This window comes from Roseburia sp. OM03-7AC (assembly GCF_003462625.1).
In the GTDB taxonomy this organism is placed as follows: Bacteria; Bacillota; Clostridia; order Lachnospirales; family Lachnospiraceae; genus Roseburia_C; species Roseburia_C amylophila.
Genome location: NZ_QTZJ01000001.1, coordinates 230686 through 288356 on the forward strand (window position 1 = coordinate 230686; position 57671 = coordinate 288356).

The following is a 57671-nucleotide window of genomic DNA, read 5'->3' on the forward strand; positions in this document are numbered from 1 at the left end:
TCGTGTTAAATACATTGGCTGCCGCTATCAGGGAAATTAGTGTAATAAATCCATAGGAAAAAATATTGATAACGGTAATCATGGCACGCTCATTTTCAATGGAATCCATATAATCATAGATATCAGCAGAAATATTTTCGTTGTCAAAGAGTGTATTTAAGTCGGTCTGTACCTGTTTGTGATTATCTGTTTTTATATAGTATGAATTTTCCAGTGAACTATCCGGGTTCTGGCTGAGTGCCTGCCAGAGAGCATCCTTACAGGAATATGGAAAAATAAATTTTGCATTATCGGAAGGAGCACTGACACCGAAAGGAATGGTATCACTGAAAGCACCAGCGGTGACGGTGCAGGTATTTTTCACATCTTCGTCTAAAGCGGATAATACAATATCCTGCGAAGAAGGATTGGCGAAAATATTAATGTCATAGTATTTGTCATTGAATACATGAAGCCGGTCAATCAATACACCCGTTGGATGATCAGAATTCTGATAATCGGAAGGATTTTCCCCGATTTCTTTTAAATAATCTTCAAATAAATGATCCTCCACGAAATAAATCAAAGTGGTAAGCTCACAGGAGTCATCTGCCAGGAGTGTATTGCTGTAATAAGCCTGTTCATAATCAGAATAGAAACTTTCAAATTCTTTCGAACAGTCTTCTTTGGCTACAGTAAAGCAGGCAGCGAAGCTGGCACCGTAAGAAGCCTTATCTACACCATCTAAAGCGCGGATTTTTGTTAAAAGCGTATCCGGGTCATAGTTATTTTCGGAATATATCGTGCAGGAAAGTTCATAGCCGTTTCCGTTATAAATGCTGCCGGCGGAACGTGTCAGATAAGCACAAAAGCTGCTGGCAGAAATAAACAGTACAATACTTAAGAAAAGTGAGATAACAGTAGCACGGTATTTGCTGCGGCTTCGTTTATAGTTTTTGGCAGCAAGCATTCCTTCAAAGCCAAATAATTTTTCCGTAAGTGGAAATGTATGCACTTTTTTGGAACGGATGTTAATATCACTGGTCTGCCGGATGGCTTCTAAGGCAGATAACTTCATGGATTTCCGTGCCGGCAGGTAAGCAGAAATCAATACCGTAATAAAAGCGAGGGTGACGGCAAGCAAAATTCCGGCAACGGATGGCTGCAGGGTCAGGTGCAGTGTGGTTTCGCTTCGGTACAGCATGGCAAGAGTATCACCAGTGAAATAGAAGGTAATGCCAATGCCAACTAAACCGAAGAAGATTCCAAGCGGAATACCGATAAGACACAGGAAAGCCGCTTCAAACAGGATGCTGTGAATCATCTGGTGTCTGGTTGCACCAAGGGATGAAAGCAGACCAAATTGTCTGGTTCGTTCGCTGATAGAAATGGAAAATGCATTATAAATCAGTGAGATAGACCCAAGTACGATAATTGCAATCAAAATAACCGCAAGACTGGTGACGGTGCGGTTTAAGGAATCCTCCATGGATGCTCCGTCAAGCCGCAGTAAATCATAGTTCATGGTATAAGAATATGGTGCATTCTGCTCTAAAAAACTGGATACATCCTTGCTGTTATGAAGACAGAAGTAAATATCCTGATAGGATGTCCGGGCAGAAGAAAGAGTCAGTGCTGTATAACCCGGAGCATGAAAGCTTTCAAAGGAAGGTCTGCTGTAAAAACCTACCACCTGATAGGTTTTTGGTTCCGTATTTGTGATGGTTTCTAACGGAATTACTTTTCCGTCTTTTGCTTTTTCTGACTTATTACCAAGCAGTGAAGTGTTATTATCTAAAACAAAACCGTCTTCATCGACACGTTCTCCGACATCCAGGGTAATTTCATCATTTAAGTTATAAGCAATGCCTCCGTCATAGGCAAGGTGCTCTGGAAGCAGAAGCTCAGAATCGTTTTCCGGCATCCGTCCTTTCGTGATGTGTACCGGAAGAAGAGTAGTAACATCATCCGTTACACCGCAGATATAAAGGTATGGTTTGTATTGGTTGGCAGAATCGGTAAGATTGGCATATCCAATATATTTTAAAGAAACAGAAGACTCGATTTCGTCATGGGAGAGGAAATCTTTTGCTTCTGATGGGGTGACATGAAAAGCGGCACCCTGCCAGCAGCCTTCTGTATCAATGGTATATTCCTTCATAAATGCATGAAGGGAACTGATGCTGCTGGTAACTGCAGTAAACATGGCAGTAGAGAGAATAATTCCGATAATCGTGACGATGGTACGGGTTTTATTCTTTTTTAAATTGGTGAGTGTGATTTTGTGAAAGATATTCATGCACGAATCACCTCGTCCCGTGTAATTTTACCGTCTTCGATGGCAATGATACGGTCTGCCTGAAGGGCAATGTTTTCATCATGGGTAATGACAATTAAGGTCTGGTTAAATTTCTGGTTGGAATATTTTAAGAGTTCCACAATTTCCTGGCTGTTTTTGGAATCTAAGTTTCCGGTAGGCTCATCGGCTAAGACAACAGCAGGAGCGTTCATTAAAGCACGGCCGATGGAGACACGCTGCTGCTGACCACCGGAAAGCTGGTTTGGAAGATGATTTTCCCGCCCTTTTAAAGAGAGAATTTCCAGCAGTTCATTTAAATGCTCTTTGTTGACCGGGCGTCCATCCATGCGGACAGGAAGTGTCATATTTTCAATGACATTCAGTACCGGAATCAGATTATAGAACTGATAAATCAGCCCGACCTGCCGTCTGCGGAAGATGGCAAGCTGTTCCTCCTTTTGCGCGTAGACATCAGTGCCCTCCATATAGACTTTGCCGGAGGTTGGTGTATCGACACCGCCTAAAATGTGAAGCAGTGTGGATTTGCCGGAACCGGATGGCCCGATGATAGCGAGAAATTCGCCTTTGTTGACAGAAAAAGAAACGTGGTCTAGGGCAACCACCTGATTTTCTCCTGTTCCATAGATTTTGGTAAGATTTTCAGCTCGTAAGATTTCCATAAGTAACTCCTTTCCATTTGATGCGATTCTAATGAGAAGTATAAGCATCCCGGATGACAGGAGCATGACTTTTCAGTGACAGTTCTGTCACTTTTTATAGAATTTCAGGATAAAACGTGCACCGCCTTCTTTACGGTTTTCTGCTTTTAAGGTTCCGTTTTCTTTGGAAACAATCATACGGGAGAGGGAAAGACCGATGCCAATGCTCTGGCCGGTGGCATTTTTTCCTTTGTAAAAGCGTTCAAAAAGATGCGGAATATCTTCTGGCAGAAAACCACTTCCATTATCTTCAATCACGATAGAAACATAGATTGGATTGTCGGTAACCGTAACATCAATCCTGCCACCGGAAGGCGTGTGCTCCATGCAGTTCTTTAAGATATTTCCAAGGGCTTCCGCCGTCCATCGTAAATCCGTAGAAAAAGAAAAATCCTTCGGCTCTATGGTTTCATGATACTGGATGTCGCGAAGCTCTAGTGGAATGAGCAAAGGTGCAGCCGCAGCGGAGAGCAGTTCTTTGACAGAGGTTTTGGTCTGGTGAAAAGTAATGGTTCCTGCGTCCATGGAAGATAATTTCAGCAAAGTTTCAATGAGCCAGTCCATCCGGTCAATTAGCATGGATAATTCCCGCAGGGATTCCCTTCGCTTCTCATCGGAAAGAGCCGGCTCTTTTAAGAGAGTCAGCAAAAGGCGGATGGAAGTAAGGGGAGAGCGGAGCTGATGGGAAATATCAGCCATGGCATCCGCAAGATATTTTTTATCGTTTTCAAGAGCCTGATTCTGTTCCGCAAGGCGTCTGGTCAGCTTGGCAAGCTCATTTTGTAAAATTGCAAGTTCTCCTTCCATATAGTCGCTGAAATCACCACTGCTGTTACTGTGCAGCATCGCATCTAACTGCTGACTTAAGGATTCCACCTTCCGGTAACGTTTTCTGGTGAAAATAATAAAAATAAGAATGAAAATAAGTGATGAAAAAAGGATGATTACACCACAGATGGTATCAAAATAAAATCCGATGCCTGCAAAGATAAAGCATACAAGCAGTTGCAGAAACAGGCATTTTTTGATTTCGGGATTGCGTAAAAATTTCATATAGACTCCTTTGAGAAAATACATTTTCATCGGTTATTATGGTACTCATATTTATAACAGTCATTTTCTGCAGTTCAATTAGTCACCAAGCTTATAGCCCAGTCCGCGGATGGTTTTGATATATTCCGGGTGTGCCGGGTCGGCTTCGATTTTTTCCCGGAGCCTTTTGATGTAGACGGTAAGGGTATTATCATTTACAAATTCCCCTGCCATATCCCAAAGTTCATCTAAGAGCCGGCTTCGTGTAAGGACAATGCCCTGGTTGGAAAGAAAGAGTAGGAGCAGCCGGTATTCCAAAGCAGAAAGCGTCAGTTCCACATTATTCTTATAGACCAGTCCACGTACGGTATCAGCTTTCAGTTCATGATATTCCAACGGCTGGCTGCCGCGGTGATAGCGACGGAGAACACTGTTCATTCTGGAAATCAGTTCTCTCGGCCGGAAGGGCTTGGAAATATAATCGTCGGCACCAAGGTCAAGCCCGGCAACCACACTATATTCATCATCCGATGCTGTCAGAAAAATGACAGGAATATCAGAGTTTGCCTTGATGGCACTGCACAAAGAAAAGCCGCTTCCATCCGGTAGGGAGACATCAAGCAGCGCTAAGTCAAAGTGATACTGCCCGGAATCTAATAAATCGATGGTTTCCTTTTGGTTATTCGCAGAAGTAACCTGAAAACCCTCCTGATTCAGGAAAGTGCGTAAATTGGAAACGATACTTGTATCATCATCTACAAGAAGTACATATGTCATGTTTTCTTCTCCTTACAATTATTTTATAGAAGGCGTGGATTGACAACGGGAGCACTTGCTAAAATAATTCTGTTATCCAAAGGATATTTGTTTTGGATATAAAATACCGTAGTTCTAAGCTGCATATTTTGCTTTTGCCTGTAAAAACCGTCTTTCCAATGTTTGACAGTCTATCTGTACCGTCCGTCGAAGTGCGGATGCCTAAGAAGGGCTGTTAGGGGCACTTGGAATTTCGTCCGGCAACAGGCAACGCTGGTACATGGACGTGCCAGCGAGGTGCATATGAACATGGATGTGAATTTGCACCGGTTGCCGGACAAAATATTTTGCCTGCCGAAATTCCTAGTGCCCCTTACAGGTCTTATACCGCATCCGCACCCGGCGGACAGTGCAGATATCCGGTCAAAGCAAGCGGAAAGACAGTTTATCATCAAGCAAAACATGCAGCTAAGAACAACTGGCATTTTCCATCCCATAAACAAATATCCTCCGGATAACCGAAATTATTTTATGCAGGCAGCTTTTTCAATCCGCCACGTTTATAAAAGTCATTGTAGCATAAAGAAACTTGCATTTGCAAAAGAAACAGTATAAGATGGACAGTTGTGATGAAAAATAAGCTGGTAAAGGCAAGAGGGATAGACAGATGAAGCAGAATTTAAAGAAAATGATTTCTTATTATAAACCATATCTTGGCGTATTTTTTACCGATATGTTTTTTGCATTGTTAGCAGCAGTGGCGGCACTGGTGATTCCGCTGATTGTGCGTTATATTACATCAACCGTGGTATATCTGCCACAGCAGGATGCAGTAAAAACAATTGGAGAACTTGCACTGTTTATGGTAGTGCTGGTAGCAGTCCAGTGTTACAGCAATTATTATATTTCTAATAATGGTCATGTAATGGGTGCAAAAATAGAATATGATATGCGGGCAGAAATATTTGCACATTATCAGAAACTGTCCTTTGCATTTTATGATAATCAGAAGGTCGGACAACTGATGGCACGGATTACCACAGACCTTTTTGATATCAGTGAACTGCTGCACCATGGACCGGAAAATATCGTGATTTCCCTGATTAAGATAATTGGTGCATTTGTTATTATGATGGGAATCAGTCCGAAGCTTACAGTGGCGGCATTTGCACTGGTACCGTTTATGATAGCGTATGCATATTTCTTTAATAAGCGTATGAAAAAGGCGTTCCGGCAGAACCGTATTAAGATAGCGGATATCAACAGCCAGATTGAGGACAACCTTTCCGGTATCCGCGTAGTAAAATCCTTTGCTAATGAAGAAGTCGAGCAGGAAAAATTCAGCCGCGGAAACAAAGGTTTCTTAGATGCCAAGAAGAACAGTTATCTCTTTATGGGCGGCTATCAGGCGGGACTGACTGCATTTACCACGTTGATTACCGTAGTAGTGGTGATTGCCGGAGCACTGTGGATTCCGGGCGGCAGTGTGAGTATTACAGATTTGATTACGTTTCTTTTATACATCAATGTATTTACCGAGCCGGTTAAGACACTGATTGATTTTACCGAGCAGTTCCAGAATGGATATTCCGGTTTTGAACGGTTTATGGAGATTCTTTCCATTGAACCGGATATTTCGGATGAGGAAAATGCCATTGTCATGGAAAATGTGCGGGGAGAAGTAGAATTTCAGGATGTTTCCTTCCGGTATGAAGAACATTTAAGCCGCGTTTTAAGGCATATAAATCTGAAAGTTCCGGCAGGAAGCTATGTGGCACTGGTGGGAACTTCAGGTGCCGGAAAGACAACCCTTTGCAGCCTGATACCAAGATTTTATGATGTGTCAGAGGGCAGAATTTTAATTGATGGCTGTGATATCCGCCACTATAAATTAAAAAGTTTAAGAGACCACATTGGCATTGTCCAGCAGGATGTTTATTTGTTTGCCGGAACCATTTTTGAAAATATTGCTTATGGCAAACCGGATGCGACAAGGCAAGAAGTCATTGAGGCAGCAAAGAATGCCAATGCCCATGAATTTATTTTATCACTGCCGGATGGTTATGATACAGATATCGGACAGCGGGGTGTAAAACTTTCCGGCGGTCAGAAACAGCGGCTCTCCATTGCCCGGGTATTTTTAAAGAATCCGCCGATACTTATTTTTGATGAAGCAACATCGGCACTGGATAATGAAAGTGAAAAAGTGGTACAGGAATCGCTTGAGAAACTGGCAAAGAACCGGACAACATTTGTAATTGCCCACAGGCTTTCTACGATAGAAAATGCAGGGCGTATTCTGGTGCTGACTGAGCAGGGAATCGAAGAAGAGGGCACCCATGAGGAGCTGCTTGCACGGAATGGAATTTATGCAGGGCTTTATCATACCCATTGATATTGAGAAAAGCTATTTATAAAATTTGTATGAAGTTCACGCGGTTTGCTTGAGAAATTTTACTTTTTCTGCTATATTGCAATAGGTAGACAAATCAATTCAGTGTGAAATACACTTTAATTATTAGAAAGAAGGATGTTAAAATGACAAAAATTGATATTATTTCAGGCTTCTTAGGAGCTGGAAAGACCACATTTATCAAGAAAATGATAGAAGAGGCTTTTGTTGGTGAGAAGCTGGTACTGATTGAAAATGAATTTGGTGAAGTCGGTATCGACGGCGGATTCTTAAAGGATTCCGGCATTGAGATTACCGAGATGAACTCAGGATGTATCTGCTGTTCCCTGGTAGGAGACTTTGGAAAGAACTTAAATGAAGTAATTACTAAATTCCATCCGGACCGTATTTTAATCGAGCCGTCAGGAGTTGGTAAACTTTCTGACGTAATGAAATCTGTTATTGATGTGGAAAAAGAGCAGGATGTGAAATTAAATGCACTGGTTACAGTTGTAAATGCAAAGAAAGCATCCAAACAGATGAAAGCCTTTGGCGAATTCTTCAATAACCAGATTGAATTTGCAACAACAATCGTATTAAGCAGAACCCAGAGCACAACACCGGAGCAGTTAGAGCTTTGCGTAAAACAGATGCAGGAATTAAATGGCAAGGCTGCAATCATTACAACTCCTTGGGATGCCATCAAAGGTGAGCAGATTCTCAAAGTTATGGAAGGACAGGATTCTCTTGAGATGAAACTTCTTGCAGAGGCACATCATAAAGCAGAAGAGGAAGAACATGAGCATGAACACCATCATGACCATGACCACGAAGAGCATGAGCACCATCACGACCATGAGGAGCATGAGCATCATCACGATCATGATCATGAGGAGCACGACCATGACCATGAAGAGCACGAGCATCATCATGAACATGATGAGAACTGCACCTGCGGATGCCATGACCATGACCACGAACATCATCATCACCATCATGCAGATGAGGTATTTACAAGCTGGGGCAAAGAGACTCCGCATAAATTTACCCGTGAGAAGATTGAAGAGGTATTAAAGACCTTATCCGAGAGCGAAGAGTATGGTATGATTCTCCGTGCAAAAGGAATGGTAGAGGATGTCAATGGTTCCTGGATTTACTTTGATATGGTTCCAGGCGAGTATGAATTAAGAGACGGAGAGCCGGATTACACCGGAAGACTCTGTGTCATTGGTTCTAAGATTGACGAACACAAGATTGAAGAATTATTCGGCATTGCATAATGCCCGTCAGATAGGAAAGGGGAAACCATGCAGGAGATTCCAGTATATTTATTTACCGGATTTATGGATAGCGGTAAGACCACATTAATCAAAGAAACACTTTTTGAAAATGATTTCGGCGGGGACAACCGTACGGTAATTATTGTCTGTGAAGACGGTGATGAAGAATATGATGAAGCAAAATTAAATACCATTAATGCGAAGGTTGCGATGATTGAGGAGCAGGAAGATTTTACAACAGAAACCTTGCAGAAGATTCAGGAGACATACAAACCGGAGCAGATTTTTATTGAGTATAACGGTACCTGGGATATTGCTACGTTGCTTGAGACAAAGATGCCGGATGGCTGGGTAATCGTACAGTCTTTGGCAACCGTAGATGCCACTACATTTGAAATGTATCTTGCCAATATGCGTGCCATGATTATGGAGCAGTTATTTAAGGCAGACGTAGTAATCTTTAACCGTTGTGATGACAATACACCAAAGGGCAAGTTCCGTCGTGCAGTAAAAGCACAGAATCGTCCGGCACAGATTGTATACGAGCGTGCCGATGGAACGATTGATGAGAGTGCCGATGAAGAACTGCCATTTGACATCAATGCAGATGTCATTGATATTACCGATGCAGATTATGCAATCTGGTATATGGATGCACAGGATAATCCGAAGAAATACGATGGCAAGAAAATTAAATTCCTTGCGTTGGTATATAATCCGGAAAAGATGAGCAGGAAGGGCATGTTCGTGCCGGGACGTTTTGCCATGACCTGTTGTGTAGAGGATGTCCAGTTCTTAGGATTTAAATGCAAATATCCGAAGTCGGAAGAAATCGGTCACAAATCATGGATAAATATTACCGCAGAAGTTCATGTGGAATTTGCCAAGGAATACAGAGGAAAAGGACCTGTCCTTTATCCGGTATCCATCGAGCCGGCAGAAAAGCCGGAAGATGAACTGGTATATTTCTCATAAAAAAGTGTTGACAATGAGAAAGAAAAGTATTATTCTAACTTCAATAAGAGAAACCGTTGAGAAAGAGTAGTAAGCTTGATTGGAAATCAAAGAGAGCTGCAGGTGGTGGAATTGCAGTATGGAAGATTTTGCTGAATGGACTTTCGAGGGTGGCCTGAATTAACAGTAGGCGTCACCGGGAACCGAACCCGTTACCAATCCGGCATGTATGATTCGTACATGAATGAGTGGACAATTCGTCAATATGAGTGGTACCGCGATAATAAGATTTTATTACCGTCTCAAGCATAAGCTTGAGGCGGTTTTTTACTGTTGGAAAACAGTAAAAGCGCTTTCTCTTATGAACAACAATAAATCATATAAGAAAGAAGAGGTAGTAATTATGAAGAAGAAAATGATGGCAGCAGTATTAACAATGGCTATGGCAGTAGCAGCAATGGCGGGATGCGGAAGCAACAGTGCATCCAATGATGCAGCAACAACAGAGAAGGCTGCAGCAGATGGTAAAGTTTATAAAGTAGGTATCGTACAGTATGTAGATGATGCTTCTTTAAATCAGATTGAGAAAGCAGTAGAAGCAGAGCTGGATGCAAAAGCAAAAGAGCTCGGTGTTACTTTTGATTATAAAGATTATACTTACAATGGTCAGGCAGATTCTTCTACCTTAAACCAGATTGCAACAGACCTGGTTGCAGAAGATGTAGATGTGATTATTCCAATCGCAACACCAACCGCAATGATTATGCAGGCAGCAACAGAAGAAAATCAGATTCCGGTTGTATTCTCTGCAGTCAGTGATCCGGTTACCGCAGGACTTGTTGAAAGTATGGATAAACCTGGTTCCAATATCACCGGAACATCGGATGCATTAAATACAGAAGCAGTAATGGACTTAATGTTTGCAGCAAATAAAGACATTAAAAAAGTAGGTCTTTTATATAATAAGAGTCAGGATTCTTCCACTGTTCCAATTCAGGACGCAAAAGATTATCTTGATAAAAAAGGCGTTGAATATGTAGAAAAAACAGGAACAACCAATGATGAAATTTCTCTTGCAGCAGATGCATTAGTTGCAGCCGGTGTAGATGCCGTATTTACACCAACCGATAACACCGTAATGACAGCAGAACTTGCAATTTATGAGAAATTTGCAGAAGCAGGCATTCCGCATTATGCAGGAGCTGACTCCTTCGCATTAAACGGAGCTTTCTGTGGATTCGGTGTAAACTATGTTGACCTTGGTACTGCAACAGCAGATATTGTAGTAGATATTTTGGTAAATGGGAAAGATCCTGCAACAACAGCAGTACAGACCATGAGCAACGGAATCGCAACTGTAAATACAGATGTGGCAAGCCAGCTTGGAATTGATTACAGCGTATTTGACGGTATGTGTGAAAAAGTAGTAGAGATTCAGACCGCAGAAGAGTTTGAATAAAAAGATAAAACGATAGTATGATAAGATAGTCAGGGGGATTAAAGAATGGGCTCCATATTTACAATATCCATTTTACAAAGTGCATTAGAGCTAGGGTGTATATACGCCCTGGTTGCACTGGCATTGTTTGTTTCATTTTCCATATTAAATATTGCAGATTTGTCAACCGATGGCTGCTTTACCTTAGGCTGTGCCGTATGTGCCATGGTAACGATACAGGGTCATCCGATTCTGGCACTGGCAGCAGCAATGTTAGCCGGTGTATGTTCCGGATTTATCACAGCATTTCTGCAGACAAAGCTTGGAATTGAATCAATTCTGGCAGGAATCATTGTAAATACGGGACTCTATACCATTAATATTGCAGTCATGGGATTTGCTTCCCAGGTGAACCTGTTTAACTGCAATACCATATTTACCATGGCAAAAAATGCCATTGGTGGTGGCTGGTATAAACTGATTGTGGCAGCATTAATCGTACTGGTAATCGGCGTGATTTTATCCGCATTTTTAAATACCAGATTAGGTCTTTCCATCCGGGCAACCGGTGATAATGCTGACATGGTAAAAGCCTCCAGCATTAATCCATCCTTTACGATTACCGTAGGTCTTTGTGTAGCCAATGCAATGACTGCATTATCCGGCGGTGTACTGGCACAGTACCAGAAATCCTGCGATATCAACCTTGGAACCGGTATGGTAACCATCGCACTTGCCAGCCTGATTATCGGAGAATCCATTATCGGAAAAGGCTCCATGTTCCGCAGAGTATTAGGCGTTGTATTAGGAAGCTGCCTGTACCGTTTCTTAGTAGCCGTTGCATTAAGACTGAATGTTCCGGCAGAGGCACTGAAACTGGTTTCTGCAATTATCGTAGCAATTGCAATTGCATTCCCGTTCTTAAAGAAGAAGGTAGCGTTTGTCAGACAGAAGAGCGCAGCACAGAAGAAATTAAAAGACAATATGCGTCTGGCGGAAGCAAATACAAAGGAAATGGGAGGTGACCGATAATGTTAGAAATGAAGCATGTATCTAAGACATTTAATCCGGGAACCGTAAATGAAAAGAAAGCATTGTGTGATTTGAACCTGGTTCTTGAAGATGGAGATTTTGCTACAATCGTAGGAAGTAATGGGGCAGGAAAATCAACTACATTTAATGCGATTACAGGTGCGTTCTATGTAGATGAAGGACAGATTATTCTAGATGGAGAGGATATTACATATAAGAAAGAATTTTTGCGCAGTAAAGTCATTGGTCATCTGTTTCAGGACCCGTTAAAGGGAACAGCACCACATATGACCATTGAAGAAAATATGGCACTGGCATATCTTCGTGCATCCGGAAAAGAAAATGCATTTTTCAGCAGAATCCGTAAATCCGATAAAGAAAAATTCAGAGAACTGTTATCCCAGCTTGATATGGGTCTGGAAGACAGAATGAAGCAGCCGGTGGGATTGTTATCCGGCGGTCAGAGGCAGGCACTTACCCTTCTGATGGCAACGATGGTGACCCCGAAGATTCTTCTTTTGGATGAGCATACGGCAGCACTTGACCCTGCAACCGCAGAGAAAGTATTGGAACTGACGAAAAAAATTATTGCAGAGCATCATATTACCTGTCTTATGGTAACCCATAATATGCATCAGGCACTAGAGCTTGGCAACCGGATTCTGATGATGGATTCCGGAAATATTGTCCTTGATTTAAAGGATGAAGAGAAGAAGAAAATGACGGTAGACAGCCTTTTGGAGCAGTTCCGCATCCAGGCAGGAAAGCGTCTTGACAATGACAGAATATTGATGTCTGCACAGTAAAAATTGAAATTGGTAAATTTTTTTTAAGAAACAAGTGTCGGAAAATGTTGATTTTCTGACACTTTTCCTATATGATTAAATCTAGTGGTCTGGAATTCCACGAGTTGATGTAAACAAAGTATGGAGGTATAGTATGTATCCTATTATAAAAAAGGAAAAGCTGGCAGATAAGATTTATCTTATGGATGTCAAAGCAGAGCGTGTTGCAAAGTCTGCAAAGCCAGGACAATTTGTAATCGTGAAAATCGATGAAGAAGGTGAGCGTATTCCGCTTACTATCTGTGATTATGATGAAAAAGCAGGAACTGTAACAATTGTATTCCAGACAGTTGGAGCTTCCACAGAGCGTATGGCATATTTAGAGGAAGGAGATGCATTCCAGGATTTCGTTGGACCACTGGGCTGCCCATCCGACCTTATTGAGGAAGATATAGAAGATTTAAAGAAAAAGAAGATCGTATTTATTGCAGGTGGTGTTGGAACTGCACCTGTATATCCGCAGGTAAAATGGCTGCATGAGCATGGTGTGGACTGTGACGTTATTATGGGTTCTAAGACAAAAGACCTTTTGATTCTGGTAGAAGAAATGCGTAAGGTTGCAACCAATCTTTATGTAACAACCGATGATGGTACTTATGGCTTCCATGGAATGGGAACCAACCAGTTACAGGAATTATGGGATAAAGGTGTCCGTTACGACCATTGTGTTGCTATCGGACCAATGATTATGATGAAATTTGTTTGTAAACTGACCAAGGAGCTTGGCATTCCAACTATTGTATCCATGAATCCGATTATGGTAGATGGAACCGGAATGTGTGGAGCATGTCGTCTTATGGTTGGCGGCGAAGTAAAATTCGCATGCGTGGATGGACCGGAATTTGACGGACATCAGGTAGATTTCGACCAGGCAATGAAGAGACAGCTTCAGTATAAGACAGAAGAAGGCCGTGCAATGTTAAAATTGCAGGAAGGCGATACCCATCATGGCGGATGCGGTCAGTGCGGAGGTGACAAATAATGGAAGGATTAACAAGAGTACCTGTACGTGAACAGGAGCCAGAGGTACGTGCAGCAAACTTTGAAGAAGTTTGTCTTGGCTATAATGAAGAAGAAGCAGTAGCAGAAGCAAAACGCTGCTTAAACTGTAAAAATGCACAGTGTATGAAAGGATGTCCGGTTTCCATTAATATTCCGGCATTTATTGCACAGGTAAAAGAAGGCAACTTCGAAGAAGCTTATCATATTATCAGTGAATCATCTGCACTTCCTGCTGTATGTGGCCGTGTATGTCCACAGGAGAGCCAGTGTGAAGGAAAATGTATCCGTGGTATCAAAGGTGAGCCGGTTGCAATCGGTAAGTTAGAGCGTTTCGTAGCTGACTGGGCAAGAGAGCATGGAATCAAGCCTAAGAAAGCAGAAAAATTAAATGGACATAAAGTAGCAGTTATCGGTTCCGGCCCTGCAGGTCTTACCTGTGCCGGCGATTTGGCAAAGCTTGGCTATGATGTTACTATTTTTGAAGCATTACATGAAGCCGGTGGAGTATTAATTTACGGTATTCCGGAATTCCGTCTTCCAAAGTCAAAAGTAGTTGCAGCAGAAGTAGAAAATGTAAAAGCTTTAGGCGTTAAGATTGAGACCAACGTTGTCATTGGTAAAGCAGTTACCATTGATGAATTAATGGAAAAAGAAGGATTCGAAGCTGTATTTATCGGTTCCGGTGCAGGACTTCCAAGATTTATGGGAATCCCTGGCGAGCAGGCAATGGGAGTATTCTCCGCAAACGAATTCTTAACCAGAAATAACCTGATGAAAGCATTCCGTGATGACTATGACACACCAATTAAAGCCGGAAAAAAAGTTGTTGTAGTTGGTGGTGGTAACGTTGCAATGGATGCAGCCCGTACCGCAAAACGTCTCGGCGCAGAGGTACATATCGTATACCGTCGTGGCGAGGAAGAACTTCCTGCAAGAAAAGAAGAAGTACATCATGCAAAAGAAGAAGGCATTATCTTTGACCTTCTGCAGAACCCTACTGAAATCTTAGTAGACGAAGACGGCTGGGTAAAAGGCTGTCGTGTCATTAAGATGGAATTAGGTGAGCCGGACGCATCCGGAAGAAGAAGCCCGGTAGAGATTCCAGGTTCTGAATACGAAATCGAGGCAGATACCGTAATCATGTCTCTTGGTACCTCTCCAAACCCATTGATTTCATCCACTACCAAGGGTCTGGACATCAACCGCAGAAAATGTATCATTGCAGAAGAAGAGACCGGAGCAACCTCCAAAGATGGCGTATACGCCGGTGGAGATGCAGTAACCGGAGCAGCAACCGTTATCCTTGCCATGGGTGCAGGAAAAACTGCAGCAAAGGGAATTGATGAATTCTTACGCAATAAATAAAGCATAATAATATAGCTTAAGGGACGCAGGATTTTTCTGCGTCCCTTTTTTACTTTACAGGAAATTGCTTTCCTGTAAAGTAAAAAACGCTCCGCGAGGATGCGCACTGCGGCGTATAAGGTAGATGTCGCAAGCGACCGCCGCAGGCGCGAGAATGTGCCAAGGCACATTCTTTGTTTTAAGCAGGTTACTAAGTGACCACCTTATTGGTTACTGGTGTCCACCTGGTGGCCACTATTTCTGACATGAGGAATAAATTAAGGATTGGTAATGAAAATCCTCTTGACAAATCCGTCGTAAGAATATATTGTATTACTTATATAGTACAAAAATACGGAAAGGGGTGATTGCATGGCATGGGAATTGGATTCGGATCGTCCTATTTTTATTCAGATTGTGGAGCGGATTCAGATGGAAATAATATCCGGTAAATATGGTCCGGGAGATAAGCTGCCTTCCGTCCGGGACTTAGCGGCGGTAGCTGCTGTAAATCCGAATACGATGCAGAAAGCACTGACAGAGTTAGAGCGGACAGGACTTGTGTATTCCCAGCGTACAAGCGGGAGATTTATAACGGAGGATGCAAAAATGATTGAGGAGTTAAAGAATAATCTGGCGCAGGAACAGATTAAGGAATTTTTGGAAAATATGAGCAAGCTTGGCTATAAGAAATCAGAAACCTTATCTTTGATTCAGGAGATTTTGGAGGGAGAGCAGGCATGAGTACATTATTGGAAGTAAAAGATGTATGCAAGCGATATGGAAAGAAAACTGCGCTTGACCATCTGAACCTGACTTTAGAGAGCGGACATATTGTTGGCCTCTTAGGACCGAACGGAAGTGGAAAGACAACACTGATTAAGCTGATTAACGGAATCCTTACTCCGGATGAGGGCGAGATTTTGGTGGAAGGAATGAAGATTGGTGTAGAGACAAAGAAGGTGGTTTCTTATCTGCCAGATCATACGTATCTTAACATGGGGATGCGGGTACGTGATATTTTAGATTATTTTGAAGATTTTTATCAGGATTTTGATGTGGTAAGAGCTTATGATATGCTGGCAAAATTATCTATTAATCCCAATGATAAATTAAAATCCATGTCCAAGGGAACCAAAGAAAAGGTGCAGCTTATTTTAGTAATGAGCCGTCGTGCGGACTTATATGTTCTGGATGAGCCGATTGCAGGAGTAGACCCGGCGGCAAGAGATTATATATTGCGGACGATTCTTACCAACTATGATGAGAATGCAACGATTCTGATTTCAACCCATCTGATTGCAGATGTTGAGAATGTATTAGATGAGGTAGTCTTTATCCAGAATGGAACAATCAGCCTGACTTCATCAGTAGATGATATTAGAATTAATCAGGGCAAATCGGTGGATGCTTTGTTCCGGGAGGTGTTTAGATGTTAGGAAAAGTAATGAAACATGAAATGAAAGCAACCTGGAAAGTATTATTTCCACTGGCAATGGTTTTAGTCGGCGTTACGTTAATTGGCATGCTGATGATGAATATGCAGGTTTTCGAAACAGATATGGGAGCCTTAGTCGGTCTGGCAATGCTTCTTTTGTATATCATTGGGCTGATTGCATTGAGCGTTACGGCATTTATTTTTCTGCTGGTTCGGTTTTACCACAGCATGTATGGTGCAGAAGGTTATTTGTCACATACCCTTCCGGTAACCACTTTTTCCTTGATTAACGGAAAGCTTTTGGTGGCGGTATTCTGGGATGCAATTACGACAATACTTGTTTATGTTTCGGCATTTTCATTGATCGTGACAGCTGGATTGAATCTGGGTAATGAAGGGGAAAGAATCAAGCTGGGAGAATTGCTGCAGCAGCTGGGAGATATGATAGGAATTTCGATTCCGGCACTTTTTGGCTGGGCAATATTATATAGTGTGATTTCTGCATTTTCAGCTATGCTTATGGTATATGCCAGCATGGCAATCGGTCAGTTGTTCCGCCACAAAGTTGCAATGTCTATTGTAATGTATGGTGTATTATATGCGATTCTTCAGATTATATCTTTTGTGATATCCATTAATTCAGCAAATGGATTTGTTGAGAAACAGGCTGCAATGGGAGATGACAGCTTCTTTACCCTGACCATTGCAAATATGTATGGAAATATATTTTCAAAGAGCATGATACTTTCCATCGGGGTATCAATTGTATGCTATATCATAACAGCAGTGATTACCCATAAGAAATTAAATCTGGAGTAAATGAGAAAACTACTTGTTGCGTATCTTCGCAGAGCGTTTTTCGCTTTACAGGAAAGCAATTTCCTGTAAAGTAAAAGGCGGAACCAATCAAAAATAGACTGGTTTCGCCTTTTTACGTCGTCATGAATTCCATAGAAACTGTTAGTGGCAGTTCCGGCTGGCACAGATTAGCGGAGAAAAATAAGAAATTACTTCGAAAGAAGACAGTCAATCAACTTATCATTCATCTCCGGCATCATAAAGCAGAAGCGGATGTATTTGTTATCTAAGAAAGGAAAAGTAGAGCAGTCGCGAATCATCATATTCTTCCGGATTGCTTTATCAAATAAATCCGCAGAAGTAATGTCCTCTCTTAAGATTTTAAGAAGCATGAAGTTGCCGGATGGCTTGTATGGTTTGAAATCCGGGTGATTTTTAAAGATTTCATAAATCCGGGCACGCTCTGAAGAAATAAGAGATTTTGTCTGCCGGATGTATTCCTCATCGGTAAACATCAATTCTCCGGCAATTACGGCAAGAGAGTTAATGGTCCATGGATTTTTTCTGGTATTGATGGATTTGATTAAATCCTGATTGCCGCTGATAGCATAGCCAAGGCGGAGCCCAGGAGCAGCAAAGAATTTGGATGTTCCACGCAGGATAATAATATTGTTATAGTAGTGGGTCAGTGGAACTGCGGTAATTTCATCCATGTTATCGGCAAATTCCACATAAGTCTCATCCACCATGACAAAGATATCATATTGCTTGCAGATATCTAAAACCCGGCGCATATCCGTCCGGTTGATGCAGGATGAGGTAGGGTTATTGGGATTGCAGAGTACTAAAAGGTCGATGCTTTCATTTAAGTGAGCGGTAAAATCATCCACATCAAGGACGAAATCGTCCTTTTCACGGAGTGGATAGTAGAGTGTAGTACCACCGCCTAAGGAAATTTCGCGCTCATATTCCGAATAAGTCGGACCGAGAATCATGGCTTTTTTCGGATGCTCAATCTGAATAAAAAGAGAGATTAATTCCGTGGAACCATTTCCTACAATGACCTGGCTGGCATCGGTGCCGGTATAGGCAGCAATACATTCTCTTAAAGAAGTATATTCCCGGTCCGGGTAGGATGTAATGGCATCAATATGGGAAGCCAAAGTACTTCGCAGCAGCGGAGATACGCCTAAGGGATTGACATTGGCGGAAAAGCTTGTAATATCCTCTTTTTTGATACCGTAAACGGCTTCTATTTTCTCTAAATCACTTCCGTGAAAATGTTCTTTTGGTGTTATCATGAAAAAGACCTCCTGTTAAAATACAACGGAAAGAAAGTTGCATGTGTGTTTTAAATAGTTTATAATCTATTATAACTGTAATGAGAGAAAAAGCAACAAAATCTCATATCGGAGAAGGAAAAGCAGGTGACATTTTGCGTAGACGGATTCAGAGACTTGCAGCAGGAAAATTTGAACAGGAACAGCCGGTTTTATCTCTTTCGGAAGAGAAGATTGAAATTGAGGTATTAGAGGGACAGGATTATACGGGAGAATTTGTGATTGAAGTATCCAACCATGTTCCGGTAAAGGGGCTGATTTATTCCTCTAATCCATATATGGAATGTCTGACACCGGAATTTGAAGGGGAAGAAGTCCGAATCGGATTTCAGTTCCACAGTGAAGGTTTCCGGGTTGGTGATATACAAAAGGGTGAATTCTGTATTATCTGTAATCAGTTGGAATACAGCCTTTCTTTTGTTGTGTCCATAATCCGGCCTTATGGAAATGCATCTACCGGAAGAATCCGAAATCTCAGTGATTTTATCAAACTGGCACAGACGGATTATATGGAAGCTTACCGCCTGTTTGCTTCCCAGGGCTTTCAACATGTATTAAAAGAAGAAAAAGGAAAAGAACTATTATGGTATGCCGGCTTTGGCGGACCGGGAGCATTGATTTCCGGTATGGAGGAGTTCTTGGTTACGATCAATGCCAAGCCACGCATTGAGCTTGCGTTAAAAGAACAGGAAATTACCTATCAGGATATCAAAGAGGAGCAGAAGGAAACGCTTTTTGTGCAGAAGAATGGCTGGGGGTATATAAGCTTTGAAGCACAGACAGACAGCAGCTTCTTAAAACTGGAAAAGAATGTTTATACTTCAGATGATTTTACCGGAAGTATCTGCGACCTTATTTATTATATTGACCCGGCAGAACTTCATACCGGAAAAAATTATGGAAGAATTACTTTAGAAAATATTTATCAGCATCTTACTTATGAGATTACCATAATCAGGACGCCGGAGCGCAGAGAACAGGAGCATATCGATTATCTGGAAGAGCAGAGAACACTTGCACATATCACCGGAATCTATCTCAATTATCGTATGAAAAAGATTGGTGCAGGGCTTTTTGCATCAGGAATGTTAGATGCACTGAATCATCTGATTGCAATGCGGCCGGAAAATGACTGGTATCTTCTGATGAAAATACAGGCATTACTGGTAAGCGGACAGAGGCAGGAGGCAGAGTGGTTATTTGATGAGTTCCGGCGGAAAGAGGAAGCAAAAGATACACCGCTTTATGCATATTTCCTCTATCTCCGTACGTTGTGGGAGCGGGAAGAATCCTATGTGAACCGGCTGACTGCAGAGATTGAAGAAATTTATCAGAAAACAGATGATATCCGGGTGTTCTGGATGCTGCTTTTCTTAAAGAAAGAATATTGCGAAAATGATACCAGGAAAATCCGGGCAATTGAGAGCCAGATGTTAGACGGCTGTAACAGTCCGTTTCTCTATATCGAAGGATTCTATTTATACTGGCAGAATCCGTATCTTTTAACGAGACTTACTGATTTTGAAATCCGCATTCTTTACTGGGCGGCAAAAAAAGGTGTGTTGACCAGTGACCTTGCCATGCAGATTACGACGCTGGTATCGGAAAAACGGGTATTTCATCCACTGCTTTATAAGACTATGTGCGTGGCATATGATAAATTTCAGAATAATCAGATGTTGTCAGCAATCTGTGCTTACCTGATAAGAGGACAGCGTTTTGGATTGCATTATCATATCTGGTTTGAACGTGGCGTGGAAGAAGATTTGCGGCTGGCAGGATTAAATGAAGCATATTTAATGTCCATGGATTTACTTGCCATTAAGAAAATTCCACGGATGATACAGATGTATTTTCAGTATAACAGCAGCATTCCATACAAACAGAAGGCGGCTCTGCTTGCAAATGTAGCAGCGTTAAAGGAGAAAGAACCGGAGGTATATTCCAGTTACCGGAAGCGGATGGAAGAATTCGCAATTGCCCAGATAGAAGAAGGTCACATCGATGATAATCTGGCGATTATCTATTCTGATTTATTAAATAAAGGCATGATACAAAAAGAGATGGCAGGACCATTGGCGAAGATTCTCTTTACCCATAAAATGAACTGCTTTGTACCGAATATTGTGCGGATGTATGTTTTGCATGACCAGCTGCGAAAAGTGCAGTGTGTGCCGATAGTAAATGGCAGTGCTTATTTTGAGTTATACAGCAAGGACTATGTCATTGTATTTGAGGATACGAAGGGATACCGGTATGGCAGTGAGATTTCATACCAGCTGGAAAAGCTGATGAGGCCTGGTGCCTTTTACCGTACCTGCATGGAATATGCACCATATGAGATTTCGTATCTTTTGTATCATTTTACATCCAGGGATACCCACCGTGCGTTTATGCCGGAGGACAGTGAGTATTTACGCATCTTTTTAAAAGAGGAAGCATTGCGGGAAAGTTACCGGGCGGAGCTTTATGCAAAGGCAGTACATTTCTATGAGCAGGAAGATAATCAGGATCTGGTGGAAGAGTGTCTGCGTTGTGCACCGCTTTCCGCCATGAAGCGTGATGACAGAGCCTATCTTTTGAATCTGATGTTGGAATACCGGTTATATGAGATTGCATATCCGGATATACGGGAATTTGGCTGGGAAGGCATCCGTCTGGAGAAACTGACGGCACTTCTGACTTATGAAATAGAAGAAGCGGATTATGAAAGTGATGATTTCCTGCTGGCACTTTGTGCAGTGACTTTTCAGGCGAAGAAATACAGTAAAGAGATGCTGCAGTATTTAGCACAGTTCTACTGCGGTCCGACCCGTGTAATGGCGGCGGTCTGGTCAGCAGCGCAGACCTTTGATATAGATACCAGAGACTTGGAAGAACGGTTATTGATGCAGATGTTATATACGGCAGAATTTGTGGAGCAGGTGCAGAGCATTTATGAAAGCTTTGTGTCACACGGAGCACCACATCTTCTGCGGAAAGCATATGTAAATTATTTTGCACATTTCTATTTTGTGCATCAGGGCATTGTACCGGAAAATGTCATTAAAGGCTTAAAGAAAAATTATGAGGAACGGGAAGAATTAAGCCAGGTGATGAAGCTGGCGCTGCTTTATGCTGTTGCGAAGAGGGATTTGTCCATAGAAGAAAAAGGTGTAATGGAGATGACAGAGCAGCTTCTACAGGAGCAGCTGGTTCAGAATCTTTATTTCGCATTTTATCAGCAGATGCCGGAAGAGATTCGCTATCGATTTCATTTTTACGACCGGAAGTTTGTGGAATACCGGACAAATCCGAGCAAGCGTGTAGTGATTCACTATCAGAAAGGTGAATCCTATGTGGATGAAGATATGAATGAGATGTATGAGGGCATTTTCGTAAAAGAATTTATCGTATTCTTTGGAGAAGAAATTCCGTATTATATTTCAGAGGAAGCACCACGGGAGTCCGTTGTGACTGAGAGTGGACGGCTTTCCTGTAAGGATGTCTGTGGCAGGGAAAACGGAAGCACCTACGATATGCTGAATGAAATGGAATTAGAATATACCTTAAAGGATTATGAAAAATTAGAACGTCTTTTACGGAAATATGACAGTATGAAGAAAAGGAATGAAGAACGTTTTCAACTGATGTAATAACAGGGAAAACAATAACAGGGTGATGGTATGAAGGAAAAAAGCCTTTCAATAGGACTGGATTTTGGAAAAAAATACGCATTAGTATCATATTGTACATCCGATATGTCAGAGCCGGATACCATCAGTACCGTGGCAGGCAGTGAATTGTATCAGATTCCGCTGAGTCTTTGCAAGAGGAGGGGAATCGGACAGTGGTATTACGGAAAAGAAGCAGAGACTGTCATGAAAAATGGTGAAGGAAGCGGCTGTGACCGGCTCTTCAGCCGGGCACTGGCAGGCGAACCGGTTACCGTGGAAGGGGAAACATATGATACGGTAGAACTGTTAAGTCTCTTTGTCCGTAAAATTCTTACGGTACCGCAGAAATTCGGCACATCCATGAAGCTGGCAAGAATTACCATTACCATGGACACTTTAAACCGTGAGAAGATGGAATTGATTGAAAAATTAGCCGGACGGATGAAGTGGACAAAAGAGCAGTATCATGTCATCGATTATGCAGAAAGCTTTTATTACTATGCTTTAAGCCAGAAGGAAGAACTGTGGCTGCATGATGCGGTATTATTTGATTATTCGAAGAACAGCATGCGCTTTTATTACATGGAGCGGAATCTGAATTCCACACCGCAGCTGGTACACATTTACCTGAAGGACTATGGTCCATTGATTGGTAACAAAGATACTGCATTTTTGGATGTGGTAACGGATGCCATTTCCCGGAAAATCTATTCATCCGTATATCTGACCGGGGATGGGTTTGATGGAGAATGGATGAGAGAATCCTTAAAGTTTCTCTGCAATGGAAGGCACGTATTCCTAGGCAAGAACCTTTATGCCAAAGGAGCCTGTTATGCATCCTGTATCCATGCAGGAATGCAGCCGTGGCAGTTTGTCTATATTGGCGAGAATGAGATGAAGGTAAATATCAGCCTTAAAGTAAAAGACCGGGAAGAACTTATTTTCCATACACTGGTAAGTGCAGGAGAAAACTGGTATGAAGCAAAGAATCAGTGCGAGATTTTACTGGCAGGTACGAATACCGTTGATTTCTGGCTGCAGCTTCCGGATAGCAGGGAAGCAAAGATAGAATCTTTAGAGCTTACAGATATTCCAAAACGTCCGGAACGTATGACCAGACTTTCTGTTATGACAGAAGCACTGTCGGATTCCGCTGTAAAGGTTACCATACGGGATCTTGGATTTGGAGAGATTTATAAAAGCTCTGAAAAAGTGTGGGAATATAAAATGGAACTGTAGGAGGAGACTTCATGGGAGAATTGATTTTATGCAATCGGAAAGAAACCGATGTGCCATATTATTTAGAACAGAATATGATAAATATCTATTCCCTGGAGGAATTGAACTGGTATATTTTAAACCACACGGAATATCTTGACGATTCTTTTGTGTCGGATGATTTAATCAGCTGGATTGCAGAGGAGTTAAAAGACCTGGAGTTAGCCGGGCAGTTAAAAGAGGCTGTCCGAAAGAAAATAACGCTGGCAAAGAAAGTCCGGCTTCTGATGGATGCCTGCGGCTTTTGCACAAAGAAAGAAAAAGATGAAATCGAATATGCACTGGCAGAAGTAGAAAATAAATCAGAAATTGAATGTATGAAAATCAGGGCAGACAGAAGCCTTATGAATCATCGGTATGTCATGGCTATCAGGGAATATATGCGTCTGCTGCAGAAGGAAGAGGCGGGGAAGCTTGATGCTTCTGTCATAGGAAATATATGGAATAATATTGGAGTTGCACATACCGGATTATTCCTGTACCGGGATGCGGCACGATGCTTTAAGAAAGCTTATGACTATAATAACAATCCGGCATGCATGCGGGAGATGGAAGAAGCATGGCGGATGGCAGCACCGGATGAAAAGGAACAGGTTTATGAAGTATCAGAAGAACTGCAAAAGACATTAGAGGATATTCATAAGCAATGGAATGATGAGGAAGAAGTACTGGAAGCATTTCGAGATGTGCTGGATAAGAAAAAATATATTTACGAAAGCAATGGACGGTGGGCATAACATTGATAAAATTTTTTAGAAGAAAAAGGAAACCAAAGAAAACAATCGAAGAGGTCTTAGAATGTATCACAGAGGATACGTTATCGGAAGAAGACCGGAAGGATGAACATAAAGTACAACATTATGTTCTGGGTCACTGTGAACAGATGATTGACACCACAAAGACCCTGGAAAATGAAAAGTCTGAATATCGTGTGGTGACTTCTTATTTAAAGGATATCCAGATTATTGAAGAACTGCCGGAAGATGAGGCAGCTGCTTTAAGAGATACTGCAAACAGTATTCTTACACTGGATCAGTCCCGTTCCGATTATCTGAAAGCAACCAAGAAGCTGACAGATACGCAGTATGCACAGATGGAACAGGAAGAGGAGACTCTGACGGAATCCATCCGGACCCTGCAGGCAAATGAGATGTATCAGGCGGCCGTAAAGCGTGATATGAATTACCTGGAAGGGGAGAAGAATGAATGGGCTTATTACCGGGAAGAGTTAATGGAAGAACAGAAGATTCTGCGGAAGGCATCCTATGTAGTATTTGGCATGGTACTGGCATTCCTTGCAGTCATATTGGTTCTTCATGTGGCATTGGAAATGGATGTACGGATTCTATTTACGATTCTGATGGTAGCTGCGGCAGCCAGTGGATTCTTTATGCTGTTCCGGAATCAGAATAATACAAGAGAAATCAAGCGGGCAGAAGTGAACATGAATCATGCCATTACTCTTTTGAACCGTACTAAAATAAAGTATGTAAATTCTACGAATGCGGTGGATTATGCCTGTGAGAAATACCATGTGCATAATTCCTATGAACTGACCTATCTCTGGGAGCAGTACTTAGAAGCCAAACGGGAAAGAGAGAAATTTGAGCGGAATAGTGATGACTTGGAATATTTTAATGGAAAGTTAGTACGCATGCTGCAAAAATATGAACTTTATGATGCAAAGGTCTGGATTAGTCAACCCAATGCACTGGTAGATAAGCGTGAAATGGTGGAAATCAAGCATGAATTATTGAGCCGGCGGCAGAAAATCCGGGCATCCATTGAATATAACATGGATGTAGTATTAGAACAGAAGGAAGAAATTGAAAAACTCATGAAAGAGTATCATGAGGAAATCCCGGAAGTCCGTGAGATTATTAATTCTGTGGACCGGCTCTGCGGAACCGGAGAATGAAAATAGCGTATCATCGATAGAAAATATCGGTGATACGCTATTTTTTACTTTACAGGAAATTGCTTTCCTGTAAAGTAAAAAACGCTCCGCGAGGATGCACACTGCGGCGTATAAGGTAGATGTCGCAAGCAACCGCCGCAGGCGCGAGAATGTGCCAAGGCACATTCTTTTCTATCACAGTTTTATTTGCAGCCGCAGCTCTTATCGAAAGCCGGGTTACATGCATAGAAGTTCTTGGAGTCAAGGTGTTCCTGTACCATCCGGAGTGCTTCGCCAAAACGCTGGAAGTGTACGACCTCCCTGGCACGCAGGAAACGAATCGGATCTACAACGTCCGGGTCTTTTACGACACGAAGAATGTTATCGTAAGTGGTGCGGGCTTTCTGCTCTGCAGCCATATCTTCCATAAGGTCAGTAATCGGATCGCCTTTGGACTGGAATTCACAGGCATTCTGTGGAACACCACCGGCAGCCTGTGGCCATACGGCAAGGGTGTGGTCAATATAGTAAGGACCGAAGTTAGAGGCTTTGATTTCCTCCGGAGTCAGGTCTCTGGTAAGCTGGTGCACGATGGTTGCAATCATCTCAAAATGGGCAATTTCTTCTGTCGCAATATCGGTAAGCAGTCCGGCTACTTCACGGTAAGGAATGGAATAGCGCTGGGAGAGATAACGTAAGGATGCGTTGATTTCTCCGTCAGGACCTCCGTACTGGCTTAAGATATACTGTGCGGTTTTCGGATCGGTCTGTTTGATGTTGACCGGATATTCCAGTCTTTTTTCATACTGCCACATTTAACAATTTCCCCCTTCCCATGGATTTCTCATGCTTCCCCAGCTCCAGTGACCGTCTGTGTCGGCACCGTCTAAAGTCAGGGGACCATATTTTTCTTCATACATTTTCACTGCTTTTAACCGCAGGGTACGGTAGTGGTTATAGAAGGAAAGTGCTTCTTCATCATAAGGATGGGTGTCAAGGTAAAGGGCAGTATCATAAGCTACAAAGCTGACCTGATTAATCCAGTCTAAAAGCTGGGACTGGTTCATTGGCATATTGTTCATCAGAATCTGCCTCCTTTCATGGAACCATGGAAAGGTTTATTTAAATCCTGAAAGACTGTGCCATTACGCAGAGCCTGGTCAGGTTCGTACAGATTGCCGAACTGCTGCCATGGAACATAAGCCATGGCAAGTTCCTGATTACAGGCAAACTGTTTCGTATAAGGTGTCGGAACAGCCGGACGGCTGCTTTGTGGCTGACAATTACAGTTGTTCATATGCTGACCTCAATAAAAATATTCATATTAATATATGTGCAGATGAAAAGGAATGTGAGATTTTATATTGTGAAAAAAAGAATCCTGCGGTAAAATACTTAATTGAGAAAAAATATCAATAACAAGAGAAGAGGAAAATAGATGACACTGGATGAACTTGAAATTGGAAGAGAAGCGGTAATAACCAAAGTAGGGGGAGAAGGAGCACTGCGGTGTAGATTTTTAGATATGGGGCTGATTCCAAAGACAAAGGTGCAGGTGCGTAAAGTAGCACCTATGGGAGACCCGATTGAACTCCGGATTCGTGGATATGAACTGACCATACGAAAAGAAGATGCCGGAAAAATTGAAGTAGAACCGGAGGAGAACTAGAATGATATTTGCATTAGTAGGAAACCAGAACTGTGGTAAGACCACATTATTTAATCAGCTCACCGGTTCCAACCAGCATGTTGGAAATTTTCCGGGTGTAACGGTTGACCAGAAAATGGGAGAAATCAGAGAACATAAGGATGCGTCGGTAGTTGACCTGCCGGGAATCTATTCTCTGCGTCCATATACCAGTGAGGAGATTGTAACAAGAGACTTTATTTTAAATGAAAAGCCGGATGGAATTATCAATATTGTAGATGCAACAAATATTGAGCGAAATCTCTATCTGACCCTGCAGTTGTTAGAAATGCATATTCCGATGGTATTAGCTCTGAATATGATGGATGAGGTGCGTAACAACGGCGGAAGTATTGATGTAAAACAGATGTCTTTAGAACTGGGAATTCCGGTCATTCCAATCAGTGCGGTAAAGGGAGAGGGAGTGGAAGACCTGGTACACAGCGCCATGAAGGTGGCAGGACAGAAGATATATCCAAAGGTAACGGATTTTTGCGAGAAAGGTCCTGTGCACCGCTGCATTCATGCGGTATCCCATCAGGTAGAAGACCATGCACAGAATATCGGAATGTCACCACGTTTTGCAGCAACGAAGATTGTAGAGCAGGATACAGACATTATTGACAGACTGAAGCTGAGCCAGAACGAACTGGATATGATGGAACACAGTATTGAAGAAATGGAAACAGACCATCATATGGACAGAAATGCCGCTCTGGCGGATATGAGATATACCTTTATTGAAAAGGTGTGCAGTAAATCAGTAACAAAGTGCCATGAGAGCAAAGAACATATCCGTAGTGTAAAGATAGACAACGTATTAACGAATAAATATCTTGCTATCCCGCTGTTTCTTCTGATTATGCTGCTGGTATTCTGGCTGACCTTCGGTGTTATCGGAGCATTTTTAAGTGATTATCTTGCAGTTTTTATTGCATACATAACGAATCTTGCTGACAAGGGGTTGACTGCTTATGGAATTAACCCGGTGGTTCACAGCCTGATTATTGACGGTGTATTTGCCGGAGTCGGAAGTGTGTTAAGCTTCCTGCCGATTATTGTGGTTTTATTTTTCTTCCTGTCTATTCTGGAAGATTCCGGTTATATGGCAAGAGTTGCCTTTGTTATGGATAAACTGCTGCGTAAGATTGGACTTTCCGGACGAAGTTTTGTTCCAATGCTGATTGGATTTGGTTGTACGGTTCCGGCAGTAATGTCAAGCAGAACTTTAGCATCCGAAAGAGACCGGAAAATGACCATTATGCTGACACCATTTATCAGCTGTTCAGCAAAAATTCCGATTTATGCGGTATTTACAGCAGCATTTTTTAAAAAGTATCAGGCACTTGTTATGATTGCACTTTATGTTGGTGGAATGGTAATGGGAATTCTAGTGGCACTTTTATTTAAACATTCCGCATTCCGTGGAAAACCGATGCCTTTTGTCATGGAACTTCCGAATTACCGGCTGCCATCTTTTAAGAGCGTGGTACTCCTGATGTGGGACAAGGCAAAGGATTTCTTAGAGAGGGCATTTACCGTTATTTTCCTTGCAACGATCATTATCTGGTTCTTACAGTCTTTTGATACCAGACTGAATGTAGTATCTGACAGCGCAGACAGCCTGCTGGCATTAATCGGCCGTGTGATTGCACCGGTTTTTGCTCCGCTTGGATTTGGGGACTGGAGAGTATCCACTTCTTTGATTACCGGATTTACTGCCAAAGAAGCAGTAATCAGTACCATGAGTGTACTTCTTGGAACCAGTGTGACTGCTTTGGGAAACAGCCTTGGAATTCTGTTTACGCCGGTATCAGCAGTCAGCTTCCTGGTATTTACGTTACTTTATACACCATGTGTAGCAGCAATTGCAGCAATCAGACGGGAGATGGGCTCAAAGCTTCAGGCACTTGGTGTTGTGGTAATGCAGTGCGTGGTTGCATGGATTGCAGCATTTGTTGTCTTTCAGATTGGCAGCCTGATTTTTTAGGAGGCAGATAGTATGGGCGTTAATGATATTATTTTGCTATTACTGATTCTTTGCTGGTGCGCCTTTGCGGTATATGCTATGATGAAAAAGAAAAAAGAGGGAGGCTGCATTGGCTGCAGCGGATGTAGTGGAAGGATAGATACGGATGCGGTCTGCAAAGAATGTTCCCAGAGGAAAAAGTTGTAAAAAGTATTTATTTTAGAACATAGGAGCAGGCTACTTGTATTATTGAAAGTGGTGTGCTAGATTATTGTTAGCATAGTGTTATATATTGATAATACTGTGCGTGGTTATGAACAATGATATAATACAATTTTTTTCTAGGAGGAAACGATGAGAGGACTACGTACACCAGTATCAGATTTGAGAAAAAGCATTTTTACGGAGGTAGCAAAAATTGCTTATGAAGCAGACAGTGCAAACCTGAACGATGCCGTTGAGGCAGTTCCATATACAGTTTGCCCTGGAGATGTTCCTACATACCGTGAAAGTATTTATAGAGAACGTGCGATTGCAGCAGAAAGAGTAAGACTTGCTATGGGTATGTCTTTACGGCCACAGGATAAACCGGTACATGTTACCAGTGGCCTCGAAGAGAGCAATGTGGCAGAAAAATATTATGAGCCACCTCTTATGCAGGTAATTCCATCTGCATGTAATCTGTGCGAAGAAAAGAAATATGAAGTATCCAATATGTGCCAGGGATGTATTGCACATCCATGTATGGAGGTATGTCCAAAGGGAGCAATCTCCCAGGTAGATGGCAAATCTGTAATCGACCAGGAGAAATGTATCAAATGTGGAAGATGTAAAGCAGCCTGCCCATATGATGCAATTTCCAAGAAAGAAAGACCTTGTTCCATGGCTTGTGGAATTGGAGCAATCGGAACAGATGAATACGGAAGAGCAAAGATTGATGCAGATAAATGTGTATCCTGTGGTCAGTGTATGGTAAGCTGCCCATTCGGAGCAATTGCAGATAAATCACAGATTTTCCAGTTGATCCGTTGTATGAAAGAAGGCGGAGAAGTTATCGCTGAAATTGCACCTGCATTTGTAGGTCAGTTCGGACCTGGAGCTACTCCAAAGCATGTAAAGGCAGCTTTATTAGAACTTGGTTTCTCAGAAGTTGTTGAAGTTGCACTTGGGGCTGATATCGGTGCAGTAGCAGAAGCACATCACTATGCAAATCATGTTGCAACAGGAGAGCTTCCGTTCTTACTTACTTCCTGCTGTCCTGCATGGTCCATGCTTGCAAAGACACAGTTTCCGGATTTAATCGAGAGCGTATCTTCTGAGCTTACACCTATGGTTGCTACAGCAAGAAGCATTAAGAAAGAACATCCGAATGCAAAAGTAGTATTTATCGGACCGTGTGCTGCTAAGAAACTGGAAGCAAGCAGAAGAACTGTACGAAGCGATGTTGATTTTGTAATCACATTTGAAGAGTTAGACGCTATGTTTGCAGCAAAAGGAATTGATCCGAACCAGACAGAGGGTGAAAGCTCCATGCATGATGCAACTGCTGCAGGTCGTGGATATGCATGTGCCGGTGGTGTTGCAGATGCCATTGAAAAATGTGTACATGAATATTATCCGGATGTGGATGTTAAGATTGAACATGCAGAAGGTCTTGCTGAATGTAAGAAGATGCTGATGCTTGCCAAGGCTGGTAAGATGAATGGATGTATGATTGAAGGAATGGGATGTCCTGGCGGATGTATCGCCGGAGCAGGAACTATTCTTCCGATTCCGAAAGCAAAACAGGAAATCGAGAAGATTAAGAAAGCTTCTACCAAGCAGCTTCCTCCAAAGGAATTACGGGAAATCGAATTAAATTAATAGTAAGAAAGCGGGTTAATAGAATGAGCAAGGTTAGAACCAGATTTGCACCAAGTCCTACAGGAAGAATGCATGTAGGAAATCTGCGTACAGCACTTTATGCATATTTAATTGCAAAGCATGAGGGCGGAGATTTTATTTTAAGAATTGAAGATACAGACCAGGAACGTTATGTTGAGGGAGCGGTAGATATTATCTACCGTACCCTTGAGAAGACTGGATTGTTACATGATGAAGGTCCGGACAAGGATGGCGGTGTTGGCCCATATGTGCAGAGTGAACGTCAGGCACAGGGAATTTATCTGGAGTATGCGAAGAAACTCATTGAAAAAGGAGAAGCATACTATTGTTTCTGTGATAAGGAGCGTTTAGAGAGTCTGCGTCAGACTGTTGCAGGTAAAGAGATTATTGTTTACGATAAGCATTGCCTGCATTTAAGCAAGGAAGAAATAGAAGAAAAGCTTGCTGCAGGTGTTCCATACGTTATCCGTCAGAACAATCCTCAGACAGGAACAACAACCTTTCATGATGAAATCTATGGAGATATTACCGTTGATAATGCGGAGCTGGACGATATGATTCTGATTAAATCAGACGGATATCCGACTTATAACTTTGCCAACGTAGTAGATGACCATTTGATGGGAATTACACATGTAGTAAGAGGAAATGAATATCTTTCTTCTTCTCCAAAGTATAACCGTCTGTATGAAGCTTTTGGCTGGGATGTGCCGGTGTATGTACACTGTCCGCTAATCACCAACGAAGAGCATCAGAAGTTAAGTAAACGTTGCGGGCATTCTTCCTACGAAGATTTGATTGAACAGGGATTTTTAACAGAAGCAGTTGTAAACTTTGTGGCATTACTGGGGTGGAGTCCGGCAGATAACCGGGAAATCTTTTCCCTGGAAGAGCTGGTAAAAGCCTTTGATTATCATCATATGAGCAAATCACCGGCTGTATTTGACTATACAAAGCTGAAATGGATGAATGGCGAATACATCAAGGCAATGGATTTTGATTCGTACTTTGAAATGGCAGAGCCATATATCCGGAAAGTAATTACCAGGGATTATGATATCCGCAAGATTGCAGAGATGGTGAAGACCAGAATTGAAATCTTCCCGGATATTGAGAATCTGATTGACTTCTTTGAGGAACTTCCGGAGTATGATACCGCAATGTATACCCATAAGAAGATGAAGACCACAGAAGAGAGCTCTTTGGAAGTCTTGACAGAGATTCTTCCGGTATTAGAGGCTCAACAGGATTACAGTAATGATGCACTGTATCAGACACTTTGTGATTTTGTGGCAGAGAAGGGCTGCAAGAATGGTTATGTATTATGGCCGGTTCGTACAGCGGTTTCCGGTAAACAGATGACACCGGCAGGTGCAACTGAGATTATGGAAATTATTGGTAAGGAGGAGTCCTTAAAACGTATCCGTACCGGAATTACACTTCTTACGAAAGCACTTGAGAAATAAAAGTTACGAGGCATTTCATGCAATTTAATGAAGCACAACAGGAAGCTGTTGATTTTTATCAGGGTCCCTGCCTTACACTGGCGGGGCCCGGTTCAGGCAAAACTGCCGTAATTACCCATCGAACGAAAAATTTAATAGAAAAATATGGGGTGTCACCATCAGAGATTCTGGTGGTGACATTTACAAAAGCAGCCGCTATGGAGATGAAGGAGCGTTTTCTTTCGCTAACGAATCAGACATCCACAACGGCTACTTTTGGTACTTTTCATGCGGTGTTTTTTACGGTATTAAAGTATGCTTATCATTATCGGGCAGAAAATATTATAAGAGATGAGCAGAAGGTGGTATTTATCCGGAATCTTTTACGTCATTTTCCGATTGACTATGAAGATGAAAATGAATGCATCCAGACTCTGTTATCTGAAATCAGCGGTGTAAAGAATTCGAACATTCCCATTGAACATTATTATTCTTCTAATTTTCCAGAGCATACATTCCGGGATGTATTTATGAATTATCAGAAGATGCTACAGAAGAACCGGCTGATTGATTTTGATGATATGTTAGTTTATACCTATGAACTTTTCAGCCAGCGGAAGGATATCTTAGCACTCTGGCAGAAGAAGTTCCGGTATATTTTGATTGATGAGTTTCAGGATATCAATGGATTGCAATATGAGATTATAAGGATGCTTGCAGCACCGGAAAATAATCTCTTTGTGGTAGGGGATGATGACCAGTCTATTTACAGGTTCCGCCAGGCAAGACCGGAGATTATGCTGAACTTTGAGAAGGATTATGCTGATGCAAAGCGGATTGTATTAAATTATAATTATCGTTCCGATGGAAATATTGTGGCAGCGGCAGGAAGACTGATTGCCCACAATACAGGGCGGTTTGCAAAGGATATTAAGGCATTTCATCCGGCAAAGGAAGCGGTAGTATGTAAGACTTACCGGACGCAGCGGGAAGAAAATTTAGGATTGATTCATGCACTTAAGGAATATACCGCAGCTGGTGGTGACTGGTCGGACGCAGCGGTGCTGTTTCGCACTAATACACAGCCAAGACTTCTGATGCAGCAGTTGATGGAATATAATATTCCTTTCCGTACAAGGGATAATATTCCTAATATTTATGAGCATTGGATTGCAAAAGATATGGAAAGTTATCTTCGGATTGCCCATGGAAGCAGAAGAAGGGCAGACTTCTTACAGATTATGAACCGGCCGAACCGTTATATTGGGCGGGACAGCCTGGAAGAGGATACTGTAGCATTTGATGTCTGGGCAGATTATTATGATAAAATGGAGCAGTCCTGGATTGCACGAAGAATCGACCGGCTTTATCATGACTGCAAAATGTTAGCCGGAATGAAGCCTTTTGCAGCGGTGAATTATATCCGCAAGGGAATCGGCTACGATGACTATATCAAAGAATATGCAGATCAGAGAGGTATGAATGAGGAAGAACTTTTGGATATTCTAGAACAGCTTACCGATATGACCAAAGAGTTCGATAGCTTTGATGACTGGCAGAAACAGAAAGAGAAATATTTAAAAGAATTACAGCGTGCCATGGAGAAGCAGCGGACGAAGGGAGAGGGCGTTGTCTTATCAACCTTACATAGCTCGAAGGGATTAGAGTATGATGTGGTATTTTTGATTGATGTAAATGAGAAAATCATGCCCTATAAGAAAGCTGTTTTAGATGCGGATCTGGAAGAGGAACGCAGAATGTTCTATGTGGGGATGACCAGAGCAAAAAAACAGCTCTACCTCTTCTCGGTAGAGCTGTTGAATAATCACAGTGCAGAACCATCCCGGTTCTTAAAAGAATTGCAGGAAACGTAATGGATGATTAGTTGTCCATTGCGTCAAATTCTGCTTCATCTAATAATTCATCAAAACGGTCGGAGACAACTTCGTATTCTTCGTCACTGTCAATATTATCTAAAGAAGGATTTCCATCCTCATCCTCGGAGTAACGATAGATATATACTTCACCATCTGCATTTTCATTTCCCTTTTCATCTAAGGGCATCAGCGCAATATAATCCTGTTTTCCTGCTTCAAAGATAGTAAGAATTTTGCATTCCACATCCTGCCCATTGTCTAAATTCAATGTCACCATGATATCGTCTTCCTCTTTTAACTGTTTGTTTTCCATAAAATACCTCTTTCTTTATATAATTGTCTGAACGTAGAGTTCCGGACGTTTTTCCAGATTGATAAATATACTGTCTTCTAACCGAACCACCGGACGGGTCAGGCGATGCTTGTTAATCAGCACAATTTTACCGGTCATGCCATTACTTAACATGACATCATTGTTAATATATGTATTGGCAATATGCTCCAGGAAGCTGGTAATAAACTGGGGTTTGTATTTACCCAGACCCTCCCGCTCAAAAGTGGCAATGACCTCAAACGGGCAGACGCCGCGGCGATAACAGCGGTCAGCAGTCATGGCATCGTAGACATCTGCAATAGCAACGATATTGGCAAAATCATCAATATCATCTCCGATAAGTCCGATTGGATAGCCGCTTCCATCACAGCGTTCATGATGGGTGAGAGCAATTTTTTTGATGCGGACAGATACATTCTGATTTTTCAGCAGTTCATAACCATATTCGGAATGTTTTTTCACCAGTTCATATTCTTCCGGGGTCAGGCGTCCTGGTTTATTAATGATTTCCGGTGGAATTTTACTTTTACCTATATCGTGTAAGAGACCACCCAGAGTCAGAGTTTCTAAATCATCTGCATTATAATTCTGCCACATACCAATCATTCGGCTGATTAAAGAAACATTCAGACTGTGGGCATAAGTGGAATCGGTAATTTTGCGCATATTGTGCAGCATATCGAACATGGAAATTGTAGTGGAATGTCTGGCAAAAAGATCTAAAGCGCAGGATAAAAGAGCCTCCTGATCAAAAGGAATGTTTTTTGTGACAAAATCATTGATGGATTTTTCTAAAAAAGGTACTTTTTTTTCGTAATTTGCTTTAAAAACTTTGAATTCTTTACTGTTTCTTACCCGTTCAGAATACCGGTCAACTGCTTCCTTTTCTTCAGCCATTGACTGAATGGCATCAACAGGCAGAACACCGTCTATTATTCTGGCACTCTCAATTCCATAAAACTCAAGGTGCGCAATCATCTGGGTTGTCAGCATTTTGTGTTCTTCTACAATCATCTGCCCATGCCTGCTCATGACAGGAGCGGCAGTCACCATGCCAGGTTGTAAATCCTTTGTTGCAACTGTATGCATGAATATACCTCTTATATCACTAATTAACAATACACTATACTATAATTATAAAAATTTACATATCAATTGTCAATGAATCGTGTTATAATCTTTTCAAGAGACTTGAATATAGGAAAGTGCAGGATGATGAAATGAAATACAATGTTCGGGAAGGCGATTACAGAACCATGGGAGCAGTTGTGCATAGTGATGGGGTTGTATTTACCTTTGAGGGGAGAAAAGAGCAGAAATGCAGTATTGTACTGTATGAAAAGAAAACAGGGAAAATTGAGAAAATACCGGTTCCGGATACTTACTATGTGGGTGCACTTCGCTCAATTATGGTAATGGGCATTGAACCGGCTTCTTTTGATTATAATTTTGAAATAGACGGTAAGGTTATGCCAGATCCATATGCCAGAAGAATTGTAGGCAGGGAAAAGTGGGGAGAAAAGGAACGCTTTGGTATGGATTATCAGGTGAAAAGCGGTTTCTCCACAGATGTTTTTGACTGGGAAGAGGATGTGGCACCGGAAATTGCCAAAAAGGATATGGTCATGTACAAACTTCATGTGAGAAATTTTACCATGGAGGGTAGTAATGGCGGAGCAAGAAAAGGAACTTTTGAAGCAGTAGAGAACCGGATAGGATATCTTCGTGATATGGGCGTTACAACCGTTGAATTTATGCCTTTTTATGAATTTGAAGAACTGATGATACCGGCAACCTGTGAACTGCCGGATTATGTGACCTGGAAGGAAGAACAGAAGACGGATACAAAGAAGCTGCCGGAAGTTGAGAAGATAAATTGCTGGGGCTATACCGAAGGCAATTATTTTGCGCCGAAGGCTGCATTTACCAGAAGCAGACAGCCGGAGCATGCCTTGAAATCATTAATTAAGGCATTGCATAAAAATGACATGGAATGTATTATGGAAATTTATTTTCCTGATACCATCAATCAGAATCTGATGTTAGAAGCCCTGCGCTTCTGGGTGATGGAATATCATGTGGATGGATTCCGACTGATGGGAGCAAATCTTCCGATTCGTGCTATGGCACAGGATTTGATTTTGTGCCGCAGTAAGCTGTTTGCAGATACGATTCCGGAGGATTTGCTGGAACAGGATTATGCATATCCGCATTTATTTGTTTACCGGGATGAATTTTATTATCCGTTGCGGAAAATGTTAAATCATAAGGAAATCTGTCTTACCGATTTTGTAAACCAGATGCGTAAGCAGAAGAAATATGCCGGATTTGTGAATTATGCAGCATCTAATGATGGTTTTACACTGGCAGATGTATTTATGTACAGTGAGAAACATAATGAAGCAAATGGGGAAAACAATGCGGATGGAAATGACTGGAATTACAGTGACAACTATGGCATTGAAGGACCAACCCGCAAAAAATATATAGAAAGCCTGCGTAAAAAACAGCTTCGAAATGCGATTACGGCAGTATTTTTAGCACAGGGTATTCCACTGCTTGCTGCCGGTGATGAGATTGGTAATTCCCAGAGGGGAAATAATAATGCTTATTGCCAGGATAATGCAGTTGGCTGGGTAAACTGGAAAAATGATAAGAAATATGCTTCCTTACAACAGTTTGTAAAGAAAATGGCAGCCTTTCGTAAGGCACACCCGGTTCTTCGGATGGAAGAGCCGATGCGGATGAATGATTATAAGGGACTGGGATATCCGGATCTTTCTTTTCATTGCGATAGTGCATGGACTGTGGGATTTAGCCCGAACCGCCAGTCGGTTGGGATGCTTTATTGCGGACTGTATGCGGATTGTGAGGAAATGATTTATGTGGCATATAATTTTCACACCGGAAAACAGTTCCTTGCACTTCCGAAATTGCCAAAAAGCAAAAAATGGTATAAAGTAATGGATACAGGAAATGAAAATGGTTTTCTGGAGAAAGAAATGATAATGGATGCAGTCCAGGTAGAAATTGCCGGGATGTCCATTCAGATATTAATAGGGAAATAAAGTAAGATGAAAGCATGGAAACATTTTTGCACAATTAATCATCACAAGATGTTGGTCATGAAAGGCTGTTTTAAAGTAGGACTTTACCGCCAGGGTTTATTGCATGATTTGTCGAAATATTCACCAACGGAATTTTTAGTGGGCTGTAAGTATTTTCAGGGAAATATGAGTCCCAACAATGCCGAACGTGAGGATAAGGGGTATTCCGCAGCCTGGCTGCACCATAAGGGCAGAAACAAGCATCATATGGAATACTGGATTGATTACGGACCGGATAAATGCACCGGAATTACTGGAATGAAGATGCCAACAAAATATGTTGTTGAGATGTTTATTGACCGGGTGGCAGCAAGCAGGAATTACCAGAGAGAAAAATATACCGACGAAAGTCCTCTGGCTTATTACGAACATGGAAAGCAGTATCATATTATTCATGAGGAATCAAGAGAACTTTTAGAGTGCCTTCTTCATATGCTGGCAGAATGCGGCGAAGAAGAGACTTATGCATATATTCGATATGAAGTATTGAAAAATAAAAGAAAGAAGGATAAATAAATGTTAGACGGAAAGAAGATTTTATATAGTGGAATGCAGGCAACAGGAACCCTTACCCTTGGAAATTATTTGGGAGCATTGAAAAACTGGGTAAATCTTACAAATGAATATGAATGTATCTATGGTGTTATGGATTTACATTCCCTTACCTTAAGACAGGTGCCGGCAGAGTTCCGTAAAAATGCCCGTTCTCTTTATGCATTATATGTAGCGGCAGGATTAGACCCGGAGAAAAACTGTATTTATTATCAGTCCCATGTATCCGGACATGCAGAATTAAGCTGGATATTAGGCTGCTTTACTTATATGGGAGAGTTAAACCGTATGACACAGTTTAAGGACAAGGCTGCAAAGCATGCAGATAATATCAATGCAGGTCTTTATACCTATCCGGTATTAATGGCGGCTGATATTTTATTGTATCAGGCAGATGTGGTTCCGGTTGGAGTAGACCAGAAGCAGCATCTTGAGATTACCAGAAACATTGCACAGCGTTTTAATGCTATTTACGGAGATGTATTTACAATTCCGGAGGCATATATCGGAAAAGCAGGTGCAAAGATTATGAGTCTGCAGGAGCCGGAGAAAAAAATGTCAAAGTCCGATGAGAATCCAAATGCAACTATCCGCCTTTTAGATGATAAAGATACCATTATCCGCAAATTTAAACGTGCAGTAACCGACTCCGGCAGTGAAATTGTATATCGTGAAGATAAACCGGGCATTAGTAATCTGATTGATATTTATGGTTGTGTAACCGGTAAGACAAGAGAAGAAACCGAAAAAGAATTTGACGGAAAAGGCTACGGTGATTTCAAACTGGCAGTAGGAGAAGCAGTTGCTGCAGAGTTAGAGCCATTGCAAAAACGTTATGGGGAACTGATGGCAGACAAGACCTATCTTGACAGCATGATTAAAATGAATGACGAAAAAGCAGCTTATTATTCTAATAAGACCTTGCGTAAGGTACAGAAGAAAGTCGGACTTACCGAAAGAATCCGTTAATCCGAAAATAGATTGTCCAAATCTGGAACATGAAATTCAGGGAACAGCATTTGCATATCGGCAGGAAGTGGAGCTGTAAAGCAGAGCTGTTCCTTTGTGATTGGATGTTCGAATTTTAACTGGCAGGCATGAAGAGCCTGCCTTTTTGTCAGGGAAAAATCCGGGTTATAAAGGAAATCTCCAATTAAAGGGTAGCCGAGGTAGCTCATATGGACACGAATCTGGTGGGTTCTGCCGGTGTCAAGCCGCAAAGCAATAAGGGAGAGTGCATCCGGTGAAAGAGGCTCCCTTGAAAAAGTATTTTTTGGAAAAATTTTTTTCACAGCTAGTCTGCGGTAATGGGTGCAGGCGTATTCACCTTGTCCAAAATCTACCTGACGCTCTAATACAGAACCTTCCTTTCTGCCGATTGGCGCAGTAATGGTACCGGATTCCGGGGTAATACCACGGACAATGGCAAGATAGGTGCGGTGGATTTTCCGTTCATTCATCTGTCTGCCTAAGATACCGCCACTGAGACTGTTTTTTGCAAGGATTGTGATACCGGTAGTATCCTTATCCAGCCGGTTGATGCAGCGGAAAGGACCGGCTTCGTTTTTGCTGCCCAGATAATAAAAGACAGCATTGGAGAGGGTATGTTCGTAATGTGTCATGGATGGGTGGACAGGCATATGTGCCGGTTTATTGATAACGAGAATATCTTCGTCTTCATAGAGGATGGAAAGGGGAATGTTTTCCGGTGCAGGATAGCTTTCCGGCATAGATTCTTCTAAAATAATCTTTAATTTATCAGAAACCTTCAGCCGGTCACTGCTGTGCCCGGTATCACCGTTTCGGAAAAGAACATCTTTGGTGCGGAAAAGATGTGCCCGGAGCCCTTTCGGGTATCCTTTTTCCGTAAGAAATTCTCTTATCGTATAGTTTTTGTATTCATTTGTTATGGTATAGTCTAATATTCGCTTCATAAGGATAATTATAAAGGAAAAAGACACAGAAGAAAAGGATAGAGATAAAAAAAGGAGGAAAGGCACGAAGAACCTGGCAGACGCATAGAATATAATAAATCGCTTTTTAAGGGTGCTGTATTGAAAACATTTTTATCTCCATTGACTATACAGGAAGAGAAGCAATATTTAAAGCAGCTTGGGGAAGGCAGCCTTGAAGCAAAACATATTCTGATAGAACATAATATGCGTCTGGTAGCACATGTGGTAAAAAAATATCAGAATGTGGAAGAGGATATGGAAGATCTGATATCGATTGGAACCATTGGATTGATTAAAGCAATCGATACCTTCCGGGTAGAAAAAGGAAATAAGCTGGCAACTTATGCAGCGAGATGCATCGAAAATGAACTTCTGATGTATCTGCGCAGTAAGCGTAAAATTGCCAGGGAAGTGTCTCTTTATGAGCCAATCGGAACAGATAAAGAGGGAAACCAGATACATTTACTGGATATTGTAGAGCATAACGAACCGGATGTGGTGGAGCAGATGGAGTATGACAGAAATGTGAAGACATTATATGAAATACTGCCCCGGGTACTAAACAGGCGGGAACAGATTATCATAAACCTACGCTATGGTTTGAAAACGGACTGTCCGGTGACACAAAAGGAGATTGCAAAAAATTTAAATATCTCGAGATCCTATGTTTCACGAATTGAAAAAAGGGCATTGGAGAAGCTGAAAGCTTATTTTGAAAAAGGTTACAATTATTAAATTTTTATAATGTGTTAAATTGGTATTTGAAAAGGATGGATTTCATGATATGATGAGTCCATCTTTTTTATCGAAATAAATGATGAATAGCCCATCTTGGGGCTGCTCATGTAAATTGCAGAGTTCTTCTGCAGAAAAATCCCGGACAAACAAAATGAACAGAGAAAATGAAATAATTACAAAAAACAGAATAATTGCAAAACAGAAAGGTGAAATTTAATGTACAGTATTGTATCAACGGCAATCGTGCGTGGCATTGAGAGCATTCCTATCCGCGTGGAAGCAGATGTGACGGATGGTATGCCAGTGTTTGAAATGGTAGGATTTTTATCGGCAGAAGTGCGGGAGGCAAGAGAGCGGGTGCGGACAGCCCTTAAAAATTGTGGATACCGTCTCCCACCAAAACGGATTACGATTAATCTCTCGCCGGCATATGTAAGAAAATCCGGTTCGTCCTTTGATTTGCCGGTAGCAGTGGCAGTGCTTGCTGCAATGGGGATTATTCCGAAAGACAGGCTGGAACAGCTTCTGATTGTAGGAGAAGTAGGACTGGATGGAAGAATAAAACCGATTCATGGAGTATTGCCCATTGTGACAAAGGCTGCACAGGAGCGGATGGACGCCTGTATGGTGCCGGTGGAAAATGCCAAAGAAGCTGCATTGGTAAAAGGAATCCGTCTGTTTGGTGTAAACACACTGGAAGAAGTGATAAAAGGCTTTAATGATGAAATAAAATTCTGGGAGCCTGAGAAAGAAGAAATCGGGCATGAGAAAAAGGTTAAGAGAAAAGAAGTACCGGATTTTTCAGAAATTAATGGACAACAGTTTGTGAAAAGAGCCTGTGAGATTGCGGTAAGCGGCAGACATAATCTCCTGATGATTGGACCACCAGGCGCAGGAAAGACAATGATTGCAAGGAGAATTCCGGGTATTTTACCGGAGATGACAGAAGAGGAGGCCCTGGAGGTAACAAAAATATACAGTGTAAGGGGACTTCTGACGGAAAGTGAAGCATGGATGGCGGAACGTCCTTTCCGTAATCCACATCATACCATAACACCACAGGGACTGGCAGGTGGTGGAATGGTTCCGGGACCGGGAGAAATCAGTCTCGCCCACCATGGTGTACTCTTTTTAGATGAGCTGGCGGAGTTCCGGCGGGAAACCTTGGAAATTTTAAGACAGCCTATGGAAGAACACTGTGTAAAGCTTGCAAGGCTTGCCGGAAATTATGAATTTCCGTCGGATTTTATACTGGTGGCTGCTATGAATCCCTGCCGGTGTGGATATTATCCGGATTTGAACCGCTGTCATTGCACGAAAGGAATGGTGGAACAGTATTTAAAGAAAATCAGTCAGCCTTTATTGGACAGAATTGATATCTGTGTAGAGACAAAGCGTGTGGAATATCAGGATTTAATTAAAGAAAATCCGCATCAGGAGACTTCGGCAGAAATTAGAAAAAGGGTGGTTGCAGCTATGGAGCGGCAGCAGCAAAGGTTTGCCGGAACTAACATTCGCTATAACAGTAGAATTCCGGCGGCATTACTGACAAAATATTGCAGATTATCGACAAAACAAAAACAGTATATGGAAAGCATTTATCAGAAGCTGGAATTGACAGCCAGATCTTATCATAGGATTTTGCGGGTGGCGAGAACCATTGCAGATATGGACGGTTCAGATGAAATCCTAACCAGACATTTAAGTGAGGCGGTCTGTTATCGGAATGTAGATAAGAAATTCTGGGAGGGATAAATGGAATGAAATATAAATACTGGCTGGCGTGTATGGCACAGATGGCAGAAAACATTGGAACCGGAAAAGTGGAAAAACTGTTTCGTTTTGCCGGAAGTGCAGGAGTCTTATATGACATGTCAGAAAAGGAATTAATGCAGATTCCGGGCATTACCGAAGCAGATGTGAAGTCTGTTCTTACCTATAAAAAAGCATGGAACTTAGAAGAAGCATGGGAGAATTTAAAAAGAAGCGGACTGTATCTTGTAACAAGAGAGGATGAAAACTATCCGAAACGTCTTTTATATATCAATAAGCCACCTTATGGAATTTTTTATAAGGGCAGTCTGCCACCGGAAGATAAGAAAAGTATTGCTATTGTGGGAGCAAGAAGATGCAGTGAATACGGTCGTTACTATGCAAAACATCTGGCGGAACTGGCAGTAAAAGCAGGCTGCATTATAATCAGTGGACTGGCTGCAGGAATTGATGGAGCAGCCCACAGTGGTGCCATGGCGGCAGAGGGAGAAACTTATGCTGTTATGGGATGCGGGGCAGATTACTGTTATCCCAGACAGAATCAGAGTCTTTATCAGACTATGACACAAAAAGGCGGAATTCTATCTGAATATATGCCACAGACAAAACCTTTGGGAAAGTTGTTCCCGCAACGGAACCGGTTAATCAGCGGGCTTTCAGATGTGGTAGTTGTAATAGAAGCAAAGGAGCGGAGCGGTTCATTGATTACGGCAGACTTTGCCTTAGAGCAGGGAAAAGATATTTATGCACTTCCGGGGCGTGTTGGAGATGTGTTAAGTGGAGGCTGTAACCGCCTGATACGGCAGGGGGCTGGCATCATAGTGTCTCCGGAGGAATGGTTTAAGGATCTTGAAATTGATCTTGCCAATATAGTAGTTTCCAATGCTTTTTCAAAAAAGGTACTTGAAAAAGATGAAGGGGTGGTGTATAGTGTTCTCGATTTGCAACCGAAAAGTGCCCAGCAGATTTTGGAAGAAACAAAGCTACCGGTAGACCGGATGTGTGAGATACTGCTGACGCTGGAAAATGCAGGTTTTATCAAAGAAGTATATAAGAATTATTATATAAAAATACATGAATAACCGCATAGAGAGAACAAAATAAAGGAGCAGGGTTATGGCTAAATATCTTGTTATTGTTGAGTCACCGGCAAAAGTTAAAACAATTAAAAAATTTCTTGGGAAAAATTATGAAGTGGATGCATCCAATGGACATGTGCGTGATTTACCGAAGAGTACCTTAGGATTTGATGCAGAGCATGGATTTGAACCAAAGTATATTACCATCCGGGGAAAAGGTGATGTACTTGCAAAATTAAGAAAAGAAGTGAAAAAAGCAGATGTCATTTATCTTGCAACTGACCCGGACCGTGAGGGAGAAGCAATTTCCTGGCATTTATATCAGGCACTGAATCTGGCAAATTCTGATAAAAAGGTTTACCGGATCAGTTTCAATGAGATTACCAAGAATGCAGTAAAGACCTCTTTAAAAAATCCGAGAGACATCGATATGGATTTAGTGAATGCCCAGCAGGCGCGCCGCATGTTAGACCGTATGGTGGGTTACCGGATCAGCCCGTTATTATGGGCAAAGGTAAAAAGAGGCTTAAGTGCAGGACGTGTACAGTCTGTGGCATTGCGTTTGATCTGCGATCGTGAAAGTGAAATCAATGCATTTATACCGGAAGAATACTGGACCTTAGATGCAAGCCTGAAAGTAAAAGGTGAGAAGAAACCACTAACTGCGAAGTTTTACGGAACAGAAAAAGAAAAAATGAATATCACCTCAAGAGAACAGGCAGATGCTATTATGGCAGAGCTTGAAAAAGAAAAATTCGCCGTAACAGATGTGAAAAAAGGTGAACGTAATAAAAAGGCTCCACAGCCGTTTATCACCAGTACCTTACAGCAGGAAGCATCCAAGGTATTGAATTTCTCCACACAGAAAACCATGCGTTTGGCACAGCAGTTATACGAAGGTGTGGATGTAAAGGGAATCGGAACGGTCGGTCTGATTACTTACCTGAGAACAGATTCTGTCCGTATTTCAGAAGAAGCAGATGCTATGGCACGCAGTTTTATCGCAGCACAGTATGGCGAGAATTATGTTTCTTCCCATGTACAGGAAAAGAAGAGCAGTAACAAGATCCAGGATGCCCATGAAGCGATTCGTCCGTCTGATATTACAAGAACACCGGTAATGGTAAAGGAATCATTATCCAGAGACCAGTTCCGCCTGTACCAGTTAATATGGAACCGTTTTACCGCAAGCCGTATGAGTGATGCAAAATATGAGACAACATCCGTAAAAATCGGTGCTGGAAAATACTGTTTTACCGTAGCAGCATCCAAGCTTGTATTTGAAGGATTTATGTCTGTATACACCAATGAAGATGAAGAAAAGGGCACACAGAATGTAATGCTTAAGTCCATTGATAAGGATACAGAATTAAGTTTTGATGCATGGGATGAAAAACAGCATTTTACACAGCCTCCTGCTCATTATACCGAGGCATCTTTGGTAAAGGCATTGGAGGAACGTGGAATTGGAAGACCAAGTACCTATTCTCCGACCATAACCACCATTCTTGCCAGAAGATATGTGATTAAGGAAAATAAAAACCTTTATGTTACCGAGCTTGGTGAAGCAGTAAATTCCATTATGACAGAAGCATTTTCCAGTATCGTGGACGAACATTTTACCGCTAATATGGAGTCGCTGCTGGATAGCGTGGAAGAAGGAACCGTAAACTGGAAGACTGTAGTAAGCAATTTCTATCCGGATTTGGATGCGGCAGTAAAGCAGGCAGAAAAAGATCTGGAAAAAGTGCAGATAGCGGATGAAGTGACCGATGTAATTTGTGAAGAGTGCGGCAGAAATATGGTAATCAAATACGGTCCGCATGGTAAATTCTTGGCGTGTCCTGGATTCCCGGAGTGCCGTAATACCAAACCGTATTTTGAGAAGATTGGTGTTGCCTGCCCGAAATGCGGCAAAGATATTGTACTACGTAAAACCAAGAAAGGCAGAAGATATTACGGATGTGAGAATAATCCGGAATGTGATTTCATGTCATGGGCAAAGCCGTCATCTGAGAAATGTCCGAAGTGCGGAAGTTATATGGTAGAAAAGGGCAATAAGCTTGCCTGTGCCAATGAGCAGTGTGGCTTTTCAGAGGAAAAACCAAAAAAGGATGAAAAGAATTAAAAGTACAATTCAAATTCTTGAATTATCAGAATAAACATGATAAAATATTAAACAGTCTAGTTATTCTGAATATAGCGTGGAGGATATAAGTATGAGCGTTCAGCTGTTGGATAAAACAAGAAAAATAAATAAGCTTTTGCACAATAATAATTCGTCAAAGGTTGTGTTCAATGATATCTGTGAGGTTTTGACAGAGATATTGGATTCCAATATCCTTGTTATCAGTAAAAAAGGAAAGGTACTCGGAAGCAGCCAGTGCCGTGGAATTGATGAGATTCATGAACTGATTGTTGATGAAGTAGGCGGGTTTATTGATTCTATGCTGAATGAAAGACTGCTTGGAATTCTTTCCACAAAGGAAAACGTCAATCTGGAAACATTAGGATTTGAATCAGATATTAAGAAATATTCTGCAATTATTACACCGATTGATATTGCTGGTGAGCGGTTAGGAACATTGTTTGTATATCGTTATGATAACCAGTATGACATTGATGATATTATTCTCAGTGAATATGGAACAACAGTTGTCGGACTGGAAATGATGCGTTCTGTGAATGAGGAAAATGCGGAAGAGACCAGAAAAGTACAGATTGTGCGTTCAGCAATCAGCACACTTTCTTTTTCAGAGTTAGAGGCAATTACTCATATTTTTGATGAGTTAAACGGAACAGAAGGTATTCTTGTAGCCAGCAAGATTGCAGATCGTGTAGGAATTACACGTTCCGTTATTGTAAATGCATTGCGTAAGTTCGAAAGTGCAGGAGTCATCGAATCCCGTTCTTCCGGAATGAAGGGAACTTATATCAAAGTTGTAAATGATGTGGTGTTTGATGAACTTGCCAGAATACGAAAGGCAGATTAACCATAGAAATATAAACAAACAGAATATAAAGAAGAGCACACGGATGGTGCATCGGATAAAGGGATTTATAGTGGGAAAAAGCTGTAAATCCCTTTTATATTGTGTGGCCAATTGGAAAAAAACACTAGATAATGTAAAAATAAGAAAAAAATACTTGTGTTTTTTACAAGATTATTTATAATAAAATATGATGCGATAACAATATGGATAACTATGGAGGTGCAGTATGATAAGTTCAAATGCGTTTGACTATATGAATGTGCTGAATAAGGCCGCAAGTGCGAGCTGGGAAAGAGAACAGTTAATATCAAATAATATTGCAAATGCTGATACACCTGGATATAAACGCCGGGATTTGGATTTTGAAAGTACATTGGAATCCGAACTGGGCAAAAGCAAATATGTTTCACTGGATGACAAGGTGGCAAATATCCATATGGACCATCTGAATGCAAAGACATATATCGACAATGCCTCTTATTCTTACCGTCTGGACGGCAACAATGTTGACCCGGAGCAGGAGAATGTAGAGCTTGCCTCAGAAACAATCCGTTATCTGGGATTGACCAACAGTATCAGTCAGGAAATATCACGGTATAAAACCGTTATTAAATAAAATTGTGTGGGAGGAATAAAGAATGGCATTATTTCAGTCGTTTGATATCAGTGCGTCCGGTATGACGGCGCAGCGTTTTCGTATGGATACCATTTCTGAGAACGTAGCAAATGTAAATACAACCAGTACAGAGAATGGAACACCATACCGCAGAAAAATTGTAACTTTTTCGGAAAAAGGTGTAACTCCGTTCAGCAAAGTGCTTTCTGATTCCCGGGAAGGCTATGTGGGAAACGGAGTAAAGGTTTCTTCAGTGACAGAAGATTATTCTACTGATTTTACTATGGAATATGACCCATCCAATCCAGATGCGGATGAAAATGGTTATGTGTCATATCCGAATGTGAATATAGTAACAGAAATGACGAATCTTATTGATGCCAGCAGAGCATATGAGGCGAACGTAACAGCTTTTGATGCAAGCAAACAGATTGCACAGGCAGGATTACAGATTGGTAAATTATAAAAGATATTTGGAAAGGTGAGATAAACGATGAATGTTAATGTATTAACAGGAGTTTCGTCAGATGTTTTTAATACACAGAATGCAGCTGCAACACAGCAGTCAAACAGTGCGGAAAGCTTTGATAATATTCTTGCAACGGCAATGAACATGGTGAAGGAAACAAATAATTATCAGAACAATGCAGAGGAAGAGGAAATTAAATTTGCATTGGGAGAATCAACCAATACCCATGAATTGCTTGTGGCACAGGAAAAGGCAAACATTGCATTATCGTATACAGTTGCAGTAAGGGATAAAGTAATAGATGCTTATAAAGAAATTATGAACATGCAGATTTAGTATAGGTAGGATGAGTAGATTATGCCAGACAGATTGAAAGCAATATTAGAAAAAATAAAAGAGTGGTGGCTGAAGTTTACAACAAAGCAGAAGACGCTTCTTATCAGTATTACGGCTGTAGTAATTCTTGCATTGGTGATACTGGCTGTCGTGATGACGAAACCTACGATGGTTCAGCTGATAACCTGTGAGGATGCAACGCAGGCATCGTCTGTAAAAGACCTTTTGGATGGAAACAGCATAGATTATGAGGTTTCTTCTGATGGAATGACTTTTTCGGTAAATGCAAAGAATCAGGCAGATGCAAATATTTTGCTTGGTTCAAACAGTATTCCGACCAACGGATTTACCATTGATGATGCATTAAGCGGCAGTATCAGCACAACGGAAGCTGATAAGAGTAAACGGTATCAGGTTTTTTTGGAAGATAAATTTGCAAAAGAACTGGAAAATATGGATTTGATTAAGTCGGCAGATGTTAACTTAAATATTCCGGAAGATGATGGAACCTTAGTTACAAGAAATCAGGAGTCCTATGCCAGCGTTAAGCTGGAACTGAACGGAGAGATGTCCGAAGACCAGGCGGCATCTTTAGCAAGATATATAGCAACTGAGATTGGCAATTCTTCCACGGATAATATTACGATTATTGACTCTAATTCCAACCTTTTATTTGCGGGTGGAGAAGAGAGTACAGCAATCGGAACTGCCAGCACACAGCTCAGTTATCAGACAAAGAAAGAAACACAGGTGAAGAAGGCTGTTACAGATGTGATTAAGGGAACAGACCTTTATGATACGATTGATGTAGGATTAAATTTAAAGCTGAATTTTGATCAGGTTACGACTAATGAGACAAATTATTCTGCGCAGGGAGACAGGGATGAAGGACTGATTACCCATGAGGACCGTTATCAGTCAGACTCAACCGGTGGTACGTCGGGAACACCGGGAACAGACTCTAATGGAGATGGAACAACTTATGTACTTCCGGATGGAAGCACATCAGAAAGCTCTGTTACAGATGATTCCATTGACCGTGCACTGGATGAAAAGAACACCCAGACCATTGGCTCTGTAGGAGATATAGAATATGACCAGTCATCCATATCTGTAACGGTAGCCCGTTATGTGACTTATAATGAGGATACCTTAAAAGCAGATGGTACTCTGGACAATATGACCTTTGATGAATTTGTAACACAGAATAACAACCGGGTAAAGGGAACGGTAGATCAGGATCTTTATACTATGGTATCCAATGCAACCGGTATCCCGGCATCTAATATTTCGATTGTCAGCTATGATATTCCGATGTTTGAATATTCTAAGGGCAGCGGCAGAGGCTTTCAGGATTACCTGCAGATTATTCTTGCGGTTCTGATTTTTGCACTGTTAGGATATGTGGTATTCCGCAGTACCAGAAAAGAAAAAGAAACTGAGATTGAACCGGAGCTTTCTGTAGAATCGTTGCTTGAGACAACCAAGCAGGCAGAACAGGAAGATTTGGAAGATATTGGTTACAATGAGAAGTCAGAGATTCGTGTCCTGATTGAAAAATTCGTAGATGAAAATCCGGAGGCTGTTGCGTCGTTGCTTCGTAACTGGCTGAATGAGGAGTGGGAATAAATGGGAACAGAAGAATATAATGGCATTCAGAAAGCGGCAATATTGCTGATAGCATTAGGACCGGAGAAGTCGGCCAGTATTTTCAAACATTTAAAAGAAGATGAAATAGAAGAACTGACACTGGAGATTGCAAATACCAGAAGCGTGTCACCACAGACCAAAGAAAGCGTATTAAACGAATTCTATCAGGTATGCCTTGCACAGCAGTATATTGCAGAAGGTGGTATTGGCTATGCCAAAGAACTCCTGGATAAGGCATTAGGCAGCGACAAGGCACAGGAGGTTATTACAAAACTGACAGCATCCCTTCAGGTTCGTCCGTTCGAATTTGTACGAAAGACAGATCCAAGTCAGGTGTTGAACTTTATTCAGGACGAGCATCCACAGACCATAGCCATGATTTTGTCATATCTGTCACCGGCACAGTCTGCAATGATTTTAGGAGCCCTGACACCGGAGAAACAGGCAGATGTTGCAAAACGTATTGCCAAGATGGACAGGACTTCACCAGATGTAATCAAAGAGGTAGAGCGTGTGTTAGAGAGAAAACTTTCTTCCCTGATCAATCAGGATTACACAATTGTGGGTGGTGTAGATGCTATCGTTGGTATTTTGAATACGGTAGACCGTGGAACAGAGAAACATATTATGGAATCCTTAGAAATCGAAGAGCCGGAACTTGCAGACGAAATCCGCAAGAAGATGTTTGTGTTCGAAGACATCCTGTTGCTGGACGACCGTGCAATCCAGCGTGTGCTGCGTGATGTGGACAACAATGACCTTGCTGTTGCACTGAAGGGTGCCAACGAAGAGGTTCAGAATGTTATCTTTAAGAATCTGTCCAAACGTCTTGCTGCCATGATTCGTGAAGATATGGAATTCATGGGCCCGGTAAGAATGAAGGATGTAGAAGAAGCACAGCAGAAGATTGTTGGTATTATTCGTAAACTGGAAGACTCCGCAGAAATTGTAATTTCCCGTGGCGGAGGTGATGAGATTATTGTCTAATTTATATAAACAGCGTTTTATCACGAATGAATCTGAGAGCCGCGTGATTAATTCCAATACGCTGGCGTATCGTATTTTAGAAGAACAGTCCCGGGCTCTTGCAAAGACAAGAGAACCGGAACAGCCACAGGCAGAGTCAGGTGGATTTGTAGAAGGAATTGCTGCACCGCAGGTGGAAACAATTGATTATGAAGCAGAGGCAAAGGAAAAAGCAGAAGAAATTTTAGCACAGGCAAATGCCGAAGCAGACGAAATCCGAAAAGCAGCCCGGGAGGAAGCAGACGAAATTCGTAAGCAGGCACAGGAACAGGGACAGGCAGAAGGTTTGGAACAGGGAATGCAGGAAGGTGCTGCGGTTTATGATGCAAAGTTAGAGAGCATTGGAAAAAGGGAACAGCAGCTGCAGGATTCTTATCTGGAACAGATGCGGGAACTGGAACCGAAGCTTGTACATACAATTACAGATGTGGTTTCCCATGTTTTCCATGTGCAGTTCCATGATAAGGATGAGATTGTACTTTATCTTGTAAAACGGGCAATGGAATCCATTGACGGACCGAAAGAATTTACAATCAAAGCAGGTCCGAAACAGGCAGCATATCTGGAAGAACATAAACAGGAGCTGTTAGAATGCGTGGGACAGAATGCAACTTTGGATTTAGTTACCATTCATTCCATGACTGAAGGAGAATGTATCATAGAGACAGATACAGGAGTGTTTGAGTGTGGAATGGATGTACAGCTGGATAATCTGATTCGTGATATACAGTCATTGTGTATGTGAGGAAAAAAGAGTGACATGTGATTTGGAAAAATATCAGTTACTTTCGGATAAGACATATTATACCTGCCTTGGAAGAGTGTCTAAGGTAGTAGGTCTTACCATTGAATCTATCGGACCGGAAGCAAAACTGAATGACTTGTGTAAAATATATCGGGATAGAGAGCAAAAAGAATATGTCATGGCAGAGGTAGTCGGTTTTAAGGATAACCGGCTGTTATTGATGCCTTTTGACAGTATTGAAGGTCTGGGTGTTGGATGTATCGTAGCAAATACGGGACATCCTTTGTCTGTTTTGGTGGGAGATGAGGTTTTAGGCCATATTCTGGATGGAATTGGACGACCGACAGATGTGGATGAGATTCATACCGATAAGGAATATCCGATTGAAGCCCCGCCACCAGATCCGATGAAGCGTGAAATCATCAGTGAGGTATTACCACTGGGAGTTAAAGCAGTGGATGGATTAATTACCATTGGAAAGGGACAGCGTATTGGAATTTTTGCGGGTTCCGGAGTTGGTAAGAGTACCCTGCTTGGTATGTTTGCAAGAAATACCAAAGCGGATATCAATGTAATTGCCCTGATTGGAGAGCGGGGCAGAGAGGTGAGAGAATTTATTGAACGGGACCTTGGCGAAGAAGGTATGCGCCGTTCGGTGGTAATTGTGGCAACTTCAGATAAACCGGCATTGATTCGTAATAAAGCAGCCAAAACTGCAACAGCTGTAGCGGAATATTTCAGGGATCAGGGAAAAGATGTACTGCTGATGATGGATTCACTGACCCGATTCTCCATGGCACAAAGAGAAATCGGACTTGCTACCGGGGAACCACCGGTTACCCGTGGATATCCGCCAAGCGTGTATTCGGAAATGCCGAAATTATTAGAGCGGGCAGGAACAGCAGAAAGAGGTTCTATTACCGGACTTTATACGGTGCTGGTAGACGGTGACGATTTTAATGAGCCGATTACCGATACAGCAAGAAGTATTCTGGATGGACATATTGTGTTATCCAGAAAATTAGGACATAAGAATCATTATCCGGCAATCGATATTTTGCAGAGTATTTCCCGTGTAATGAGTTCCATTGTTTCGGCGGAGCATAAGGCGGTGGCAGGAAAGCTGAAAAATGTACTGGCAACCTATCAGGAAGCAGAAGATTTGATTAATATTGGCGCTTATAAGAGCGGCTCCAATGAAGAAATTGATTATGCGGTTTCTAAGATAAAAGCGGTCAATGAGTTTCTGTGTCAGAGGACTGATGAAAAATTTACATTTGAAGAAGAATTGACATTGTTGGAAGATGTATTCAAGTAGGAATGAGATATGGCAAAATTTATTTACCGAATGCAGAATATTTTAGATATTAAATTAAAACTGGAAAGTCAGGCAAAGATTGCATACAGCCAGGCAAATGCAGCACTCCGGGAAGAAGAGGCAAAGCTTTTAAAACTCTTTGAGCGGAAGAATGCATATGATAACCGGGCAAAAGAGTTGGTTGAAGGCAAAATAGATTTGCTGGAAATAAAAAAATGCAGACAGGCAATTGAAAGCATGAAGGTGTTGATTCGAAGACAGATGATGCAGGTGCAGGTAGCAGAGAAAAATGTGGAAGCCGCCAGGCAGAAACTGGAAGAAGTTATGAAAGAGCGAAAGACGCAGGAAAAACTACGGGAAAAGGATTTTGAAGATTTCAAACAACAACTGGCGCAGGAAGATAACAAGGTAGTAGACGAACTGGTAAGCTATAGCTATGGCAGACCGAAAAAATAGACAGGTGGTGTAACGATGGCAGAAGAAATGGATAAGAAAGCAGCAAAGAAAGCGGAGAAGGCAAGAAAGAAGGCAGAAAAAAAGGCTGCAAAGAACATGGAAACTGATTTGGAAAATACAGAAGAAGAGGAAGGCAGTTCTTCAAAACTGGCAGTTGCTCTGGTAACATTGGTCATCATTATTGTATGGCTGGCAATACTGACACTGCTGATTAAATGGGATGTTGGAGGATTTGGCTCTACGGTAATGCGTCCACTATTAAAAGATATTCCGTATGTCAACCGGATTTTACCGGACTCTGAGGACGATCTTTCTACGGAAGAGGATTATCCATATAAGAACATGGATGAAGCGGTAGCTTACATAAAAGAACTGGAGCAGGAACTGGCACAGGCACAGCAGGGGAGCAGTGAAAACAGTGCTTATATCGCGGATTTGGAAGCACAGTCCCAGAAGCTGAAAGAATATGAAGCAAATGAGGCTGCTTTTGAAGAAGAAAAAGAAAAATTTTATAATGAGGTTGTTTTTTCGGACCAGGCACCCGATATAGAACAATATAAGGAATATTATGAGAGCATTGATCCGGATAATGCGGAACTTTTGTATAAACAGGTAGTGGAACAGCAGCAGACAGACAGTAAGATATCTGATTATGTTAAGGGCTATTCCCAGATGAAACCGAAGGAAGCAGCAGCCATATTTGACACCATGACAGATAATCTGAATCTGGTGGCACAGATATTGGAAAATATGGATGCGCAGTCAAGAGCTGATATTCTAGGGAAAATGAATTCTGATACAGCCGCAAAGGTGACAGAAATCATGAATCCTTCAGAATAAATAAAATTGAATAAAGAAGAAAGGAGGAAGAATACATGACGAGTGCAAAGATTTCGGGAATGGTATCAACCCCTGGAACTTTAGACACAGGACTTTCCAAAGTGACGGGCACTGTGGAAAAAGGGTTATGTGCAACTGCACAGGCAAGCTTTGCTTCTGTGATGGAACAGAAAACATCCGGTTATGGAAACCAGCAGCTTACCAGTGGAAATCCGGTAGGAAAAGAACCTGCAGCAACAACCACACAGCCGGCAGCTGTAGCAGACAGCGCAAAGAAACTGAATGTAAAGGAGAATTCTCCTACACAGAAAGTGGAAGAGCTGCAGAATCAACTGGAAGACACAAAGGATGCATTTGAAACTGGTGTAAAAGAAATTCTGAAAGATGAACTTGGCGTTTCGGATGAGCAGGTAGAAGATGCTATGTCTATACTGGGATTGCAGTGGATGGATTTACTGAACCCGGCAAGCCTTTCACAGCTTGTGACACAACTGACAGGAACTGAGGATGCCTGTTCACTGCTTATGAGTGAAGAATTCACAAATATTATGCAGAATACAGATGCGTTGGTTCAGAGCTTAAGTGAGACACTTGGAATTTCTAAGGATGAGTGGGTAGCATTACAGAATCAGTTGGCAGAACTGACAGCGGATTTTAACGAAACAGTGGATATGGCAGATGGCGGCGTGCAGGAAATTGCTCCACAGACTGATGCGACAATTACTTCACAGGATACAACAGTAATGGCAGCTACAGTTCAGATGACCCATACTACAGAAGAAACACAGAATGTACAGCCGGAAGAAGAGACAGAAGATGCAGCGCCGGTAATTCAGGTGAATGCGTCAGAGGATGCACAGACTGAAAACAATGTATCAGAGAATGCGTCCGGTGAAATGGGCGAGCCAGCAGCCCAGTCACAGAAAACGAAAGAGAGCAGTGTAAATGAACATGCGCAGAATATGGAATTTCAGGTAAGAGCAGAACAGCAGACTGTAGCACCGGAAGAGGTAAATAAGGTGGCATCCCGTACAACCATTGATGTGCAGGATATTATGAACCAGATTACAGAATTCGCAAAAGTGAATCTCTCCCCAGAAAATTCATCCATTGAGATGCAGCTGAATCCGGAAAATCTCGGAAAAGTATATTTACACATTGCAGCAACCAAAGAAGGAAATATAACTGCAGAACTGGCAGTAAGCAGTGAAACAGTAAAGACCGCTTTGGAAGCACAGATTGCAGACCTTCGAACCAGTTTAAACCAGCAGGGAATCAAAGTAGATGCAGTCGAAGTTACAATAGCAAGTCATGAATTTGAACGGAACTTGGAGCAGAATGCATCTGGAGAAGAACAGCAGGGCAGTCAGAGAGAAGAATCTGGAAGAACAGCCGGAAGAAGATTGTTCCGTGGAGAATTGGACGAGTTATCCGGGCTTATGAATGAAGAAGAAACATTGGCAGCCCAGATTATGAAAGACCATGGAAATACCATGGATGTAACAGCGTAGAAAGGAGCACAAAATGATAACACAGCTTATAAAAAATGGAGAGGTTGTGGATACCAGTGCAGAATCAAATTCCTCATCCTCTACTTCCAAAAAATCCGGAGGTAGTCTGGATAAAGATGCGTTTTTACAACTGTTAGTAGCACAGATGAAATATCAGGATCCATTGGAACCAACAGATAATACAGAGTATATTTCACAGTTGGCAACATTCTCACAGTTAGAGGAAACCCAGAATATGCAGGCATCCTTACAGGAGATGGAAGCAAATTCACTGGTGGGAAAACAGGTAGTACTTCGTGTTACATCTTCTGCAACAGGCGAGACATCCGATGTTACCGGAACAGTAGACAGTGTAATCCATGAGAACAATAAGACTTATCTTATGGTAAATAACAACCTTTACTCCATTGACGATTTATATTCTGTTATGGACGACAGTTACATGGATGCAATCAGCCTTGCAAAATCATTTTCACTTGCAATTGCATCATTACCTTCAGCAGATGAACTTACACTGGATAATGCAGGTACACTGACCAACCTTCGGAAAGCATATGACAGCATGACCAGTTATCAGAAGTCATTCATTAAACAGAGTGATATCGATAAACTTGTAAAACTGGAAGAGAAAATGAAACAGTTACAGGCTGCCGCAGGAGAAAACGGTGATAAGACAGAAGGTAACGGTGGTACAGAAGACAAAAAAGATACAGAAGAAACAGGGAAAACAGAGTAAACCACGGAAGGTTATTAGGGAGATGAAAGCATGAATAAGATAGCAAATCAATTCACTTCCATTGAACAGGTAGCAGACCAGTATCTCAATCCTTCGAAGAGTAATAAAACGCAGCCGGAGCAGGGAGCTTCTTTTGCGGAGGTATTAAAAGAAAAGCAAAAAGCAGCAGATGTTTCCGAAGTGAAATTTTCGAAGCATGCAAGCATGCGGTTGTCTACCCGGAATATCAGTCTTTCAGACCAGCAGAGTGAACGCTTGGAAGCGGGTGTGGAGATGGCTGAGAAGAAAGGAATCAAAGAATCCTTAGTAGTAGTTGATTCGCTGGCATTCATTGTAAATGTACCGAGCAGGACAGTTGTAACAGCAATGGACCAGAATGAATCAGAAAATAATGTTTTTACAAATATTGATGGTGCAGTAATAGCATAGCCGGACCTTATGGAGGCTGTGAGAACCCTGACTGACAGATGGGTTCTGCGTCAGATATCAAATTTAGGAGGTCATTTCATTATGATGAGAGCAATGTATTCTGCTGTGTCAGGACTTAAGACACATCAGACAAAGATGGATGTTATCGGTAACAATATTGCCAATGTAAATACCGTGGCATTTAAAGAGTCCAGTGTAACATTCAGCGAGATTATGTATCAGACAATTTCTGGTGCATCCGGAGCAAATGCAACAACCGGAACCGGTGGAATTAATGCCAAGCAGATAGGTCTTGGTGTAACCACAGGCTCTACTTCCATCGACATTACTTCCGGTGGAGCAGCCCAGACAACCGGAAAAGCATTTGACTTAAGAATTACAGACAAGGGTAATACAACAAGTTTCTTTGTTGTAAGCAACGGTACTGAAAATCTTTTTACCAGAGCAGGTTCTTTCTATATCGATGGCTCAGGAAATCTTGCCATGACATCTACCGGATACAATGTTATGGGATGGCAGGTAGACCCGACCACCGGACAGATTAAAAAAGACCAGGTATCTGCACTTCGTATCATGCAGGAAAGCAATCTTACTTCTCCGGCAGAAGCAACAACGAATGCAGTTTGTGGTGGTATTGTAGATAAAAACAGTACAGAAATAACCAGTG

At 41.8% G+C, this 57671-nt stretch carries 52 protein-coding genes, 1 pseudogene and 1 other annotated feature (2 of these 54 only partly in view); of the genes and pseudogenes, 42 read left to right on the top strand and 11 right to left on the bottom strand.

All coding sequences use genetic code 11. The annotated features are described in order from the left end of the window. From DXB39_RS01120 to DXB39_RS01135, 4 genes are all read right to left on the bottom strand, one after another. Positions 1-2278 carry the 5' portion of an ABC transporter permease gene (locus tag DXB39_RS01120; protein WP_117841195.1) on the bottom strand. The gene continues 332 nt to the left of window position 1, outside the view, so only the first 2278 of its 2610 coding nucleotides appear in the window; the start codon lies at positions 2276-2278; the stop codon falls past the left edge of the window. Further along, positions 2275-2958, bottom strand: coding sequence for an ABC transporter ATP-binding protein (locus tag DXB39_RS01125; protein WP_117698304.1), 684 nt, complete (start codon positions 2956-2958; stop codon positions 2275-2277). Before DXB39_RS01125 ends, DXB39_RS01120 begins: the two co-directional genes overlap by 4 nt. A gap of 87 nt (positions 2959-3045) precedes the next feature. Then, positions 3046-4050 carry a sensor histidine kinase gene (locus DXB39_RS01130; protein WP_158561515.1) on the bottom strand — a complete coding sequence of 335 codons (1005 nt, stop codon included), beginning with the start codon at positions 4048-4050 and terminating at the stop codon, positions 3046-3048. Between the two features lie 78 nt (positions 4051-4128). Next, positions 4129-4806 carry a response regulator transcription factor gene (locus DXB39_RS01135; protein ID WP_117841193.1) on the bottom strand — a complete coding sequence of 226 codons (678 nt, stop codon included), beginning with the start codon at positions 4804-4806 and terminating at the stop codon, positions 4129-4131. 288 nt (positions 4807-5094) lie between these two features. On the opposite strand from DXB39_RS01135, the gene DXB39_RS01140 reads away from it, so the two are divergent. The 12 genes from DXB39_RS01140 (at position 5095) to DXB39_RS01195 (ending at position 17329) form a co-directional block, all read left to right on the top strand. Beyond that, complete coding sequence (locus DXB39_RS01140; protein WP_117947029.1) at positions 5095-5400, top strand: hypothetical protein; 306 nt, start codon at positions 5095-5097, stop codon at positions 5398-5400. A 52-nt stretch (positions 5401-5452) separates the two neighbouring features. Further along, positions 5453-7180, top strand: coding sequence for an ABC transporter ATP-binding protein (locus DXB39_RS01145; protein ID WP_117841191.1), 1728 nt, complete (start codon positions 5453-5455; stop codon positions 7178-7180). A 143-nt stretch (positions 7181-7323) separates the two neighbouring features. Then, positions 7324-8457, top strand: a complete 1134-nt coding sequence (locus DXB39_RS01150) for a CobW family GTP-binding protein (protein ID WP_117841190.1) — start codon at positions 7324-7326, stop codon at positions 8455-8457. Positions 8458-8484: 27 nt separating this feature from the next. Beyond that, complete coding sequence (locus DXB39_RS01155; RefSeq protein ID WP_022243351.1) at positions 8485-9432, top strand: TIGR03943 family putative permease subunit; 948 nt, start codon at positions 8485-8487, stop codon at positions 9430-9432. Between the two features lie 47 nt (positions 9433-9479). Beyond that, positions 9480-9719 (top strand) — a binding site (T-box leader). Between the two features lie 95 nt (positions 9720-9814). Continuing rightward, on the top strand, positions 9815-10870 hold the full coding sequence (locus tag DXB39_RS01160; RefSeq protein ID WP_117698297.1) for an ABC transporter substrate-binding protein: 1056 nt from the start codon (positions 9815-9817) through the stop codon (positions 10868-10870). Between the two features lie 45 nt (positions 10871-10915). Beyond that, a complete protein-coding gene (locus DXB39_RS01165; protein WP_022243349.1) occupies positions 10916-11881 on the top strand; it encodes an ABC transporter permease in 966 nt (321 codons plus the stop codon). After that, a complete protein-coding gene (locus DXB39_RS01170; RefSeq protein ID WP_022243348.1) occupies positions 11881-12687 on the top strand; it encodes an ABC transporter ATP-binding protein in 807 nt (268 codons plus the stop codon). The genes DXB39_RS01165 and DXB39_RS01170 overlap by 1 nt, the downstream gene beginning before the upstream one ends. A gap of 133 nt (positions 12688-12820) precedes the next feature. Beyond that, complete coding sequence (locus DXB39_RS01175; protein WP_117841189.1) at positions 12821-13708, top strand: sulfide/dihydroorotate dehydrogenase-like FAD/NAD-binding protein; 888 nt, start codon at positions 12821-12823, stop codon at positions 13706-13708. Further along, complete coding sequence (gene gltA, locus DXB39_RS01180) at positions 13708-15093, top strand: NADPH-dependent glutamate synthase (RefSeq protein ID WP_022243346.1); 1386 nt, start codon at positions 13708-13710, stop codon at positions 15091-15093. Before DXB39_RS01175 ends, gltA begins: the two co-directional genes overlap by 1 nt. 351 nt (positions 15094-15444) lie before the next feature. Continuing rightward, positions 15445-15816, top strand: coding sequence for a GntR family transcriptional regulator (locus DXB39_RS01185; RefSeq protein ID WP_117841188.1), 372 nt, complete (start codon positions 15445-15447; stop codon positions 15814-15816). Then, on the top strand, positions 15813-16511 hold the full coding sequence (locus DXB39_RS01190) for an ABC transporter ATP-binding protein (RefSeq protein ID WP_022243344.1): 699 nt from the start codon (positions 15813-15815) through the stop codon (positions 16509-16511). Before DXB39_RS01185 ends, DXB39_RS01190 begins: the two co-directional genes overlap by 4 nt. Then, positions 16505-17329 carry a hypothetical protein gene (locus tag DXB39_RS01195; RefSeq protein WP_117841187.1) on the top strand — a complete coding sequence of 275 codons (825 nt, stop codon included), beginning with the start codon at positions 16505-16507 and terminating at the stop codon, positions 17327-17329. Before DXB39_RS01190 ends, DXB39_RS01195 begins: the two co-directional genes overlap by 7 nt. Positions 17330-17517: 188 nt before the next feature. On the opposite strand, the gene DXB39_RS01200 is transcribed toward DXB39_RS01195, so the two are convergent. Further along, positions 17518-18609: a pyridoxal phosphate-dependent aminotransferase gene (locus tag DXB39_RS01200; RefSeq protein WP_117841186.1), complete on the bottom strand. Its 1092-nt coding sequence runs from the start codon at positions 18607-18609 to the stop codon at positions 17518-17520. A 134-nt stretch (positions 18610-18743) separates the two neighbouring features. On the opposite strand from DXB39_RS01200, the gene DXB39_RS01205 reads away from it, so the two are divergent. The 4 genes from DXB39_RS01205 to DXB39_RS01220 are packed head-to-tail and all read left to right on the top strand — an operon-like array spanning position 18744 to position 25500. Then, on the top strand, positions 18744-22283 hold the full coding sequence (locus DXB39_RS01205; protein WP_147343893.1) for a DUF5717 family protein: 3540 nt from the start codon (positions 18744-18746) through the stop codon (positions 22281-22283). Positions 22284-22313: 30 nt separating this feature from the next. After that, complete coding sequence (locus tag DXB39_RS01210) at positions 22314-23543, top strand: DUF5716 family protein (RefSeq protein WP_117841184.1); 1230 nt, start codon at positions 22314-22316, stop codon at positions 23541-23543. Positions 23544-23554: 11 nt separating this feature from the next. After that, positions 23555-24319 carry a hypothetical protein gene (locus DXB39_RS01215; protein WP_117841183.1) on the top strand — a complete coding sequence of 255 codons (765 nt, stop codon included), beginning with the start codon at positions 23555-23557 and terminating at the stop codon, positions 24317-24319. A 2-nt stretch (positions 24320-24321) separates the two neighbouring features. Beyond that, complete coding sequence (locus DXB39_RS01220; protein ID WP_117698290.1) at positions 24322-25500, top strand: hypothetical protein; 1179 nt, start codon at positions 24322-24324, stop codon at positions 25498-25500. Positions 25501-25682: 182 nt separating this feature from the next. Here the strand turns inward: DXB39_RS01220 and DXB39_RS01225 are convergent, their stop codons facing one another. Genes DXB39_RS01225 through DXB39_RS01235 form a run of 3 tightly spaced genes read right to left on the bottom strand, consistent with a single transcriptional unit; the run spans position 25683 to position 26776 of the window. Further along, a complete protein-coding gene (locus tag DXB39_RS01225; RefSeq protein ID WP_022243337.1) occupies positions 25683-26294 on the bottom strand; it encodes a manganese catalase family protein in 612 nt (203 codons plus the stop codon). Then, positions 26295-26561 (bottom strand): spore coat protein CotJB, encoded by a 267-nt coding sequence (locus DXB39_RS01230; protein ID WP_117698289.1) that lies wholly within the window; start codon positions 26559-26561, stop codon positions 26295-26297. Then, complete coding sequence (locus DXB39_RS01235; RefSeq protein ID WP_022243335.1) at positions 26561-26776, bottom strand: spore coat associated protein CotJA; 216 nt, start codon at positions 26774-26776, stop codon at positions 26561-26563. Before DXB39_RS01235 ends, DXB39_RS01230 begins: the two co-directional genes overlap by 1 nt. 141 nt (positions 26777-26917) lie before the next feature. Between DXB39_RS01235 and feoB the strand changes: the two are divergent. The 5 genes and pseudogenes from feoB (at position 26918) to DXB39_RS01265 (ending at position 34338) form a co-directional block, all read left to right on the top strand. Continuing rightward, positions 26918-29156: pseudogene (feoB, locus tag DXB39_RS01245) on the top strand (ferrous iron transport protein B). Between the two features lie 12 nt (positions 29157-29168). Next, on the top strand, positions 29169-29342 hold the full coding sequence (locus tag DXB39_RS01250; RefSeq protein ID WP_117841181.1) for a FeoB-associated Cys-rich membrane protein: 174 nt from the start codon (positions 29169-29171) through the stop codon (positions 29340-29342). Between the two features lie 147 nt (positions 29343-29489). Then, on the top strand, positions 29490-30998 hold the full coding sequence (locus tag DXB39_RS01255) for a 4Fe-4S dicluster domain-containing protein (protein ID WP_117841180.1): 1509 nt from the start codon (positions 29490-29492) through the stop codon (positions 30996-30998). A gap of 23 nt (positions 30999-31021) precedes the next feature. Beyond that, positions 31022-32485, top strand: coding sequence for a glutamate--tRNA ligase (gltX, locus tag DXB39_RS01260; protein ID WP_117841179.1), 1464 nt, complete (start codon positions 31022-31024; stop codon positions 32483-32485). A 17-nt stretch (positions 32486-32502) separates the two neighbouring features. After that, complete coding sequence (locus DXB39_RS01265) at positions 32503-34338, top strand: ATP-dependent helicase (protein WP_117841178.1); 1836 nt, start codon at positions 32503-32505, stop codon at positions 34336-34338. A 7-nt stretch (positions 34339-34345) separates the two neighbouring features. On the opposite strand, the gene DXB39_RS14870 is transcribed toward DXB39_RS01265, so the two are convergent. Together DXB39_RS14870 and DXB39_RS01270 are read right to left on the bottom strand one after the other, a co-directional pair. Then, positions 34346-34654 (bottom strand): DUF1292 domain-containing protein, encoded by a 309-nt coding sequence (locus DXB39_RS14870; RefSeq protein ID WP_117841177.1) that lies wholly within the window; start codon positions 34652-34654, stop codon positions 34346-34348. 15 nt (positions 34655-34669) lie between these two features. Further along, complete coding sequence (locus DXB39_RS01270; RefSeq protein ID WP_117841176.1) at positions 34670-35764, bottom strand: HD-GYP domain-containing protein; 1095 nt, start codon at positions 35762-35764, stop codon at positions 34670-34672. Between the two features lie 131 nt (positions 35765-35895). On the opposite strand from DXB39_RS01270, the gene DXB39_RS01275 reads away from it, so the two are divergent. The 3 genes from DXB39_RS01275 to trpS are packed head-to-tail and all read left to right on the top strand — an operon-like array spanning position 35896 to position 39303. Then, a complete protein-coding gene (locus DXB39_RS01275) occupies positions 35896-37743 on the top strand; it encodes a glycogen operon protein GlgX (protein WP_117841175.1) in 1848 nt (615 codons plus the stop codon). Positions 37744-37749: 6 nt separating this feature from the next. Next, positions 37750-38298 (top strand): DUF5662 family protein, encoded by a 549-nt coding sequence (locus DXB39_RS01280; RefSeq protein WP_022243326.1) that lies wholly within the window; start codon positions 37750-37752, stop codon positions 38296-38298. Beyond that, the gene (gene trpS / locus DXB39_RS01285; protein ID WP_117841174.1) at positions 38299-39303 is read left to right on the top strand and encodes a tryptophan--tRNA ligase; all 1005 of its coding nucleotides are present in this window, start codon (positions 38299-38301) and stop codon (positions 39301-39303) included. On the opposite strand, the gene DXB39_RS01290 is transcribed toward trpS, so the two are convergent. Continuing rightward, entirely contained in the window at positions 39300-40268 is a 969-nt protein-coding gene (locus DXB39_RS01290; RefSeq protein ID WP_117841173.1) for an RluA family pseudouridine synthase, read from the bottom strand. The genes trpS and DXB39_RS01290 overlap by 4 nt on opposite strands. 120 nt (positions 40269-40388) lie before the next feature. Between DXB39_RS01290 and sigK the strand changes: the two genes are divergently transcribed. The 18 genes from sigK to DXB39_RS01380 form a co-directional block, all read left to right on the top strand. Then, positions 40389-41024 (top strand): RNA polymerase sporulation sigma factor SigK, encoded by a 636-nt coding sequence (sigK, locus tag DXB39_RS01295; RefSeq protein WP_117698280.1) that lies wholly within the window; start codon positions 40389-40391, stop codon positions 41022-41024. Between the two features lie 219 nt (positions 41025-41243). Further along, positions 41244-42782, top strand: coding sequence for a YifB family Mg chelatase-like AAA ATPase (locus tag DXB39_RS01300; RefSeq protein ID WP_117841172.1), 1539 nt, complete (start codon positions 41244-41246; stop codon positions 42780-42782). Positions 42783-42787: 5 nt separating this feature from the next. After that, positions 42788-43882: a DNA-processing protein DprA gene (gene dprA, locus DXB39_RS01305; protein ID WP_117698278.1), complete on the top strand. Its 1095-nt coding sequence runs from the start codon at positions 42788-42790 to the stop codon at positions 43880-43882. A gap of 34 nt (positions 43883-43916) precedes the next feature. Beyond that, a complete protein-coding gene (gene topA, locus DXB39_RS01310) occupies positions 43917-46007 on the top strand; it encodes a type I DNA topoisomerase (RefSeq protein WP_117841171.1) in 2091 nt (696 codons plus the stop codon). Between the two features lie 91 nt (positions 46008-46098). Continuing rightward, positions 46099-46872: a GTP-sensing pleiotropic transcriptional regulator CodY gene (gene codY / locus DXB39_RS01315; RefSeq protein ID WP_022243319.1), complete on the top strand. Its 774-nt coding sequence runs from the start codon at positions 46099-46101 to the stop codon at positions 46870-46872. A 226-nt stretch (positions 46873-47098) separates the two neighbouring features. Further along, complete coding sequence (flgB, locus tag DXB39_RS01320) at positions 47099-47488, top strand: flagellar basal body rod protein FlgB (RefSeq protein ID WP_117698276.1); 390 nt, start codon at positions 47099-47101, stop codon at positions 47486-47488. Between the two features lie 22 nt (positions 47489-47510). After that, positions 47511-47954 carry a flagellar basal body rod protein FlgC gene (flgC, locus tag DXB39_RS01325; protein ID WP_117698275.1) on the top strand — a complete coding sequence of 148 codons (444 nt, stop codon included), beginning with the start codon at positions 47511-47513 and terminating at the stop codon, positions 47952-47954. Positions 47955-47981: 27 nt separating this feature from the next. Then, positions 47982-48293: a flagellar hook-basal body complex protein FliE gene (gene fliE, locus DXB39_RS01330; RefSeq protein WP_022243316.1), complete on the top strand. Its 312-nt coding sequence runs from the start codon at positions 47982-47984 to the stop codon at positions 48291-48293. A 21-nt stretch (positions 48294-48314) separates the two neighbouring features. Beyond that, entirely contained in the window at positions 48315-49922 is a 1608-nt protein-coding gene (locus DXB39_RS01335; protein ID WP_022243315.1) for a flagellar M-ring protein FliF C-terminal domain-containing protein, read from the top strand. Further along, on the top strand, positions 49923-50930 hold the full coding sequence (gene fliG, locus DXB39_RS01340) for a flagellar motor switch protein FliG (protein WP_022243314.1): 1008 nt from the start codon (positions 49923-49925) through the stop codon (positions 50928-50930). Then, positions 50914-51714, top strand: a complete 801-nt coding sequence (locus DXB39_RS01345) for a FliH/SctL family protein (protein ID WP_022243313.1) — start codon at positions 50914-50916, stop codon at positions 51712-51714. The genes fliG and DXB39_RS01345 overlap by 17 nt, the downstream gene beginning before the upstream one ends. A 10-nt stretch (positions 51715-51724) precedes the next feature. Beyond that, entirely contained in the window at positions 51725-53032 is a 1308-nt protein-coding gene (gene fliI / locus DXB39_RS01350) for a flagellar protein export ATPase FliI (protein ID WP_117698274.1), read from the top strand. 9 nt (positions 53033-53041) lie between these two features. After that, a complete protein-coding gene (fliJ, locus tag DXB39_RS01355; RefSeq protein WP_117698273.1) occupies positions 53042-53488 on the top strand; it encodes a flagellar export protein FliJ in 447 nt (148 codons plus the stop codon). A 15-nt stretch (positions 53489-53503) separates the two neighbouring features. Further along, the gene (locus DXB39_RS01360; protein ID WP_117698272.1) at positions 53504-54328 is read left to right on the top strand and encodes a MotE family protein; all 825 of its coding nucleotides are present in this window, start codon (positions 53504-53506) and stop codon (positions 54326-54328) included. A gap of 35 nt (positions 54329-54363) precedes the next feature. After that, on the top strand, positions 54364-55839 hold the full coding sequence (locus DXB39_RS01365) for a flagellar hook-length control protein FliK (RefSeq protein WP_117698271.1): 1476 nt from the start codon (positions 54364-54366) through the stop codon (positions 55837-55839). Between the two features lie 13 nt (positions 55840-55852). Beyond that, positions 55853-56575: a flagellar hook capping FlgD N-terminal domain-containing protein gene (locus tag DXB39_RS01370; RefSeq protein ID WP_117841170.1), complete on the top strand. Its 723-nt coding sequence runs from the start codon at positions 55853-55855 to the stop codon at positions 56573-56575. A 30-nt stretch (positions 56576-56605) separates the two neighbouring features. Beyond that, the gene (locus tag DXB39_RS01375) at positions 56606-57004 is read left to right on the top strand and encodes a TIGR02530 family flagellar biosynthesis protein (RefSeq protein ID WP_022243307.1); all 399 of its coding nucleotides are present in this window, start codon (positions 56606-56608) and stop codon (positions 57002-57004) included. A gap of 81 nt (positions 57005-57085) precedes the next feature. Beyond that, positions 57086-57671, top strand: the beginning of a protein-coding gene (locus DXB39_RS01380; protein ID WP_117841169.1) for a flagellar hook protein FlgE. The gene runs 1121 nt beyond the window's last position; 586 of the gene's 1707 nt are visible here — the first part of the coding sequence; its start codon is at positions 57086-57088; its stop codon lies beyond the right edge, outside the window.

Coding starts and splice junctions, on each gene's coding strand:
- gltA (WP_022243346.1), top strand. CDS start 13,708: ATGGAAGGATTAACAAGAGTACCTGTACGTGAACAGGAGCCAGAGGTA.
- DXB39_RS01150 (WP_117841190.1), top strand. CDS start 7,324: ATGACAAAAATTGATATTATTTCAGGCTTCTTAGGAGCTGGAAAGACC.
- DXB39_RS01235 (WP_022243335.1), bottom strand. CDS start 26,776: ATGAACAACTGTAATTGTCAGCCACAAAGCAGCCGTCCGGCTGTTCCG.
- DXB39_RS01275 (WP_117841175.1), top strand. CDS start 35,896: ATGAAATACAATGTTCGGGAAGGCGATTACAGAACCATGGGAGCAGTT.
- DXB39_RS01160 (WP_117698297.1), top strand. CDS start 9,815: ATGAAGAAGAAAATGATGGCAGCAGTATTAACAATGGCTATGGCAGTA.
- DXB39_RS01155 (WP_022243351.1), top strand. CDS start 8,485: ATGCAGGAGATTCCAGTATATTTATTTACCGGATTTATGGATAGCGGT.
- DXB39_RS01270 (WP_117841176.1), bottom strand. CDS start 35,764: ATGCATACAGTTGCAACAAAGGATTTACAACCTGGCATGGTGACTGCC.
- fliJ (WP_117698273.1), top strand. CDS start 53,042: ATGGCAAAATTTATTTACCGAATGCAGAATATTTTAGATATTAAATTA.
- DXB39_RS01265 (WP_117841178.1), top strand. CDS start 32,503: ATGCAATTTAATGAAGCACAACAGGAAGCTGTTGATTTTTATCAGGGT.
- DXB39_RS01140 (WP_117947029.1), top strand. CDS start 5,095: ATGGATGTGAATTTGCACCGGTTGCCGGACAAAATATTTTGCCTGCCG.
- DXB39_RS01135 (WP_117841193.1), bottom strand. CDS start 4,806: ATGACATATGTACTTCTTGTAGATGATGATACAAGTATCGTTTCCAAT.
- DXB39_RS01300 (WP_117841172.1), top strand. CDS start 41,244: ATGTACAGTATTGTATCAACGGCAATCGTGCGTGGCATTGAGAGCATT.
- DXB39_RS01375 (WP_022243307.1), top strand. CDS start 56,606: ATGAATAAGATAGCAAATCAATTCACTTCCATTGAACAGGTAGCAGAC.
- DXB39_RS01170 (WP_022243348.1), top strand. CDS start 11,881: ATGTTAGAAATGAAGCATGTATCTAAGACATTTAATCCGGGAACCGTA.
- DXB39_RS01215 (WP_117841183.1), top strand. CDS start 23,555: ATGGGAGAATTGATTTTATGCAATCGGAAAGAAACCGATGTGCCATAT.
- DXB39_RS01345 (WP_022243313.1), top strand. CDS start 50,914: ATGAGATTATTGTCTAATTTATATAAACAGCGTTTTATCACGAATGAA.
- flgC (WP_117698275.1), top strand. CDS start 47,511: ATGGCATTATTTCAGTCGTTTGATATCAGTGCGTCCGGTATGACGGCG.
- flgB (WP_117698276.1), top strand. CDS start 47,099: ATGATAAGTTCAAATGCGTTTGACTATATGAATGTGCTGAATAAGGCC.
- DXB39_RS01195 (WP_117841187.1), top strand. CDS start 16,505: ATGTTAGGAAAAGTAATGAAACATGAAATGAAAGCAACCTGGAAAGTA.
- DXB39_RS01175 (WP_117841189.1), top strand. CDS start 12,821: ATGTATCCTATTATAAAAAAGGAAAAGCTGGCAGATAAGATTTATCTT.
- DXB39_RS01365 (WP_117698271.1), top strand. CDS start 54,364: ATGACGAGTGCAAAGATTTCGGGAATGGTATCAACCCCTGGAACTTTA.
- codY (WP_022243319.1), top strand. CDS start 46,099: ATGAGCGTTCAGCTGTTGGATAAAACAAGAAAAATAAATAAGCTTTTG.
- DXB39_RS01360 (WP_117698272.1), top strand. CDS start 53,504: ATGGCAGAAGAAATGGATAAGAAAGCAGCAAAGAAAGCGGAGAAGGCA.
- topA (WP_117841171.1), top strand. CDS start 43,917: ATGGCTAAATATCTTGTTATTGTTGAGTCACCGGCAAAAGTTAAAACA.
- DXB39_RS01255 (WP_117841180.1), top strand. CDS start 29,490: ATGAGAGGACTACGTACACCAGTATCAGATTTGAGAAAAAGCATTTTT.
- gltX (WP_117841179.1), top strand. CDS start 31,022: ATGAGCAAGGTTAGAACCAGATTTGCACCAAGTCCTACAGGAAGAATG.
- trpS (WP_117841174.1), top strand. CDS start 38,299: ATGTTAGACGGAAAGAAGATTTTATATAGTGGAATGCAGGCAACAGGA.
- DXB39_RS01130 (WP_158561515.1), bottom strand. CDS start 4,050: ATGAAATTTTTACGCAATCCCGAAATCAAAAAATGCCTGTTTCTGCAA.
- DXB39_RS01210 (WP_117841184.1), top strand. CDS start 22,314: ATGAAGGAAAAAAGCCTTTCAATAGGACTGGATTTTGGAAAAAAATAC.
- dprA (WP_117698278.1), top strand. CDS start 42,788: ATGAAATATAAATACTGGCTGGCGTGTATGGCACAGATGGCAGAAAAC.
- DXB39_RS01335 (WP_022243315.1), top strand. CDS start 48,315: ATGCCAGACAGATTGAAAGCAATATTAGAAAAAATAAAAGAGTGGTGG.
- DXB39_RS01230 (WP_117698289.1), bottom strand. CDS start 26,561: ATGAACAATATGCCAATGAACCAGTCCCAGCTTTTAGACTGGATTAAT.
- DXB39_RS01225 (WP_022243337.1), bottom strand. CDS start 26,294: ATGTGGCAGTATGAAAAAAGACTGGAATATCCGGTCAACATCAAACAG.
- DXB39_RS01280 (WP_022243326.1), top strand. CDS start 37,750: ATGAAAGCATGGAAACATTTTTGCACAATTAATCATCACAAGATGTTG.
- DXB39_RS01185 (WP_117841188.1), top strand. CDS start 15,445: ATGGCATGGGAATTGGATTCGGATCGTCCTATTTTTATTCAGATTGTG.
- DXB39_RS01190 (WP_022243344.1), top strand. CDS start 15,813: ATGAGTACATTATTGGAAGTAAAAGATGTATGCAAGCGATATGGAAAG.
- DXB39_RS01290 (WP_117841173.1), bottom strand. CDS start 40,268: ATGAAGCGAATATTAGACTATACCATAACAAATGAATACAAAAACTAT.
- DXB39_RS01145 (WP_117841191.1), top strand. CDS start 5,453: ATGAAGCAGAATTTAAAGAAAATGATTTCTTATTATAAACCATATCTT.
- fliG (WP_022243314.1), top strand. CDS start 49,923: ATGGGAACAGAAGAATATAATGGCATTCAGAAAGCGGCAATATTGCTG.
- DXB39_RS01200 (WP_117841186.1), bottom strand. CDS start 18,609: ATGATAACACCAAAAGAACATTTTCACGGAAGTGATTTAGAGAAAATA.
- DXB39_RS01250 (WP_117841181.1), top strand. CDS start 29,169: ATGGGCGTTAATGATATTATTTTGCTATTACTGATTCTTTGCTGGTGC.
- DXB39_RS01165 (WP_022243349.1), top strand. CDS start 10,916: ATGGGCTCCATATTTACAATATCCATTTTACAAAGTGCATTAGAGCTA.
- DXB39_RS01125 (WP_117698304.1), bottom strand. CDS start 2,958: ATGGAAATCTTACGAGCTGAAAATCTTACCAAAATCTATGGAACAGGA.
- DXB39_RS01370 (WP_117841170.1), top strand. CDS start 55,853: ATGATAACACAGCTTATAAAAAATGGAGAGGTTGTGGATACCAGTGCA.
- fliE (WP_022243316.1), top strand. CDS start 47,982: ATGAATGTTAATGTATTAACAGGAGTTTCGTCAGATGTTTTTAATACA.
- DXB39_RS14870 (WP_117841177.1), bottom strand. CDS start 34,654: ATGGAAAACAAACAGTTAAAAGAGGAAGACGATATCATGGTGACATTG.